Below are 54,214 nucleotides of genomic sequence, written 5' to 3'. Positions count from 1 at the left end.
ACCACGGTTCCCGCGATTGTCGACACGATCCGTACCCTCGCCCCCACGGAAGGCGAGGACGGTCTCGAGGTGTTCGGGCGACTGATGAGCGGGCTCGAGCGGCAATTGGGCGGGATGGGCGTGGCCTTCGCTTCCTCGCTGCTCGGCCTCGCCGGATCGCTGGTCGTGGGCCTCCTGGAACTCTTCGCGGGACACGGACAGAACCGCTTTTTCCGCGAACTCGAGGAATGGCTGAGCTCGATTACCCGGATCGGGCTCGCGGCCGGGGACGACAGCGGGTCGGAGGAGGCCAACGCCGTCCTAATCATGGAGCACATGTCGAGCCAGATCGACCGGCTGCAGGACATGTTCGCCGCCTCCGACCAGGCGCGCGCGGCGGTGGACGATCAGCTCGGCATCCTCGCGGGCAATCTCGAGAGGATCGCGGAGCGGATCGACCGCGACACTGCGCTCGGGCACGCGCTGATGCGTGTCGCCGACGGTCAGGAGCGGCTGGCCGCGAGCTTCGAGGCGGTGAACGAGGCGGGCGGGATCGATGCGGAGAGCCGGATGCGCCTGCGGTCCATCGACGTGCAGATGCTGCGGCTTCTCGAGGAGATATCCGCCGGGCGGCAGGAAATGACGGCGGAGCTTGGCCAGGAGATCCGTACGCTCGGCCGGATGCTGACCCGCCCGCCGGCGCGTGCCGATCTCACGGAACGTCAGGGATAGCCGATGGCGCTCATGCGGCGATCGACCCATCGCGTGACGGCCTCGATCTGGCCGGGCTTCGTCGATGCGATGACCGCGCTCCTCCTCGTGATGATGTTCCTCCTGACGATCTTCATGGTCGTGCAGTTCGTCCTGCGCGAGGAAATCTCGGGGCAGCAGACCCGCCTCGGCACGCTGTCCGAGGAGGTCGCGGGCCTCACGGAGGCGCTGGGGCTCGCGACCGCGCGGACCGAGGCGCTGGAGGGGGAGCGCGACGACCTGCTTGCTGTTCTAGACGACCGCTCGCAACGGATTGACGCGCTTGAGGCCACGACAGCCGACCAGGCGGGCCGGATCGCGGGCTTCGAGGAGAGGATGGACGCGCTCATGGCAGAGCGGGAGCGAGACAGGGCGCGCATCTCCGGTCTCGAGACGCGCGGCGCCGAGCTGTCTGCCGAGGGGGACCGTCTCGCCAGCGCACTCTCCGCCGCCCGCGACGAAATCGACGAGGAAGCGGAGCGTGCGCGCCTCGCCGCCGCGCGCGCCGATGCGCTCGAGGCACTGACGGCCGATCTGCGCGAGGATCTCTCGGCGCGCGGGGAGGAGGTGGAGACCCTGACCGCCAACCTGTCGGAGAGCGAGGCCGCGCGGCTCACAGAGGCGGCTGCGGCGGAGGTCCTGCGCGCACGTCTCGAGGCCTCGGAAACCGAGCTTTCGGCCGCTGCCCTCGCACTCGATGCCGAACGCGCACGGGCGGAGGAGACACTGACGCTACTCGCGGCGGCGCGGAGCGCGGAAGCCGATCTCGACGCCCGGCTCGCCGCGGCGCTTCTCGCGCAGGAAGACCTGGAGGCGGATCTCGCCGGGGCGCGATCGGATGGCGCCGAACTCGCCGCGACGCTCGACGCGGAACGGACCCGGCTTGCCGCGGCGCTTGCGACGCGCGCCGATCTGGCGGCCGAACGAGATCGGCTCGACGAGCGCATTACCGCCCTGTCGGAGGAGAGGGAGACCGAACGCGAGGCCGCCGCCGAGCGGATCGGGGCGCGGGAGACCGAGCTTGCCACGCTCCGCGACAGGCTCGAAGCCGCACTGGCCGAGCGCCTTGCGGCGGAGGAGGCGGCGGAGACGCGATTGTCCGAGGCGGAGACCCGCGCCGTACTGCTGTCACAGGCGCGCTCGGCCCTGGCGGACGAGGAAGAGGTGTCGGCAGAGGCACGCCGCGAAGTGGCGCTCCTCAATGCGCAGGTCGGGCGGTTGCGCGAAGAGCTCTCCGCGATGCAGACACTCCTCGACGCCGAGCAGAGCGCGGGCTCGGAGCAGGATCTCGAGATCGAATCCCTCGGAAACCAGCTCAATGCGGCCCTGGCGCGGGAGGCGGCCGAACAGCGGCGCCGCGCGGAACTCGAGGAGGCGGAGCGGGAGCGTCTGGAGACGTACCGCTCCGAATTCTTCGGCAAGCTCCGGGAGGTTGTCGGGGATCGGGAGGGGATCGCGGTTTCCGGCGACCGTTTCGTCTTCGACAGCGAGGTGCTGTTCCCGTCGGGCTCCGCGCGGCTGTCCGACGAGGGACGCGATCAGGTGCGCCGGGTGGCATCGATCCTCGAGGAGATTTCGGACGACATCCCGCCGGGTATCGACTGGGTGATCCGCGTGGACGGGCATACCGACGACGTGCCGATTTCCGGGAATGGCCGTTACGCCGACAATTGGGAATTGAGTCAGGCCCGCGCGCTGTCGGTCGTCCGCTTCATGTCCGACGATCTGGGGTTTCCCGCCCGTCGCCTCGCCCCAACGGGCTTCGGTGCCTACCGCCCGGTCGCCGAAGGGTCCTCGCCGGAAGCGCGGGCGCAGAACCGGCGGATCGAGATGAAGTTGACGGAGCGCTAGGCCCGTCCGCGCCGAGGGTGAAACTTCTCGAACGCCGAACGAGCAACCGCCCCACGACGGGGATCGCGGGGCGGTTCGGTCATCTCGAGCTCGGTGCCGCACCCCACAAGGGGCGCGGCGACGTCATTCGGCCGTTAGGAGAGGCGGCTTCTTCGACGAAAGTCGCTTCGTCTCGGGCGGGTCGATCTGCAGTTCGATCTCCCCGTCCTTCACCGCGACGAGCACCATGCCACCCTTGGCAAGCCTGCCGAAGAGAAGCTCCTCCGCGAGCGGCTTCTTGATGTTCTCCTGGATCACGCGACCGAGCGGGCGGGCGCCCATCTTGTCGTCGTAGCCCTTGTCGGCCAGCCATTCGGCAGCGGCGGGGGTGAGCTCGATATGGACGTTGCGGTCCATGAGCTGCGCCTCGAGCTGCAGGACGAACTTCTCGACAACCTGCAGGATGACCTCCTTCGGCAGGGCGCCGAAACTGATCACCGCATCGAGCCGGTTGCGGAATTCCGGCGTGAAGAGCCGCTCGATGGCTGCCGTGTCCTCGCCCTCGCGCTTGTCGCGGCCGAAACCGATCGCTTCCCGCGCCATGTCGGACGCCCCCGCATTAGAGGTCATGATCAGGATCACGTTGCGGAAATCGACGGACCGACCGTTATGATCGGTGAGCTTGCCGTGGTCCATCACCTGCAGAAGGATGTTGAACACGTCCGGATGCGCCTTCTCGATCTCGTCGAGAAGCAGCACGCAATGCGGATGCTGGTCCACCCCGTCGGTGAGCATCCCGCCCTGGTCGAAACCGACATAGCCCGGAGGCGCGCCGATGAGGCGGGAAACGGCGTGCTTCTCCATGTACTCCGACATGTCGAAGCGCAGGAGTTCGACGCCGAGGCTGTCGGAAAGCTGCTTGGCCACCTCCGTCTTGCCGACGCCCGTGGGCCCGGCGAAGAGGTAGTTGCCGATGGGCTTCTCCGGCTCCCTGAGACCGGCACGGGCGAGCTTGATCGCCGAGGAGAGCGCGGTGATCGCCGCGTCCTGCCCGAAGACCACGCGCTTCAGCGTGCTCTCGAGATCCTTCAGCACCTCCGCATCGTCCTTGGAGACGTTTTTCGGCGGGATGCGGGCGATCTTTGCCACCACGGCTTCGATCTCGCGCGTGCCGATCGTCTTGCGGCGCTTCGATTCCGCCACGAGATGCTGGGCCGCGCCGGCCTCGTCGATCACGTCGATCGCCTTGTCGGGCAGCTTGCGGTCGTTGATGTAACGCGCCGAAAGCTCCACCGCCGTGCGGATCGCGTCGTGGGTGTACTTGATGTCGTGGTGATCCTCGAAATAGGGCTTCAGGCCCTTGAGGATCTTCACGCTATCTTCCACCGACGGCTCGTTCACGTCGATCTTCTGGAACCGGCGGCTGAGCGCGCGGTCCTTCTCGAAATGCTGCCGGAACTCCTTGTAGGTGGTCGAGCCCATGCAGCGCAGCTTGCCGCCTTGCAGCGCGGGCTTCAGGAGGTTCGACGCGTCCATCGCGCCGCCGGAGGTGGCTCCGGCGCCGATCACGGTATGGATCTCGTCGATGAAGAGGACCGCGTCCTCGTGCTCCTCCATCTCCGACATCACGGCCTTCAACCGCTCCTCGAAATCGCCGCGATAGCGGGTGCCCGCCAGAAGCGCGCCCATGTCGAGGGAGTAGATCGTGGTGTTCGAGAGCACCTCCGGCGTCTCGCCCTGGGTGATCTTGCGCGCGAGCCCCTCGGCGATGGCGGTCTTGCCGACGCCGGGATCACCCACGAGCAGCGGATTGTTCTTGCGCCGTCGGCAGAGAACCTGGACGCAGCGCTCGACCTCGTGTTCGCGACCGATCAGCGGGTCGACGTCACCCTTGGCCGATTTCGCGTTCAGATCGACGCAGTACTTGGCCAGCGCCGATTCCTTTCCGTCACCCTCTTCCACCTGCACCGATTCCTCTTCAGAGTCCGAGGCGCCCGAAATCGGACGCGGCTCGGCATGGCTGGAATCCTTCGCGACGCCGTGGGCGATGAAGTTCACCGCGTCGTACCGGGTCATGTCCTGCTCCTGCAGGAAGTAGGCTGCGTTCGATTCGCGTTCCGCGAAGATCGCGACGAGCACGTTGGCACCGGTCACCTCCGTCCGTCCAGAGGACTGGACGTGGATTGCGGCGCGCTGGATCACGCGCTGGAATGCGGCCGTGGGCACCGCCTCCGATCCGTCGACCTCGGTCACGAGCGTCGACAGATCGTCATCGATGAAATCGACAAGCGTCTGCTTCAGATCCCCCAGGTCCACCGAACAGGCTCGCATCACCTTCGCCGCGTCGGGCTCGTCCGTCAGGGCCAGCAGGAGATGTTCCAGGGTGGCAAGTTCATGGCGTCGCGAATTCGCCAGGGCGAGCGCGGCATGAATTGCTTGTTCGAGCGTCGTGGAGAATGAAGGCACGGGCGCGCTCCTCTATGTTTGGCGGATGCTCCTTTAAGCAACTCCACCGTGGTCTCTCAGGGTTAAAGGTTCGTTGTTTGCAACGTGCCTTCAAGAGATTTCTGCCCCGATCCGGTCACAATTCGTGCAAGCGTGACGAAGCGTCGTGGAAGTGATGAAACTTCCAGCCGATCAGAAACTGTCCCTTCGCGAGCGAACCTCCGCGAAGACCTCCTCGTCCTCGGCTTTTTCCATAGATATGGCGGACTTCAGCTCCCGCAAGTGGGCCCTGAGGAACGGGTTGGTGGCCTTTTCCTCGGCGAGCGAAGAGGGAACGGTCGCGCGACCCGCCGCCCGCGCCTCCTCGACCTCGCGCGCACGCCTGACGAGATTGGGGTTCTCCGGCTCGATCGTCAGGGCGAAACGTGCATTCGTCTCGGTATATTCGTGCCCGGAATGGATCATCGTTTCGTCGGGAAGCGCGGCAATCCGCTGCAGGCTGTCCCACATCATCGCAGGCGTGCCCTCGAAAAGACGTCCGCAGCCGAGCGCCATCAGGCTGTCGGCCGTGAAGGCGGCGTTCGCGTCAGGGACGTGAAAGGCCACATGCCCGACCGTGTGGCCGGGAACGTCGATCACGTCCACGCGATGCCCCGCGAAATCGAAGGGCTCCCCGGGGGCGAGTTCCCGATCGAGAGGCGGGAGCCGCCCCGCATCGGCGGCGGCCCCGAGGACGATCAGGTCGGGATGCGCGTCCTTCAGGCCCGGCAATCCCTCCACGTGATCGCCGTGATGGTGGGTGATCCAGACCTCGTCGAGCGACCAGCCCCGTTCGTCGAGGGCCGAGAGCACCGGCGCGGCCTCCGGCGCGTCGACGAGTGCGGTGCGGCCCCCGGCATGGAGGAGGAACGCATAATTGTCCGTTCGACACGGTATCGTCACGATCTCGATGGGCATGGTGATCGGCCTCGTTCGTCCCTAGTATCTCCCTAGAGACTAAGGCACCGGGGGGAGCCGGCAATGCATCTCGACGTGCTTGATCTGAGGACGTTCTATTACCGCACGCGCCTGGGCCGTGCGGCGCAGAGGGCGATCCGTGATCAGGTGGTGCGCTTCTGGCCGGATGCGCGGGGCCAGACGGTCGCGGGGTTCGGCTTCGCCGCGCCGCTGCTCAGACCCTTTCTTGCCGACGCGCGCCGGGTGATCGCGCTGATGCCCGGGCAGCAGGGCGTCATGCCCTGGCCGCCGGGCCGCCCCAATGTCTCCGTGCTTTGCGAGGAAACGCTCTGGCCGATCCAGACCGGGCAGATCGACCGGCTCGTCCTCCTGCACGGGCTCGAAACCTCGCAGAACCCCTCGGCGCTCCTCGCCGAATGCTACCGCACGCTCGGGCCCGGGGGGCGGGCGCTCTTCATCGTGCCGAACCGGGCCGGTCTCTGGTCGCGCCACGACCGCACGCCCTTCGGTTTCGGCCGGCCCTATTCGCTCACGCAGCTGGAAACCTTGCTGCGAGAGCATGATTTCAACCCCGATGGTCATGCGGCCGCCCTTTTCCAGCCGCCGTCCGAGCAGCCCTTCTGGATGCGAACGGGCGGGCTTCTGGAGCGGACCGGTCGCTCGATCACGGGGCGGTTCGCCGGCGGCGTGCTCATCGTAGAGGCCGCGAAACAGGTCCCGGCGCGGTCCGGCGGACTGCGCAATGCGGCGCGTCGTCCGCTCAAGGTTCTCGATGCCGCGACCCAGCCGGTGCCGGGGCAGGCCAGATCGATGTCCGGCGGGGTGGTTCCGCTCAAGCGGGCTTAGGCGGTTGCGGGGTCTTAATGCCTCTGCTAGAGCAACTTCGATTTTGACGCGTGCCCTCGGCACGGGACCAATTCGCCTTGTTCAGCCCCGCAGGGCAGTCGGGGCGGCAAGACGATCGAAAGGGTGGACGTGTCCGAACCGGCATCAATCTCGACTGGCATCGCTTCGCGCTATGCCATTGCCATCTTCGAGCTGGCCAAGGAGGACGGGTCGCTCGATCAGCTTCGCGCCGATACCGACACGATCTCCTCGTCTCTGAACGACAGCGAGGATTTCCGCGACCTGATCCACTCGCCGCTCTATGCGCGCGACGAGCAGCAGGCCGCGATCTCTGCGATCGCCGAGCGGATGGAATTGTCGTCCTACATGGCCAACACGCTCCGCCTGATGGCGTCGAAGCGCAGGCTCTTCGTGCTCCCCGAACTCGTGCGCGACCTGCGCCGCCGGATCACCGAGGAGAAGGGCGAGATCACCGCCGACGTGACCGCCGCCACGGAACTGACCGACGAGCAGCGCCGCAAGCTCGCCGAGACGCTGAAATCCTCGGTCGGTCGGGACGTGAACATCAATCTGAGCGTCGATGAGAGTCTCATCGGCGGTCTCGTCGTCAAGGTCGGCTCGAAGATGATCGACACCTCGATCCGCTCGAAGCTGAACGCACTCCAGAACACCATGAGAGAGGTCGGATAATGGGCATCCAAGCTTCCGAGATTTCAGCGATCCTGAAGGACCAGATCAAGAATTTCGGTCAGGAAGCGGAGGTGGCCGAGGTCGGCCGCGTTCTCAGCGTGGGCGACGGGATCGCCCGCGTCTACGGGCTCGACAACGTCCAGGCCGGCGAGATGGTCGAGTTCCCGGGCGGCATCCAGGGAATGGCGCTCAACCTCGAGACCGACAACGTGGGCGTCGTGATCTTCGGCTCCGACCGCGAGATCAAGGAAGGCGATACGGTCAAGCGCACTAATTCCATCGTCTCCGTGCCGGTGGGCGACGCGCTGCTCGGCCGGGTTGTGAACGGTCTCGCCGTGCCGATCGATGGCAAGGGCGCGATCGAGACGACGGAAACCCGGGTGGCAGACGTTAAGGCGCCTGGCATCATCCCGCGTAAATCCGTCCACGAGCCGATGCCCACGGGTCTCAAGGCCATCGACGCCATGATCCCGATCGGTCGCGGCCAGCGCGAGCTCATCATCGGCGACCGCCAGACCGGCAAGACCGCCGTGGCGCTCGACACGATTCTGAACCAGAAGAGCTACAACGACGCCGCCGGCGACGACGAGAGCAAGAAGCTCTACTGCATCTACGTGGCGATCGGGCAGAAGCGCTCGACCGTGGCGCAGCTCGTCAAGAAGCTCGAGGAGACCGGTGCGATCGAATACACGACCGTGGTCTCGGCCACCGCGTCCGAGCCCGCGCCGATGCAGTACCTCGCGCCCTATTGCGCGACCTCCATCGCGGAGCATTACCGCGACAACGGCCGTCACGCGCTCATCATCTACGATGACCTGTCGAAGCAGGCCGTGGCCTACCGCCAGATGTCGCTGCTCCTGCGCCGTCCGCCCGGGCGCGAAGCCTATCCCGGCGACGTGTTCTATCTCCATTCCCGGCTGCTCGAGCGGTCCGCGAAGCTGAACGAGGATTTCGGGGCCGGTTCGCTGACGGCGCTGCCGATCATCGAGACCCAGGGCGGCGACGTCTCCGCCTTCATTCCGACCAACGTGATCTCGATCACCGACGGGCAGATCTTCCTCGAGACCGACTTGTTCTACCAAGGCATCCGTCCGGCCGTGAACACCGGCCTCTCGGTCAGCCGCGTGGGGTCGTCCGCGCAAACGAACGCGATGAAGTCCGTTGCGGGCCCCGTCAAGCTCGAACTCGCGCAGTACCGCGAGATGGAAAGCTTCGCGCAGTTCGGGTCCGACCTCGATCAGGCGACGCAGCGCCAGCTCAATCGCGGCAAGCGCCTGACCGAACTGATGAAGCAGCCGCAATATTCGCCGCTTACCAACGCGGAAATCGTCTGCGTCATCTTCGCGGGGACGGAAGGCTATCTCGACGACGTGCCGGTCAACGATGTAGGCCGTTTCGAGGAGGGGCTCATCAATCACATGCGGACGAACAAGCGCGACGTGCTCGACTGGATCACCAACGAGGATCCGAAGATCAAGGGCGACGCCGCCGACCGTCTCAAATCCGCGCTGGACGAGTATGCCGCCGATTTCTCTTGATCGTCCGAAAGGAGCGAGCCTATGCCCAGCCTGAAGGACCTGAAGAACCGGATCGACTCCGTCAAGTCGACCCGGAAGATCACCAAGGCCATGCAGATGGTCGCCTCTGCCAAGCTGCGCCGCGCGCAGGAGGCGGCCGAGAACGCACGCCCCTATGCGGAGCGGTTCGACGCGGTCATGGGCCAGCTCGCGGCGTCGGTGGGCGACAGCCCGAACGCGCCGTTGCTCCTTACCGGTACCGGTAAGGAGGAGACCTATCTCCTCGTCGTCATGACGGCGGAGAAGGGCCTCTGCGGCGGGTTCAACAGCAACATCGTCAAGAAGGCGGTCGCCCGGATTCGCGAACTGAAGCGCGAGGGCAAGGAGGTGAAGATCCTCACCGTCGGCAAGAAGGGTCGCGACATCCTGCGCCGGACCTATCGCGACCAGATGATCGACCATGTCGACCTGAGCGAGGTGAAGCGCGTGGGCTACGGCGACGCGCAGAAGATCGCGCAGAATGTGCTCGACCGTTTCGACGCGGGCGAATTCGACGTGGCCTACATCTATTACGGCGAATTCGAGAACGTCGTGACGCAGCATCCGCGTGAGCAGCAGATCATCCCGGCCACCTACGAGAAGGACGAAGACGCCCCCGAATCGCAGACGCTCTACGATTACGAGCCGAGCGAGGAGGAGATCCTCGAGGACCTGCTGCCGCGCGGCGTCGCCACGCAGATCTTCGCGGCGCTTCTCGAGAATGGCGCGTCGGAGCAGGGTGCGCGGATGACGGCGATGGAGAACGCGACCCGCAACGCGGGCGAGATGATCGACGACCTGACCATCGAGTACAACCGTACCCGTCAGGCCGTGATCACTAACGAGCTGATCGAAATCATTTCGGGCGCCGAGGCGCTCTAGGACGAACCGGAGAGAGACGAGAATGGCCAACGCTAAAGGCAAAGTGACTCAGGTCATCGGCGCCGTCGTGGACGTGCAGTTCGACGACCATCTGCCCGAAATCCTGAACGCCCTCGAGGTCTACAACAACGACAAGCGCCTCGTCCTCGAAGTCGCGCAGCACCTGGGCGAGAATACGGTGCGCACGATCGCGATGGACGCGACGGAGGGTCTCGTGCGCGGGGCCGCCGTCACGGATACCGGAAGCCCGATCATGATGCCCGTGGGCGACGCGACTCTCGGGCGCATCCTCAACGTCATCGGCGAGCCGATCGACGAGGGCGAGCCGATTAAGACCGACGAGTATCGTGCCATCCACCAATCCGCACCGGATTTTGCCTCGCAATCGACGAGCTCGGAAATCCTCGTGACCGGTATCAAGGTGATCGACCTGCTTGCACCCTACTCCAAAGGCGGCAAGATCGGCCTCTTCGGCGGCGCGGGCGTCGGCAAAACGGTCCTGATCATGGAGCTCATCAACAACATCGCGAAGGTGCATTCGGGCTATTCCGTCTTCGCCGGCGTCGGTGAGCGGACGCGGGAGGGCAACGACCTCTACCACGAGATGATCGAGTCGAACGTCATCAAGCCCGACAATCTGTCGGAGAGCCAGGTGGCGCTCGTCTACGGCCAGATGAACGAGCCGCCGGGTGCGCGGATGCGCGTCGCGCTTTCGGGTCTGACGCTGGCGGAACAGTTCCGCGACCAGTCCGGCACGGACGTCCTGTTCTTCGTCGACAACATCTTCCGCTTCACCCAGGCAGGCTCCGAGGTGTCGGCACTTCTGGGCCGGATCCCCTCGGCCGTGGGCTACCAACCGACGCTCGCGACAGACATGGGGCAGATGCAGGAGCGGATCACCTCGACGAAATCGGGCTCGATCACGTCCATTCAGGCCGTCTACGTGCCCGCGGACGACCTGACCGACCCGGCGCCCGCGACGACCTTCGCCCACCTCGACGCGACGACGAACCTCAGCCGTTCGATCTCCGAACTCGGTATTTATCCGGCCGTCGATCCGCTCGATTCCACGTCGCGCCTGATGGATCCGCAGATCCTTGGTGAAGAGCATTACAAGGTGGCGCGCGACGTGCAGGGGATCCTGCAGCGCTACAAGCAGCTTCAGGACATCATCGCGATCCTCGGCATGGACGAGCTTTCCGAAGAGGACAAGATGACGGTGCAGCGGGCGCGGAAGATCCAGCGCTTCCTGTCCCAGCCGTTCGACGTGGCTCAGGTCTTCACCGGTTCGCCCGGCGTCCAGGTGCCGCTCGAAGAGACGATCTCCTCCTTCAAGGCGGTCGTGGCCGGCGAGTACGACCATCTGCCCGAGGGTGCCTTCTACATGGTGGGCGGCATCGAGGACGTGAAGGCCAAGGCCGAGAAGATGGCGTCCGACGCCTGAGGAAGCCCGCGGGCCACGCCGCGCGTGGCCCCGCTCTGGGAGTATTACGATGGCCGACACGATGAAATTCGACCTGGTGAGCCCGGAACGGCTCGTCGCCTCGTTCGAGGCCCGCGCGGTCCGGATACCGGGGACGGAAGGCGACCTGACCGCGATGCCTGACCACGTCCCGACGATCACCACCCTGCGTCCCGGCGTTCTGCACGTCGAGGGAACCGACGGGGTCCGAGAGTTCGTCGTCACGGGCGGTTTTGCGGAAATTAACCCGGAAGGCGTATCCGTTCTGGCCGAGGAAAGCCTCTCCCGCGAGGAGATGAGCCAGGAACATCTCGATCGCATGATCGAGGAGGCGGCGCGTGCCCACAAGCAGGCCAAGGACGAGTTCGAGAACAAGCCCGGTCCGGTCGACGACGCCGCCAAGCTCCTCTCGGACATGATGGCGATGGGAACGCATATCGGCCTCTCGCCGAAAGAGCCGTCGCTCTAGGCGTCACTTTGCGGCGGACGCGGAATGCGCCCGCCGAACGCATACTGCTTGGCAGATTGATTTATTGTTGGGCGTAGGCTTGCCCATGTCGTCTTGCTACGGGTCGGGACGCGTAAGCGGGCTCGAAAATACCTTTCAGCGCTCGAATTGCCCTGATCACCCGGAGCGATGGGTCAGCCGGTGCGCCGTCCAAGAGCGGTCATCACGGCGTCATTGCAAAAGCATTTTGGTGAGTTGTGGGTACGCTGCGTTCTGTCCGTACCCGGCATAAGCATGACGTTCGGGGTTCTTGTTCCGCCAGTCATCCTGTTTCGCCGGTGAGCAGACGTAATCATCCGATCGGGTAGAAACGAATAGCAGACGACGCTGCACTTTGCAGAAACGAAAACGCCGCCCTCTGGGGCGGCGTTCGAGACGTCGGGGTGGGCTTCAGAAGCCCAGACCTTCGTACTTCTTCTTGAATTTCGAGACGCGACCGCCGGTATCCATGAGACGGGTCGAGCCGCCAGTCCAGGCCGGGTGAACGCTCGGGTCGATGTCGAGGGCGAGCTGGTCCCCTTCGGATCCCCAGGTCGAGCGCATTTGGACCACGTCGCCATTGGTCATCTTGACGTCGATGACGTGGTAATCGGGATGGGTGTCTTTCTTCATCTGATCCGCTCCTCAGGCTTCGACGCTTTTGGTCTTGGGCGCGCGGTAATTCGTGACTTCCGCAATCCGGGCAGACTTGCCGCGGCGGGCGCGGAGGTAGTAGAGCTTCGCCCGGCGAACCTTGCCGCGCCGCACGACCGTGATCGAGTCGATGTTGGTCGAATGCAGCGGAAAGACCCGCTCAACGCCTTCGCCGAAGGAAATTTTCCGCACGGTGAAGCTGCCCGCGATGCCCGCGCCGTTCTTGCGGCTGATGCAAACGCCTTCGTAGTTCTGCACGCGGGTCCGCGTACCCTCGGTCACCTTGTAGCCGACGCGAATCGTGTCGCCGGCCTTGAAATCCGGAATGTCCTTGGCAAGTTCAGCGACTTGCTCGGCTTCCAGTTGCGCGATCAGGTTCATCCGATCCACTCCATGTTCGTCCGCGGTTGGTCCGCGATCCTGATGATGCCGCCTCAGAGCTCTCGGTCTTCGTCCGGGTTCGCTCGATCGCGCCCGCCAGAGATCAGGTGGTCCGTTCTTCGACGCCGTCCGCGATGCCGTCTGCCGCGGCGAAGAACCGGCGGTCCGATGGACATGGCAGAGGTCCCGGTCGACTCGCGAAAGCACCGGTGGCGACCCTATAGACCGTCAAGCGGGACGGGGCAAGTGCCTAGGATTACTCCTCTTCGTGCAGCGCCCGCGTCTCATGGGCGTGCCAGAGATCGGGGCGCCGTTCGCGCGTCAGTTCTTCCGCACGGTCCCGCCGCCACGCCGCGATCGCGGCATGGTTTCCGGAGAGCAGGACATCCGGGATAGCCATGCCGAGCCATTCAGCGGGCCGGGTGTAGTGCGGATGCTCGAGCAGGCCGTCGGAATGGCTTTCCTCGACGGTCGACGCGGCGTTGCCGAGCACGCCGGGCAGGAGGCGCACCGTGGAATCGATCATCGCCTGCGCCGCGATCTCCCCGCCGGTCATGACAAAATCGCCAAGGCTCACCTCCTCCACGGCATGCGCATCGAGAACGCGCTGGTCTACGCCCTCGAACCGACCGCAGAGCAGCGTGATCCCGTCCGTCTGCGACCATCTCTGTGCCATCTGCTGGTCGAAGCGGCGACCACGCGGGGAAAGGTGAACGACTGGCCAGCGCGCGCGGTCGGCTGGTGTTCCCTCCGCGGCATGGACGAGCGCACGGTCGACGATGTCGGCGCGAAGAACCATGCCGGCCCCCCCGCCTGCGGGCGTGTCGTCCACATTGCGGTGACGGCCTTCCCCGAAACTCCTGAGGTCGATCGGCTCGAGCCGCCAGAGCCCGTCCTGCAGTGCTTTCCCGACGAGAGACGCGCCGAGCATGCCGGGAAACGTCTGCGGCAGGAGGGTGACGACCCGCGCCTCCCAGGCGCCCACGAGATGCGGCCGGTCCGTCATCAACGCGCTAGGCGTGGCGCGCGGGCGGTTCGAAAGACGGCCATGCGAACGCGGTATGCGTTGCGGCTCTGGGACTTCGTCATTCATGAGCCGCTGACCTTCCGCCGAGTAGGCCAAGACCGTGGGACGTGGGGATCGGTCACGACGGTGCCTCGTCGTCTCGTTGTCGCGGGTCACTCTCGGGATCGGGGAAGAGACCGTCCGGCGGGTCCGCGATGATCCGCTTCGACGGAAGATCCACGGTCGGCACCGCATCCCGCGTGAACGGCAGAAGTATCGTGTCGGAATGTCCGGGCGTCGCGATCTCGAGAAGGTCTGTCGCACCGTGATTGAGGATCTCGCGCACATGGCCGAGCGTCGCGCCGCCCGTGTCGAGAACGGCGAGGCCGATCAGATCGGCATGGTAGAACTCGTCGTCGGGCAGGGGGGGGAGTCGGTCGCGCGGCGCATGGAGCGTGGTTCCGCGCAGGGTCTCCGCGGCTTCCTTGCTGTCGATGCCGGAAAGCCGCGCGGTGAAGCCGCCCTTGACCCGGCCCGTCAGGTCGACTTCGAAGGACCGGCGTTCGTCTTCCGTGACGAGAGGGCTGTAATCGGCGATGGCCTCCGGTTCGGAACAGAAGCTCTTGAGGCGAACCTCGCCGCGGACGCCGAACGCGCCCGCGATCGCACCGACGCAGATCAACTCCGTCATCTCGTCGCCCGCCGCAAGAGACTGCCGCCTTTCACCGGGGCAACACTCGCCCCGGTTATATTGGCATCAAGGGTCTGATTATTCGGCATTTTCCTCTGCCGTCGCGGCGGCGGCCTTGTCGGCCTTCTCCTTCGCGCGCTCCTGGGCCTTCTTGCCCGGCTCGGCCTTCTGCGGGTTGCTGCGGGCGGTCTTGTCGCGCAGGCCGGCGGCCTCGAGGAAGCGGGCGATGCGGTCGGTGGGCTGGGCGCCGCGGTCGAGCCAGTGCTGGACGCGGGCGGTGTCCATCTTCACGCGGTCTTCGCTGTCCTTGGGCAGGAGGGGGTTGTAGGTGCCGAGCTTCTCGAGGAAGCGGCCGTCGCGGGCCATGCGGCTGTCGGCGGCGACGATGGAATAGTGCGGACGCTTCTTCGAGCCACCGCGGGCGAGACGGATCTTCATAGCCATGTCATTGTTCTCCTGATATTTTCTTATGGTGCTGGATGACCTCCTCGATGATGAAGGCCAGGAATTTCTTGGCGAAGTCGGGGTCGAGATCGGCCCGCCGCGCCAAATCTTCGAGCCGGGCGATCTGGACGGCCTCGCGGTCCGGATCGCTGGGCGGAAGGTCGTGTTCGGCCTTTAGCTGGCCAACCTGTTGTGTGTGCTTGAACCGCTCCCCCAAAGTATAGATGAGGATCGCGTCCAGCCGGTCGATGCTTTCGCGGTGATCGGCGAGCAGTTCCGCGGCGCGGGCGACGACGTCATTCATGTGCACACCTCGTACACGGGACGTACACGGGGCGTGCAGCATGCGTACAGGCGGCGTGCACCGCGCGTGCATCGCCCGTGCGGACGCTGTGCACCGAACGTGCGGACGATGTGCAGCAGCCGTGCATACGATCTCCCCCGTGCGCCGCAACGTCCGGCGCCTCGCCCGATCCTGCAACCTTCCGTCATGCCGCCACCTCTCGGGGCAGGGGATGGCGGTAGACGAGCGTGTCGGCATTCTTCGATTTCGCGGTCGGATCGATCTCGGCGCCGAGCCGGCGGGCGAGCGCCGCGGAGCGGTCGTTGCCGCGCTCGATATAGCTGACGGCGGTGGTCCAGCCGAGATCGCGGAACACGTGGTCGCGCACGGCCTTGCCGGCCTCGAGACCGATGCCGCGTCCCTCCGCCTCGGGCCAGAGCAGCCAGCCGATCTCGGGCTCCGGCCAGCCGGCGGGAAACCAGGGGCCGACGAGACCGAGGGGCGTCGCCGCATCGTCCTTCGAGGTCACGGTGAACATGCCGAAGCCGCGCAGCTCCCAATGACCGAGTTCGGTGCCGAACATGCGCCAGGCCTGATCGTCGGTGACCGGGCCCTCGGCGAAGCGGGAGCGCTCGGAGGTGAAGAAGGCGACGTAGGGATCGAGATCGGCCGCGACGGGCCGGCGCAGGATCAGCGTTTCGGTGGTCAGGTGATTGATCACGACATGGCCTCCGACGGGGCGGGATGACGCCAGGCGCAGACGTCCTTGTCGAAGGGGTGCGGCACCGACGGATCCTCGACGCAGCCCATGCGCCGGGCCAGCGCCTGCGACCGGGCGTTCTCCACGTCGATATAGCTGATCGCGGTGGTCCAGCCGAGATCGCGGTAGGCATGGTCGCGCGCGGCCATCGCCGCCTCGAACGCGTAGCCGTGGCCTTCGCCGGAGAAGAGCGACCAGCCGATCTCCGGCTCCGCCCATCCGGGCATGAAGATCGGGCCGATCTGACCGATGCAGGTGTCCGATCCCTTCACGGTGACGCTGAACACGCCGAAGCCGTTGATCGCGATATGGCCCCAGCGCGACGCGAAGGAGCGCCATGCGTCGAGTTCCGATCGGGGACCGCCGACGAAGCGGGACCGATCGGACGCGAAGAAGTCGCGCATCGGCCCGAAATCTTCCGGACGCGGGCCGCGCAGGATCAGCCGCTCCGTCTCAAGCGTCGGCAGGCCGGCTTCGGGTGGCACGGCGGATGTTCGTCCGTCGCTCATCGCTTCTTGCCGAATCCCGACAGGCCGGGGGGCAGGGCGCCGCCGCCGCCGAACGGGTTGCCGCCGCCCGGAAAGCCGCCCATGCCGCCGGGGCCGCCCATCTTGCCCATCTGCGCCTGCGCGGCCTTGATCTGCTCTTCCGACGGGCCGCCCTTGCCGAACATGGCGCCCATCGCCTTTTTCAGCATGCCGCCCTTGCCCATCTTCTTCATCATGTCGGCCATCTGCCGATGCATCTTCAAAAGCTGATTGAGATCGCGCACCTCAAGGCCGGAACCGGCCGCGATCCGCTTCTTGCGGCTGGCCTGGAGAAGCTGCGGATTGGCCCGCTCCTTCTTCGTCATCGACTGGATCAGGGCGATCTGGCGCTTGAGAACGCCATCGTCGAAGCCCGACGCCTCCGCCTGCTTGGCCATCTTCCCCATGCCGGGGATCATGCCCATCATCTGTTCCATGCCGCCCATCTTCAGCATCTGCTCGAGCTGGGACTTCAGGTCGTTCATGTTGAACTGACCCTTCTGGAAGCGCTTCATCATGCGCTCCGCCTGCTCGGCCTCGATCGTGGCCTGGGCCTTCTCGACGAGGGCGACGATGTCGCCCATGCCGAGGATGCGGCCGGCGATGCGCTCCGCCTCGAAGGTCTCGAGCGCGTCCATCTTCTCGCCGAGGCCCACGAACTTGATGGGCTTGCCGGTCACCGCGCGCATCGAGAGCGCCGCGCCGCCGCGGCCGTCGCCGTCCATCCGGGTCAGAACGACGCCCGAGACGCCGATCTTCTCATCGAACTCGGTTGCGACGTTGACCGCGTCCTGGCCCGTCAGGCCATCGACGACGAGGAGCGTCTCGCGCGGCTGGGCGACGTCGCGCACCTCCGCGGCCTGCGCGATGAGCTCGGCGTCGATATGGAGACGGCCGGCAGTGTCGAGCATGTAGACGTCGTAGCCGCCGAGCGTCGCCTGCTGCTTGGCGCGCCTGGCGATCTGCACCGGGCTCTCGCCCTTGACGATGGGCAGCGTATCGACGCCGACCTGCTTGCCGAGGATCGCGAGCTGCTCCATCGCCGCGGGGCGGTTGGTGTCGAGCGAGGCCATCAGGACGCGCTTCTTCTCGCGGTCCTTGAGGCGCAGGGCGAGCTTGGCCGTCGTCGTGGTCTTGCCCGAGCCCTGCAGGCCCACCATCAGGATCGGCGCGGGGATCTGGTCGATCATGAGGCCGCCCGGCGTCTCGTCGTCGCCGCCGAGGACATGGACGAGCTCGTCATGGACGATCTTGACGACCTGCTGGCCCGGCGTGACGGAGCGGGTGACGGACTGGCCCGTCGCCTTCTCCTGCACGGCCTTCACGAAATCGCGGGCCACGGGGAGGGAGACGTCGGCCTCGAGAAGCGCGACGCGCACTTCCCTCAGCGCAGTCTTCACGTCCTCGTCGGACAGGGCGCCCTGCTTCGACAGCCGGTCGAAGACGCCGCCCAGGCGATCTGACAGGTTCTCGAACATCCGCGTCCCCTTGCATCAATGCCCCGAATGGGCCTCGCCAAACGACGATCGCTCCCGCGGGCGCAACGCGCTGGCGGGAGGCGATCCCGGCGCAAGGCCGGGACCGGAAGTCTGGCGGGCTTCCGGATCTGGGCGCGGATACGCCGCGCCGCCCCGGAAGTCAACCGGCGTGGATCAGCTGTCGTCGCGGGCCTTGCGGGCGGCCTCGGTCACGGTGTCGAACGAGTTGCGGCGCTGCCGCTCCAGATCGCCCGTAAGGGATTCGAGCCGTTCGGACAGGCCGCGAAGCTCGGCCTCGGGATCGACCTCGTCGTCGCCCTTCCACCACGCATCGGCCCGGTCGCGGACCTCGCGCACGCGGTCGGGGGCGACGAGCGCGGTGATCGCGGCGGGAACCAGGACGGCCACGCCGAGGAGCGCCATGATGCGGCCGACCATGCCCGACGGCTCCGGCGTTGGGCGCGCGTAGCTCTCGATCTGGTCGGTCAGGTCGTCGAGCCGGGCGGCGAGACGCTTGAAGTTGCCTTCGAGATTGTCGTCCTCCCACCAGTCGCGGACCCGCGTTCCGATCCGTCCGGGAAGGGCGCGGACCCGGTCGGGACCCGCGGCGGCGGTGGCCGCGGCCGGCAGGACGATCAGCGCGGCGGCGATGGCGATATTGCGGTAGAGCGGGGTCATGGGGGTCTCCTGATGGGCGTTCGGAGGCCGTCATACCATAGACCGGAACCGGCTAGAAGAAGGGCCGCCCCGTTCGGGCGGCCCCTGGGGCGCTCAATCCTACAGCGCGATGCGCTGCAGGATCACGATTGCGCGGGGGCTGAGGTTGGTCTCGTCGGAGAAGTACTGCCCGGCCGCCTGGTTGGCCGAGATCTCCGCCGCGGTGGCGCCGCTCGTGCTGGGCGCCGGGGCGTTGGAATTGGCGTTGTTGGCGAGGAACGGGTACTGGACCGGGACCTGCGTGAGGTTCTGCGCGTAGGCGGGGGCCATGCCGAGGGTCGCGGCGGCGGTGGCGGCGAGTATGAGACGGTTCATGATATAAGTCCTTGTTCATTGTGGCGGGCCGGGGCCGCGCCGTCTGGATGACAGGTAGGCCCTGCGCTGCTGCTCAAAAGGTCCCCGATTGCACGGCAACCGTGTTCTGATGCACAGTCAGGCGGAGCTTGGGGGCCAGGCGGACGGAGAGGCGATGTCGATCACGAACTGGGACGAGATCCGGACGGCGTTCCACGTCGCGCGGATCGGCACGGTGAGCGGTGCCGCGGAGGCGCTGGGCGTCCATCATTCCACGGTGATCCGGCACGTGGATGCGCTGGAGGGACGGATGGGGGTCCGGCTCTTCCAGCGGCACGCGCGGGGCTACACCCCGACGGAGGCCGGCGCGGACCTCTTGCGCGTGGCCCAGGCGACGGAGGATCAGTTCACCCAGCTCTCGGGCCGGATCCGCGGCGCGGGGGAGAGCGTCGCGGGCGAGCTCGTCATCACGTCGCTTGCCACCTTCTCGGCTCTCCTCACGCCGATCCTGGTCAAGTTCCAGGCGCGCCATCCGGGCCTCGTCGTCCGGTCGCTGACGAGCGAGCGCCTCTACCGGCTGCAATACGGGGAGGCGCACGTCGCGATCCGGGCGGGCGCGGCGTCCGAGGAGCCCGACAACGTCGTTCAGCCCTTCGGCGAGGCCCATTTCGCGCTGTACGCCACGCGCGATTATCTCGAACGCCGCGGCATGCCCGAAAGCGACGCGGACCTCGCGACGCACGATTTCATCGTCCACGACAACCCGGAGACGCCCGCGCCGTTCTACCGTTGGCTGCATGAGACGGTGCCCGCAGAGCGACTCGTCTTCCGGGCGACCGACGACCGGGTGCTGCGTGATGCGGTCGAGGCGGGGGCGGGAATCGGTTTCATCTCGACGCACGACGCGCCTCCGGGCGAGACGCTCGTGCGGGTCATGGCGCCGCGTCCGGAATGGACGGCGCACTTCTGGCTCGTGACCCACATGGACCTGCACCGGACCACGAAGGTTCAATCTTTCCTTGCATTTCTCAAGTCAGAGGCGAAAGGCTGGTCGAATTTCGAGGTCGAATGAGCAGAATGACAGCATCGGCGCGATGCCGCCAACGCCGATAAGAAAACTGACAAATGCCCGAAAAAAAGTGTTGTAGTCCTGCCATATCGGCTCGCGGGGCGCTTGCGTGGCCGGATCTCTGCGACTAGAGATCGATTTGTAGAATACATCCCAAAGGGGGCATCAATGAAAGTTCGCAACGTTATCGCTGGCGCTACTTCCGCCGTCGTTCTCTTCTCGCAGACCGCACTGGCCGGAAGTCTGGCACCGGTGGTCGATTGCAACGTCACGCCCAATGCCCCGGAATGCGCAGTCGTGACCCTTGCCCCGAGCAACCCGGGCAGCTCCGGCGTCGGCGGTCTCGGCACGCTCGGAACCGTCGCGGCCATCGGTGGCGTCATCGCCGCGGCCGGCATCATCGCGGCGATCGCCGACGATGACGACGACGACGACAACGGCTCCACCACGACGTCGACGGACAACTGATCCCGTCACCCGACCCGTCGGGAACGGCAGTTACGAACGAAGGAAAGAGGCGCTCAGGCGCCTTTTTTTAATCTTGGAACCGTGTCCTGCGATGCGGGTTGGTCCGAACAAATCCCGGAGAAGACCATGAATCGTATCATCTATCTCGTCGGCCTCGTCGTCATCATCGTGGCCATCGTCGGCTTCGTTCTCTGATAGCCGATCATTCGGGCGCGCCTGTGAGCGCCTCCGCCGCGAGGAAACGCTCGTAGGCATCGAGTTCGACCGGTTCGAACTGCCCGAATCCCTGCATCCAGACCGTGGCCGCGCGAAGCGCGCTCGGGTCCAGCTTGCACCATACGACCCGGCCGCGGCGCTCCTGTACGATCAGGCGCGCCCGGCCGAGGATCGCGAGATGTTTCGAGATCGCGGCGAGCGACATCTCGAACGGCGCCGCCACATCGCTCACCGCCATGTCGTCCTCCAGCAGCATCGCGAGGATGCGCCGTCGCGTGGGGTCCGCGAGCGCCGAGAAGACCATGTCGAGCGTGACGTTCATCCCGTTTCCGTCCCACAGAGCGTCGCGATGGTCAACTTCGCGGTTGAATGTGCGCCGCGCATCACGGATCGCGCTTTCCGGACACCTCGGCAAATAAATACGATACTTATCAGTTGCTTGAGGGGAAGGATCGCCTGCTTGACACCCGCAGGCCGGCTTCCTAGTGTCCGGCCGAACGATCGGGGGTCTTCGCATGGTCGATGACGCGACCCGCGCACGGATGGAGGCGCTAGAGAAGCGCCTCGCGGCCGCGCGGCGCGCGCAGGATCCGGGGCCCCGGTCTGACGAACATTACTCCATGGCCAACATGGCGTGGAGGATGGTGACGGAACTCGTGGCGGGTCTTCTGATCGGCCTCGGCATCGGATACGGGCTCGATACCCTTTTCGGGACGCTGCCCCTCTTTCTGGTGCTGTTCGTGCTTCTGGGCCTTGCGGCCGGCGTGAACGTGATGCTGCGCACCGCGAAGGAGATCCAGGCCGACGCCGAGAGGGCGCCGCGCGACAGGGAAGAGGGCTGAAGATGGCGCAGGACGGAGCCGAGATGGCCGCAGGCACTGCCGAGGGCTATGCGAGCCATGACGGCGTGGAGCATAGCGGGTTCAACATCCACCCGATGGACCAGTTCGTGGTCCAGCCGTTCTTCTCCGATGGACCCGTCGGCATGTTCACCGTGACGAACGCCACGGTCTGGATGGCGCTCGCCGTTCTCTGCACCGTCCTGCTGCTCGTCGTGACCACGCGGGGGCGCAACGTCGTGCCGACCCGCGCGCAATCGATGGCCGAGCTGTCCTACGGTTTCGTCTACAAGATGGTCCACGACGTGACGGGCCGCGACGGGATCAAGTACTTCCCCTATGTCATGACGCTCTTCATGTTCATCGTGATGGCGAACCTGCTGGCGCTGATCCCCACCTCCTTCGCGCCGACGAGCCACATCGCCGTGACCGCGGTTCTGGCGCTCCTCGTCTTCTTCGGCGTGACGATCCTCGGTTTCGTCAAGCACGGCATGGGCTTTCTCGGCCTCTTCTGGGTGTCGGAGGCGCCGCTGATCCTGCGGCCGGTCCTGGCCCTGATCGAGCTGATCTCGTATTTCGTGCGGCCGGTGAGCCATTCGATCCGGCTTGCGGGCAATATCATGGCCGGCCACGCGGTCCTCAAGGTCTTCGCGGGCTTCGCCGGGGCGCTCGGCCTCTTCGCCTTCGTGCCGGTGCTCGCGATCACGGCGATCTACGCGCTCGAGGTGCTGGTCGCGTTCATCCAGGCCTACGTCTTCGTGATGCTGACCTGCGTCTATCTGAAGGATGCGCTGCATCCGTCCCACTGACGGTCCCGCCACGGCGCCGACCGGACCACCAACGCTTCCAATTCAAGGAGAAAGATCATGGAAGGCGATATCGCAAGCATGGGCCAGTTCATCGGGGCCGGGATCGCGGGCCTCGGTGCGGGCATCGCGGCGCTCGGCGTCGGCAACGTGGCCGCGAACTTCCTCTCGGGTGCGCTGCGCAACCCCTCCGCCGCGGCCGGCCAGACCGCGACGCTCTTCATCGGCATCGCCTTCGCGGAAGCGCTCGGGATCTTCTCGTTCCTCATCGCGCTGCTGCTGATGTTCGCCGCCTGATCCCGGTTCCGCCGCCGGACCAGGTCCTGGCGGCGGGCTCACCCAGACGGAGCGCGCGATGGAGCACGAAGAAGTAGAATCGGTCCTCGGAACGGGCGATGCCGTTGCCGATGGCACCGGCATGCCGCAGCTCGACCTTTCGACCTTTCCGAACCAGATCTTCTGGCTGATCATCGCGCTCGTCGCGATCTATTTCGTGCTTGCGCGCGTTGCGCTGCCGCGGATCGGGGCGGTCCTGGCCGAACGGCAGGGCACGATCACCAACGATATCGCCGCCGCGGAAGAGCTGAAGCTCAAGGCGGCGGACGCGGAGAAGGCCTACGACAAGGCGCTCGCCGATGCGCGGGCGGAAGCCCAGCGGATCGCCGAGAAGAACCGCGCCGAGATGCAGGCCACCCTCGACGAGAAGCAGGAGGAGGCCGACCGCGAGATCGCGGAACAGGTCGCCGAGAGCGAAACGCGCATCGCGGAGATCCGCGACAGCGCGATGGCCAATGTCGAGGAGGTCGCGAAGGAGACCGCGGAGGCGCTCGTCGCCGCGCTCGGCGGACAGGCGGACAGCGAAGCGGTCAACGCGGCGGTGGACGAGAGAATGGAGGAGCGCAGCCGATGAGACGTCTTGCGACAGGTACAGCGCTTCTGATCCCCGGTCCGGCACTCGCCGCGACCGGGCCCTTCTTCAGCCTCAACAACACCGATTTCGTCGTGCTGCTGGGCTTCCTGGTCTTCATCGGCATCCTGCTGTGGTACCGGGTGCCGGGCACGGTGGGCAAGATGCTCGACAATCGCGCGGAGGGCATCCGCTCCGATCTCGCGGAAGCGCGGGAGCTGCGCGAGGAGGCGCAGACGCTGCTCGCCACCTACGAGCGCAAGCAGAAGGACGTGCAGGACCAGGCCGACCGCATCGTCTCGGCCGCGCGCAAGGATGCGCAGGCCTCGGCCGACAAGGCGCTCGCCGACATGGAAGCGGCCCTCGAGCGGCGCAAGCGCGCCGCGCAGGAGCAGATCGCTTCGGCGGAGGAACAGGCGGTGCGCGATGTCCGCAACCGGGCGGTCGACGTGGCGATCGCCGCGGCGCGCGACGTGCTGATCCGGCAGATGGACGCGGAGCGGCAGAACCGGCTCATCGACGAATCGATCTCCACGGTCGACGCCAAGCTGCACTGACGCCGCGGCCTCAGGGCATCTGAATGAGAAAGGCCCCGGACGGTGACGTCCGGGGCCTTTTTCTTCACTATAGGCAGTCTGATCTCAGCTCGTCGGGCGGATGATGATCTGCACGCGGCGGTTCTGCGCGCGGCCCTGGGGAGACAGGTTGGAGGCCAGCGGCTGGTTCTCTCCGTAGCCCACGGAGGAGACGCGGCGGGGCGAGACGCCGTTGGCCTCGAGGATCGCGGCCACGGATTCGGCGCGGCGCTCGCTCAGGTTCTGGTTGTAGGCCGCGGAGCCGGTATTGTCGGTATGGCCCTGCACCTCGATGTTGGAGGAGGGATAGCGGTTGAGGCTGTTGCCGAGCACGCGGAGATCGCCTTGCAGCGTCGGCCCGACGGAGGCGCTGTCCACCGCGAAGAGGATGTCCTGCGGCATCCGCACGATCAGCTCGTTGCCGGTGTTGATGACGTCGATTTCCTGGCTGAAATCGTTGCGCAGCTCCTGCGCCTGCCGGTCGAGGAACGAGCCGGCGACGGCGCCCGTGCCCGCCCCGATGGCCGCGCCGATGGCGGCGCTGCGCAGCGCGCTGTCGTGGCTGCCGTCGAGGCCGCCGGCGAGCGCACCGACGCCCGCGCCGATCAGCGCACCGGTCCGGGCATTGTCGCGCTGCCCCGTCTGGGAATTGACGCAGGCGCCCAGCGCCAGAAGGCCCATGGAGGCGGCCAGCAGCGGGGTTCTTCTCAAAATCATGTCAGTCCTCGCAGGTCTCGTGGATGCACATCTCGGAGGCCGACATATTAGGCGATGGAAACGCGTCCCGCACGAGGAAAGGCACGATGCGGTACGAAATGCCCGTCACGGTGTCGCGATGGCATCGTCGAGCCGGGCCGCTTCGTCGGCCAGCATCGCCCGCTTGACGCTCAACCCCCAATGGTAGCCGCCGAGGCCGCCGGTGGCCCGGAGCGCGCGGTGGCAGGGGATGAGCCAGGAGACGGGATTGCGTCCGACGGCTGTTCCGACCGCCCGGACGGCGCGGGGCTTGCCGATCGCCGAGGCGATCTCTCCGTAGGTCGTGACATGACCGGACGGGATCGCGAGGAGCGCTTCCCAGACCTTGATCTGGAACGGGGCCCCGATGAGGTGGAGCGGGAGCGTCTCGTGCGCGCCGGTGGCGAAGGCCGCCTCCGCCCAGCCGGCCTGCGCGGCCGCGTCCTCGACGAAGCGCGCCTCGGGCCAGCGGGCGGCGAGATCGGCGTATGCCGCCTCCCGACCCGTCTCCGCCGCGAAGGCGAGCCCGCAGATGCCCGTCTCCGTCGACATGATGAGGACGGGCCCGAAGGGGCTGTCGTGCCAGCCCCAGCGGAGCGTGAGTCCCGCGCCGCGCCGAGCGTAATCGCCGGGGCTCATTGCCTCCCACCTGAGAAACAGGTCGTGGAGCCGGCCGCCGCCGGACAGGCCCACGGCGTCCGCCGTTTGAAGCGTCGTGAAGCGCTCCGCGAGGAGCGACTTGGCATGGCCGAGCGTCAGGAATTGCTGGAACCGCTTCGGCGAGACCCCGACCCAGCGGCTGAAGAGGCGCTGGAAATGGGCGGGGGAGAGGTTCATCTCAGCCGCGATCTCCTCGAGGCTGAGGGCGCGCCCCTCGGCGCTGTCGATCCGCTCGATGGCGCGGGCCATGAGCGGCCAGTGATAGCTTCGCTGCGTGTCGAGCATGGCGGACCTCCTTCGGATGCCATGGAACCTAGGCGGCGGCGGCGCGGGCCGCGACCCGGATTTTGCGCAATCGCGCGCCGCGGCGCTTGCCCGCCCCCGGTCGATCGGCCATATCCGTGGCCCATGGCGACCGCCCTCGATTACCACACGATCCGCACGATCTTCTCCCGGTTCCAGGCGGCGGAGCCGGAGCCGTTGGGGGAGTTGCACCACACCAACGCCTACACGCTGGTCGTGGCGGTCGCGTTGTCGGCGCAGGCGACGGATGCCGGGGTGAACCGGGCGACCGCGTCGCTTTTCCCCGTGGTCGACACGCCGCAGAAGATGCTGGATCTGGGCGAGGAGGGGCTGATCGCGCATATCAAGTCGATCGGGCTCTACCGCAACAAGGCGCGCAACGTGATGAAGCTCTCGCGGATCCTCGTGGAGGAATACGGCGGTGAGGTGCCGTCCTCGCGCGCGGCGCTCGAGAGCCTGCCCGGCGTGGGGCGCAAGACCGCGAACGTGGTGCTCAACATGTGGTGGGGGCATCCGGCGCAGGCCGTGGACACCCATATCTTCCGCGTCGGCAACCGCACGCGGGTGGCGCCGGGCCGCGACGTGGTGGCCGTCGAGCGCGCGATCGAGGACAACGTGCCCGCGGAGTTCCAGCGCCACGCCCATCACTGGCTGATCCTGCACGGCCGCTATGTCTGCGTGGCGCGGAAGCCCAAATGCCCCGCCTGCCTGATCCGCGATCTCTGCCCCTTCGAGGACAAGACGCCCGAGCCGAAGCCCGCCCGGCCCCGGAGCTGATCCGGGACCTGCCCCGGACTTGATCCGGGGCCTCGCCCCTCAGAGAGACACCGAAGGAGACAGGATGACGAAGAGCTTTGACGTGATCGGCATCGGCAACGCGATCGTCGACGTGATCGCGCCCGCCGACGACGCGTTCCTCGACCACATGGGGATCGAGAAGGGGATCATGCAGCTCGTGGAGCGCGAGCGGGCGGAGCTTCTCTATGCCGCGATGACGGAACGCGTGCAGACACCGGGCGGCTCGGTCGCGAACACGATCGCGGGGCTTGGAAAGATGGGCCTCGCGACGGCGTTCATCGGCAAGGTGAAGGGCGACGCGCTCGGCCGCAGCTATGCCGCGGGGATGGAGGCGGACGGGATCGTTTTCCCGAACCCGCCGGTTCCGGATGCCGCGCTGCCCACGTCGCGCTGCATGATCTTCGTCTCGCCGGACGGGGAGCGGTCGATGAACACCTATCTCGGGGCAGGCGTCGACATCTCCGCCGCAGACGTGGACGAGGCGGTGTTCGAGGGCGCGGGGCTCGTCTTCCTCGAGGGTTATCTCTTCGACAAGGAGGAGGGGAAGACCGCGTTCCGGGAGGCCGCGCGGCTTGCGCGGCGGGCAGGCGGCCGCGCCGGGCTCACGCTCAGCGATCCGTTCTGCGCGGAGCGCCATCGCGCGGATTTCCAGGCGCTCATCGCCGAGGAGCTCGACGTGGTGATCGGCAACGAGGCGGAGTGGACGACGCTCTACCAGAGCGATCTCGAGACCGCGCTCGACCGGGCCGCGTCGGCCGCGGAAACGGTGGTCTGCACCCGGTCGGGCGAGGCGGTGATCCTCCGGCGGGGCGGCGAGCGGCTGGAGGCGCCGGTCCGCCGCGTGACGCCCGTCGACGCGACGGGTGCGGGCGACCAGTTCGCCGCGGGCTTTCTCTACGGCTACGTGCGGGGCGCGCCGCTCGAGACCTGCGGGCGGATGGGCGTCGCGGCCGCGGCGGAGGTGATCGGCCATGTCGGGCCGCGCCCGGAGACCGATCTTCTCGCCGTCTTCGATCGCGAGGGCCTCGTCTAGCGCGCTCAGGCCGCCGCGGCGCGCGTCTGCCCGGCGGTCGCGGCGGGCCGGGCGCGGTCGAGCGTCAGGCGCTGCTCTTTCTGCCCGTCCGCTCCCGTCCGCAGCTCCAGCGTGCCGCCCATGACGCGGGCGAGGGTATGGACGAGCGACAGGCGCAGCGCGATCGGCGAGGCCGAGCGGACGCCCTCGGGCGCGATCGCCCCGCCCGACGCGGAGACCGCCAGCCCCTCCAGCTCGGGCGGAATGTCCCCCGCGGCCAAGGCGCGCCCGCCGTCGTGGACGCTGACGACGAAGCGGCCGGAGAGATCCTCGTCGAGCCGCACGGCGATCGGGCCCGGCGCCTCTTCCGCGGCGCTCGTCTCGATGGCGATCTGGAGCATGCAGGAGACCGCCTGCCGCAGGCTTTCCGTCCGGCCCATGAACACCGCCGTCTCGGGCGCGTCGAGGGTCATGTGCACGCCGCGCAGTTCCGCGTGCAGATGCTCGAGCGCCACGGTGTCGCGCAGGAGCGCCGCGGCGTCGAGCTGGTCGAGCGCGCCGTCCTCCGGCTGCTCCGCCTCGGCGGCCGAGAGGTCGAGGACGGTCTGCAGAAGCGACACAAGATCCTCGCCCGATTGCGAGACCATGTCGGCGAGTTCGGAATAGTTCTCCGTGCCGAGCGGCCCGATCGCCTCCGCGCGCAGGAGCTGGGCGAAGCCGAGGATGTGGTTGAGGGGCGTGCGGATGTCGTGGCTGAGCCCGGAGATGACCTGGAACTTGCCGGACTGGTCCACCCCGTCGTTCTGGAGCCGGGCCGTGGTCAGGGCGTTGTCGAGGCGGGTGATGCTTTCCTGCACCCCGCGCAGCAGGATGCCCGCCTCGTCGGTGTAGCGCACCGGCAGGGACGGGATCTCGCGGTGGCGCAGGAAGGTCTCGAGCGCGTTGGTGGCGGTGCGGATCGGGGCCATCAGCGCCGACATGGCGAACATCGTGGCGATCGTGCCCGCGAGCGTCGCCACGAGCATGGCGGCGAGGATCGGGAGCTGCTGCGAGATCTCCTCGCCCGTGTAGACGAGCACGAAGGCCACGGCGCCGAAGATCGGTATGTGCACGCCCACGAAGCTCACGAGCATGATCTTGCCCATGAACGTTTTCGGCAGGGGACGGGCGGCGAGGAACTGGTAGAGGCGCATGATGGCTCCGGCTGAGTGTTGAGCCTCTACCCCTTCGCCAGAATGGCTAACGAATTCCGAATGGCCCTCGGGTCCGCGCCCGCCGCGAAGGGGCTGGAGGTCCGGTGGCGGGTCGCTAGACTGGATCGGGACAGCTTTGCGGGCCCGGCGGCCGGGCGCGGTGATCAGGGAGGCGGCATGCCATTCGACTATGATAATCAGAACATTTTCGCGAAGATCCTGCGGGGCGAGATCCCCAACGACACGGTGCTCGAGACCGAGCACACGCTCGCCTTCAACGACATAACGCCGCAGGCGGCCGTCCACGTGCTTGTGATCCCGAAGGGCGCCTATGCGAGCTACGACCATTTCTGCGCCGAGGCCTCGGAAGCCGAGCTCGCCGACTTCGCCCGCGCCACGGCGCGGATCATCGCGGATGCGGGTCTCTCGCTCACGGATGGGGGGCAGGGCTACCGCGTGATCTCGAACGCGGGGTCACATGGCGGCCAGGAAGTGCCGCATTATCACCTTCACATCACGGGCGGGCAGCCGCTCGGCCGGATGCTGAACCCCGCCTGAGGAGCGTGCCATGAGCCACCTCGTCATCGTCGCCGACATCCGCGCCACGCCCGGGCAGGGTGACGCGCTCGAAACGGCGCTCCGCGCGCTCGTCCCGCCGACGCTCGGCGAGGAGGGGTGCGTGCATTACGACCTGCACCGCGACAACGACGATCCCGACCATTTCCTCTTCCACGAGGCATGGGAGAGCCGGGCGCTCTGGGAGCGGCACAACGCGTCGGACCACATCGCCCACCACAAGTCCGCCAACGCCGCGCTGGTCGAGAGCACGGTGATCCACGAGATGACGCGGATCGACGGATAGATCAGGCGGGCCTGGCGCCCACGAAGCGCCAGGCGGCGTCCGCCTCGCCCGCGGTGAACGTGCGGGCGTCGACCGGGATCACCTTGTCCATCATGTCGATCATGCGCGCCGCCCCGTCGGGGGCGCCCACCACCGCGTACTTGTCGACCTTCGAGAGCGACCGGAACCGCGATTTCACCGAATCCCAGTCGAGGCCCGCGCCCGTCTCGCTGCCGTGGTAGTTTTCGAAGAGGAGGAGCATCGACACTTTCTCGTGCGTATCGAAGGCGGCGTTCATGTATTCCGCCATCGCCTCCATGTCCGCGCCCGTGACCTCGCCCGTCACGCGGAAGGCGTAGAGGTCGGGATTGTCGGTGGGGATCTGCTGGATCGTTTCGCTGTTCATCATCGCATCTGTCCTCCCGTCGGGCCGGATCCACGCCGGCCCCTCCCAAGCCACGGGCGCGGGAGGAAGTTCCCGCGCGGGCTCAGGCGGCGTCGGACCGCGTGAGGTCGAGGAACACGTCCTCAAGATGCGGCTCCTCGATGGAGACGTCGGCGATGACGACGCCCGCCTCCTGCAGCGCGGCGAGGATGTCGCCCGGCCGGGTCTTCGTCTTGGCGTAGTTGAGCGCGAGCCGCCCGTCGGCGCGCCGGTCGAGCGTCACGCCGTCGGGCAGGGCGATGTCGGCGGGCGGCGTCTCCACCGGCTCGATCACCAGGGTCTTGGCGTCGATCCGGCTGATCATGTTGCGCGTCGTGTCGCGCACGAGAAGGTCGCCGTGGTGGATGATGGCGATCTCGTCGCACATCGCCTCCGCCTCCTCGAGGTAATGCGTGGTCAGGATGATGGTCATTCCCCGCTCCTCGTTGAGGCGGCGGACGTTCTTCCAGAGCATCTGGCGCAGCTCGATATCGACGCCCGCGGTGGGCTCGTCGAGGACGAGGATCTGCGGATCGTGCACGAGCGCCTTGCCGAGGAGAAGGCGCCGCCGCATCCCGCCGGAGAGGTTGCGGGCATAGGCCTCCGCCTTGTCGGACAACCCGATCATTTCGAGGATCTCGTCGGTGCGCCGCTCGCGCCGGGGCACACCGTAGAGACCCGCCTGCACGTCGAGGGAGGCGCGGGGGGTGAAGAACGGGTCGAGGTTCAGCTCCTGCGGCATGACGCCGATGGCCGCGCGCGATTGCCGCGGATTGACGTCCTGGTCGAAGCCCCAGATCCGCACCTTCCCGGAGGTCTTCACGACGAGGCCCGCGAGGATATTGATGAGCGTCGACTTGCCCGCGCCGTTGGGGCCGAGCAATCCGAAGATGGAGCCTTGCGGGATCTCGAGATCGATTCCCTTCAGCGCTTCCTTCTCCGGCTCGCGGCCGGTTGCCGCGTAGACCTTGCGCAAGCCTTCGATCTCGATTGCCGCGTCGGACATTGGGGGGCCTTTCCTCGCGCCCTTGTCTCGGCAGGGCGGATCACTATCATCGCGCCTGACCTAGACCCCGCCCCGTGGCGGGGCAAGCCTGAGGATGCCCGCCCATGTCCGAGAAGCCCGTGGACAACCAAGGTCCACTCCCGCCCACCGGGGCCTATGACGAACCCGAGACGGTCGAGGTGACGACCACCCGCGTAAGCTGCGACGGGGAGATGACCCATCCCCGCGTCTGGCTCCAGATCCCCGAGGAGCGGGGCTGGGTCGAATGCGGCTATTGCGACAAGCGCTTCGTCCTGGCGGAGGGTGCGGGCGGCGGGCATTGAGGCTCGCCCTCCTTCTCTGGCTGCTCTTCGCCGGGGCCGCCGCCGCCGCGCCCGATCATGGGCTCATGTGGAACCGCACGGGGCTGCCGCTGGTCTTTCCGCTGCAGATCCGCACCGATCCGGGGCGCGACACCGTCCTCGTCATGCGCGACGCGGAAACGGGGGAGGCGGCCGTCGCGGGCTATATCGAGGGCGGGCGGTTCTTCCGCATCCTCGTGCCGCCCGGCACCTACGAGCTCGATTTCGCGACCGGGACCGAGTGGGTGGACGAGGAAACGCTTTTCGGGGCGGAGACGCGGCGATTCTCCTTTCCCGAGCCGCTGACCTTCGCGGTCGAGGGGCTGGCGCGGAAATCCGGCCATCTCATCGACCTGCGCGAGGAGGGGCGCATGGCCTCCCGCGCGCTCGACCTCTGCCAGGAGCGGGTGGTCGCGGGGGTGCCGCAGGCCCCGTCGGTGGACCCCGAGGAGCGGGAGGTCGAGGGATACGACTTCCGCGACTACCGCCGCTACGGCGACGGGACACGGCGCGATTACGCCACCCGCGATCCGCGTTTCGAGGGGCGGGAGCTCGGGCGGGTCGGCGATTATCCCAAGTCCTACGGCTACCGGCCCGACGAACGCCCCGAGATGCGCAAGGCGCCGCGTCCCGCGCCTGACCGCACCGGCGACGTGGAGATCCGCGAGCGTCTCTGCGGCTGAGCGGGATGGCGGCGCGCGCCGCTTCGTGCAAGAACCCGGCGGGAGAGATAGGGGAGACGCGCCATGGCGTTCGGCAAGGGCCATCACCTGCATCTGGTCGACGGATCGGCCTTCATCTTCCGCGCCTACCACGCGCTGCCGCCGCTCACGCGGAAGTCGGACGGGCTGCCGGTGGGGGCGGTGTCGGGCTTCGTCAACATGCTCTGGAAGATGATCCAGGACAACAAGGGGCCGGACGCGCCGACCCATGCGGCGGTCGTCTTCGACAAGGGCTCGATCACGTTCCGCAACCATCTCTACGATCAGTACAAGGCCAATCGCGACGAGATGCCGGAGGAGCTGCGCCCGCAGATCCCGCTGACGCGGGAGGCGACGCGGGCCTTCAACATCGCCTGCCTCGAGGAGGAGGGGTTCGAGGCCGACGACATCATCGCCACGCTCGCCTGCCGCGCGCGGGAGGCCGGCGGCCGGGTGACGATCATCAGCTCCGACAAGGACCTCATGCAGCTCGTGGGCGGCGGCGTGGAGATGTTCGACGCGATGAAGAACGTCCGCATCGACCGGGAGGGGGTCGAGGCGAAGTTCGGCGTCGGCCCGGAACGGGTGGTGGACGTGCAGGCGCTAGCGGGCGATTCGGTGGACAACGTGCCGGGCGCGCCGGGGATCGGGATCAAGACCGCGGCGCTCCTCATCAACGAGTTCGGCGATCTGGAGACGCTTCTCGAGCGCGCGGAGGACGTGCCGCAGCCCAAGCGGCGGCAGACGCTGATCGAGCATGCCGAGCAGATCCGGCTCTCGAAGAAGCTGGTGCAGCTCGATTGCGACATGGAGCTGTCCTACGACCTCGATTCTCTCGAGGTGGTGGAGCCGGTGGCCGACGACCTGCTCGCGTTCCTGACGGCGATGGAGTTCCGCACGATCGTCCGCCGCGTCTCCGACGAGCTCGGAAAGGAGGCGCCCGCGATCCCCGAGGAGGCGCCGGAGACGGTCGAGCCCGAGGCGCAGGCAGACTTCCCCGAGACCTACGAATGGGTGCGCGACGAGGCGGCGCTCGAAGCCTGGATCGCGAAGGCCCATGCGCGTGGCTATGTCGCCGTCGACACCGAGACGACGGCCCTGAACGAGATGCAGGCGCTGCTCGTGGGCGTCTCGCTCGCCGTGGCGCCGGGGGAGGCGTGCTACGTGCCGCTCGCCCACAAGACCAACCCGGAGGCCGATCTCTTCGCCACCGACGCGCTCGCGGAGGGGCAGATCCCGATGGCGCGCGCGCTGGAGCTCCTTAAGCCGCTTCTCGAGGATCCGTCGGTCCTGAAGATCGGGCAGAACATCAAGTACGACGCCAAGATCCTCGCCCGGAACGGCATCGACATCGCGCCCGTGGACGACACGATGCTGCTCTCCTACGCCATGCATGCGGGGCTGCACGGGCACGGGATGGACGTGCTGTCGGAGCGCTATCTCGGGCACGTCCCGATCCCCATCAAGTCGCTGATCGGGACCGGCAAGTCGCAGATCACCTTCGACGGCGTCGCGGTCGACAAGGCGGTGAACTACGCGGCGGAGGATGCCGACATCACGATCCGGCTTTGGCAGGCGTTCAAGCCGCAGCTTCACCGCGCGCGGGTCACGACCGTCTACGAGACGCTGGAACGGCCACTCATCCCGGTCCTGGCCAGGATGGAGATGGCGGGGATCGAGGTCGACCGGGAGACGCTCTCGCGCATGTCGGGCGCCTTCGCGCAGAAGATGGCGGGGCTCGAGGAGGAGATCCGGGAGCTGGCGGGGGAGGACTTCAAGGTCGGCTCCCCGAAGCAACTGGGCGAGATCCTGTTCGACAAGCTCGGCCTGCCCGGCGGCAAGAAGGGCAAGACGGGCGCCTACGGCACCGGGGCGGACATTCTCGAGGATCTGGCGACGGAGCACGAATTGCCGGGCCGGGTGCTCGACTGGCGGCAGGTCTCCAAGCTGAAATCGACCTATACGGATGCGCTGCAGGAAAAGATCGACCCCGCGACGGGCCGGGTCCACACCTCCTATTCCATCGCGGGGGCGAATACCGGACGCCTCGCCTCCACCGATCCGAACCTGCAGAACATCCCCGTCCGGACGGAGGAGGGGCGGCGGATCCGGGAGGCGTTCGTGGCGCCCGCGGGCCGCACGCTCGTCTCGCTCGACTACAGCCAGATCGAGTTGCGCATCCTCGCCCATATCGCGGGGATCGAGGAGCTGAAGCAGGCCTTCCGGGAGGGGCAGGATATCCACGCGCTCACCGCGTCGGAAATGTTCGGCGTGCCGATGGAGGAGATGACGCCCGAGATCCGGCGACAGGCCAAGGCGATCAATTTCGGCGTGATCTACGGAATCTCGGGCTTCGGTCTCGCGCGCAACCTGCGGATCCCGCGCGAGGAGGCGCAGGGCTTCATCGACCGGTATTTCGAGCGCTTCCCCGGCATCAAGGGCTACATGGACGACACGATCCGCTTCGCGAAGGATCGCGGCCATGTCGAGACACTGTTCGGGCGGAAGATCAACACGCCCGAGATCAACGCCAAGGGGCCGGGCGCGGGGTTCGCGCGACGCGCGGCGATCAACGCACCCATCCAGGGGACGGCGGCCGACGTGATCCGTCGCGCGATGATCCGGATGGAGGCGGCGACCGCGAGTCTGCCCGCGACCATGCTTCTGCAGGTCCACGACGAACTGATCTTCGAGGTCGACGAGGGTTCGGAGGATGCGCTGATCGCCGTCGCGCGGGAAGTGATGGAAGGGGCCGCGATGCCGGCCGTCGATCTCAGCGTGCCGCTCGAGGTCGATGCGGGTCAGGGTCGGAGCTGGGCCGAGGCGCACTGACCGCGCGCGCCCCGGCCCCCGGGCCTAGCGCGACGGCGCGCCGGTCGAATTGCCGTGCCATTGCACGGCCGGGGCAGGCGTCGCCTGCCAGTCGGACCCGGGCGCGCGGGCGGCGAGCATGACGGCGAGGCTGACGTTCAGAAACAGCATCAGGATCAGGGCGACGCGGATGAGGTCGCCCCGTCCTTCGAAGGCGGACTTCCGCGGCGCGGTGGGGGTTGGATGGAACGTGTCGGCGTAGGTCATGGCGATCTCCGATCGGATGTATGTCTGATCGCGATCTAGGTGAGAGCCGGTTATTTTGAAAACGAATGTTTGGCGATGATCGCATCACGCATGGTGATGGATAACCTGTCCTGTCGATCCCGTGCGACCGGAGCGCGCGGTCGGGGAACAAGGACGCGTCCGGTGCGCTGAAGGTCAGATTTGATGGAAGCAGCCAGGAATGGACCGCAGATGCCCACGACGCCGATGCCCGACGAAACCGCACCCGACCTCAAGGTCCCCCTCATCATCGGGACCGATTGGGAACTCTCGACGCAGAGCCCCGACGCTTTCACGATGATCGTGGTCTATCGCGGTCTGCATTGCCCGATCTGCAAGAGCTACCTGCAGGAGCTGAAATCGCATTTCGACGATTTCGTCGCCAAGGGCTTCTCGGTCATCACGATCTCGATGGACGGCAAGGAGAAAGCGCAGAAAGCGTATGACGATTGGGGCCTCGACAACATCCCGATGGGGTTTGATCTGAGCGAGGAGCAGGCGAAGGCCTGGGGTCTCTATCTCTCGTCCTCGATCCAGGAGAGCGAGACGGACACGTTCGCGGAACCGGCCGTGTTCTGGGTCCGGCCGGACGGGCGGCTCTATCTCTCCAACATCGCCAACATGCCCTTCGCGCGTCCCGATCTCGGCCTGCTCCTGAAATCGGCCGACACCGTCGCGGAGAAGGATTATCCCGCCCGCGGCACGAAGGCCGCCTGAGGGAAGGGCGCCGCGTCGATGGAATGGGTGGTCGAGAACGAGGCATGGATCGGGATCGTCCTGCAGGCAGTGATGGCGGTCATCTGGATCGCCTACCTGCAGGTCTTCGTCTTGGGCTACATCCGGCAGCGGCGCCCGCTCGTCCTCATCAACCGCGGTGCGGGGGTGGGGACGGGGGCGCAATGCCTTGTCTGCAACATGGGCGGGGAGCCGATCTACCTCACCTCCGTCATCGCGGACCTGCGGATCGGCGACGAGACGTTTCGGGCCTTCGTCACGGACCGGGAGGAAGTCGACAAGACCACCCTTTCCAGGCCGTCCGAGGGCACCAACCAGGGGCCGATCGGGAGCGGCGAGTTCGTGGATATCGGCAGTTTCGACCAGATCCTCGAACGGGCGCTCCGTCATGTCGGACGTGACGACGAGATCGATCGGGTCGACCGGATGGATCTCACGGTGCTCTGCGGATCGGGCCATTCGATGCTGCTCGTCGCCGGCCGGCGCCGCTTCATCGTGGGGTGGGCCGATGGCGACAGGCGGTTCGTCCCCAACATGGCCCTGACTGAACAGATCACGCGGCGGCGCGACAGGCGGCGCTTGCGCGAAGTCCTTGAGAAATCGCTCCGCGAGGAAGCCGGCAACCTGAAGACGGCCTCGGACCCGCGGTGATCAGGGCAGTTCGTCGGCCGGAATGATCGGGAAGAAGGACCCGGACGAGGAAAGCCCGAACCAGTTGCGCCCCTCGTGCTCCCGCGTCTCCCCGATCTCGACGAGACGGTAGAAGCTCTTGCGGTCGATCAGCGCTTCGAGATTGCGGCGAACGTGAAGATACGGGGAGGGCTCACCTGTCTCCGCATCCCGTTCGACGCGGATGGCGTGATCGGGACCGGCTTCCACGTGGTCGCCCACGTTCGTCTCGAAGACGAGCGCCTCGCCCTTCCGCTCGAAATCGACGGCGACGAAGGGCGCGTCCTCCACGCGAATCCCCACCTTTTCCACTGGCGTGACGAGGAAATAGGCGTCGCCCTCGCGCTTGAGGATGGTGGAGAAGAGCCGCACGAGCCCCGCCCGTCCGATGGGCGTGCCGAGATAATGCCAGGTCCCGTCGCGCCGGATCTCCATATCGAGATCGCCGCAGAAGGGCGGATCCCATTTCTCGACCGGCGGCAGACCGCCTTTCGACGCGGCACGCGCGCTCTCTTCGAGGCGGGGGGCGTCGGGCATCACGGTCATTTGTCTCGGCCCTCCTTTTGCCATTTGTGCCGGGAAGGATAGGTCTTCATCATATCGGTCAACATAGCCACGAGCGGGAGCAATGTCATGTCCGACGCCATCCTGGACGAGATCGACGCGCTGGGCGGCAAGCTCGCCGAGGCGCGCACGAGCATCACGCGGCGCTTCGTGGGACAGACCCGCGTCGTGGACCTGGTGCTCTCGACGCTGCTCTGCGGCGGACACGGGCTCCTCATCGGGCTGCCGGGCCTGGGCAAGACGCGCCTTGTCGAGACGCTCTCGACCGTGATGGGGCTCGACGGCAAGCGGGTGCAGTTCACGCCCGACCTGATGCCGGCCGACATCCTCGGCTCCGAGGTGCTGGAGACCGGCGCGGACGGCACGCGGGCCTTCAAGTTCATCGAAGGGCCGGTCTTCTGCCAGCTCCTCATGGCCGACGAGATCAACCGCGCCTCGCCGCGGACGCAATCGGCGCTCCTCCAGGCGATGCAGGAGAAATCGGTGACCGTCGCGGGACAGGCCCATGCGCTCGCCGCGCCCTTCCACGTTCTGGCCACGCAGAACCCGATCGAGCAGGAGGGCACCTATCCGCTGCCCGAGGCACAGCTCGACCGGTTCCTCGTGCAGATCGACGTGCCCTATCCCGACCGCGCGACGGAGCGCGACATCCTGCTCGCCACCACCGGCGCGGAGGAGGACGTGGCCCATGCCGTCTTCGCCGACCACGAACTCATCGCGGCGCAACTTCTCCTGCGCCGGATGCCCGTGGGCGAGAGCGTGGTGGAGATGATCCTCGATCTGGTCCGCGCCAGCCGGCCGGGCGACGAGGCGGCGCCCAGTGCTGTCAACGAGCATGTCGGCTGGGGTCCCGGCCCGCGCGCCGCGCAGGCACTGATGATGACGGTCCGGGCGCGCGCGCTTCTCGACGGACGTCTCGCGCCCAATGCTGAGGATGTCGCGGCGATGGCGGAGCCGGTGCTGATCCACCGCATGGCGCTGAACTTCGCGGCGCGCGCGCGGGGCGAGACGCTGCCCGCCATCATCGCCGAGGTGGTCGAGCGGACGACGCGGGCCCGGGCGGCCGCGTGAGCGTCACCCCCGCCCCCCGCGACGCGGCGCAGCTGCGCTCGCGCGCCGAGGCGCTCGCGGAGACGTTTCCGCCGCTTCTCGCAGGGGCGCAGCACCTGGCGCAATCCGTTCTTCTCGGCAGCCACGGACGGCGGCGCCCGGGGCAAGGCGACGAGTTCTGGCAGTACCGCCCGGTGATGACGGGCGACGAATCCCGGTCGATCGACTGGCGCCGCTCGGGCCGGTCGGACGCGCATTTCGTGCGCCAGAAGGAATGGCAGGCGGCGCAATCCGTCATGCTCTGGGTCGATCTGTCGCGGTCGATGGCCTTCGCATCCAATCGGAACGTGCCCGAGAAGCGGCATCGAGCCTGCGAGCTGGCGCTGGCTCTCGCGATCCTTCTCAACCACGGTGGCGAGCGGGTGGGGCTGTCGGATCACGATCTGCCGCCCCGGACCGGGCAGTTGCAGCTTCTGCGCATCGCCCAGGCGCTCGGCGCGTACGGGACGGAGGAATACGGCGCGCCCAACGCGCGGGAGATGCCCGCACGGTCGCGCGCGGTCTTCGTTTCGGATTACCTTGGCGACATCGCGGCCCTGAGGGACGCGCTCACCGCCGCGGCCGATCGCGGGGTGAGCGGGATCGTCTTGCAGGTACTCGACCCGCAGGAGGAAGCGTTCCCCTTCGACGGCCGGACGATCTTCGAATCGATGGGCGGGGCCGTGCGGCACGAGACGCTGAAGGCCGGCGATCTGAGGTCGCGCTATCTCGACCGGCTCGCCGCGCGGAAGGCGGAGCTTGCCGATCTCGCGAGGCGCACCGGCTGGCAGTACCACGTCCACCATACCGATACGGCCGCGACGCAGGCGCTTCTCTGGTGCTATTCCGCGCTCGAGCGGGATCACTAGATGCTGGTGCTCGGACCTTTGGGCTTCACCGCACCCTGGCTCCTCCTCGGGCTCATTGCGCTGCCGATCCTCTGGATCATCCTGCGCGCCGTGCCGCCCGCGCCGATCCGGCGCCGCTTTCCCGGCGTGGCATTGCTGCTGGGGCTTCGCGACGACGAGGCGCAATCGGACCGGACGCCCTGGTGGCTCCTGCTCCTGCGCTGTCTCGCGCTCGCCGCGGCAATCCTGGCCTTCGCCGGGCCGGTCCTGAACCCCGACGCGCGAGAGCCGGGGACGGGGCCGCTTCTCGTCCTCATGGATGGCGGTTGGGCCGATGCGCGGGACTGGCCGCGGCGTCTCGACCGGGCGGAGGAGGCGCTGGCCGAAGCCGCGCGCGACGACCGGACCGCGGCCGTCGTGACGCTCACCGATCCGCCCGGAGACGGCCTGCCGTTCCGCGCCGCGGGCGACTGGATCGCGCAGCTGCCCGGGCTCACGCCGCAGGCCTGGCTGCCCGAAGGGGCCGCGGAATGGGCCGATGCGCGCGACGGGGAGTTCGACACGATCTGGCTCTCCGACGGGCTCGACCATCCCTGGCGCGACGACGTGCTCGCGGCGCTCGAGACACATGGGACGGTGCGGGTCTTCCAGTCGCCCCGGCCGATCCGCGGTCTCCGCCCGGCCGCCTTCGAGGACGGCGCCATCGCGCTCGAGGCGATCCGCGACCGCGACGACGGTCTGGCGGACCTGACGATCACCGCCCACGGGCTCGACCCGAACGGGGTGGATCGGGAGCTTGCGCGGCAGGACATCGCGTTCGAGGACGGCGCGACCGAGGCCCCCCTGGCGCTGTCGCTGCCGCCGGAACTGCGCAATCGGATCACCCGGTTCGAGATCGAGGGGATGCGGTCGGCCGCCGCCGTCAGCCTCACCGACGACGCGCTCCGCCGTCGCGAGGTCGCCCTTATCGCGGGACGCGACGATCGCGAGGGGCTCGAGCTTCTCTCGTCCACCCATTACCTCGAACAGGCGCTGGCGCCAGTGGCCGACCTGATCGACGGATCGCTGTCGGACGTGCTCCTCGCCAATCCCGACGTCATCGTCCTGGCCGATGTCGCGACGCTGCCCGCGGGGCAGGCCGAGGCGGTGCGCGACTGGGTCGAGACGGGCGGGCTCCTGCTGCGCTTCGCCGGTCCGCGCGTCGCGGCGAGCGACGTGGCGCAGGGCCAGGACGATCCGCTCATGCCCGTCCGCCTGAGGGCGGGTGGGCGCAGTATTGGCGGCGCGATGAGCTGGGGCGAACCCAAGACGCTGCGGACCTTCACGGAGACCTCGCCATTCTACGGTCTGCCCGTGCCACTGGACGTCAGCGTCTCCGCGCAAGTGATGGCGGAGCCCGATCCGGCGCTTGCCGACCGCACCATCGCCTCGCTCGCCGACGGCACCCCGCTCGTGACACGTGAACGCGTGGGGCAGGGGCAGGTCGTCCTCTTTCACGTCACCGCGAACGCGGAATGGTCGAACCTGCCGCTTTCGGGCCTCTTCGTGTCGATGCTCGAGCGGCTCGCGGTCTCGACGCGTCCCGCGCGGCCCACGGCGGAGGAACTCGCGGGCACGACCTGGACCGTCGACAGCGTTCTCGATGCGTTCGGGCGGATCGACGAGGCGGGCACTTTCCCGGGCGTTCCGGGCGAGGTGCTGGCCGAGGCCGTGCCCTCCGCGGAAACCCCGCCCGGCCTCTATGCCGGGGAGGATCGCCGCGTCGCGCTCAACGTGATCGGACCCGAGACGATCCTCGCGCCCGCGATCTGGCCCGACCGGATCCCCGTCGAGGGTTTCGCGGTGGCCGCGGAGCGCGATCTGAAAGGCTGGCTCCTGAGCCTGGCCGTGGTGCTTCTCGCCATCGACATACTCGCCTCGCTGCTCATCGCCGGGCGGCTCCGGGGGGCGCGGGCGGTCGCGACCCTGCTCGCGCTCGCACTCCTCCTGCCCGTCACCGAGGCCCGCGCGCAGGACGGGGCGACGGGCGCCTCGACGCCGGAAGAGGAGGCCTTCGCCCTCGCCTCCACGATGGACGTGGTGCTCGCGCATGTCCTGACGGGCGATGCGGAGGTCGACCGGGTCGCGGAAGCGGGGCTGCGCGGCCTGTCGCAGACGCTCTTCGCGCGCACCTCCGTCGAGCCCACGGACCCGATCGGCGTCGATCTCGAGACCGACGAGCTCGCCTTCTTCCCGTTCCTCTACTGGCCGGTCACGCCGGACCAGCCGACGCCGTCTGACGCGGCCTATGCCCGGCTCGATACCTATCTCAGGAGCGGGGGCATGATCCTCTTCGACACGCGCGACGCGGACGTGACGAGCTATGGCGGTGCCTCTCCCGCGGGGGTGCGGCTGCAGGAACTGGCCGCACCGCTCGACATTCCGCCGCTCGAAAGGCTTCCCGAGGATCACGTGCTCACCCGCGCCTTCTATCTCACGCAGGATTTCCCGGGCCGCTACAACAGCCGCGACGTCTGGGTCGAGGCGGCGCCCGCCGATGCGCAGGCGATGGAGGGGATGCCGTTCCGGAACCTCAACGACAACGTCACCCCGGTCGTGATCGGCGGCAACGACTGGGCTGCCGCTTGGGCCGTCGACGAGGCGGGCGGGCGGATGTTTCCGATCGGGCGCGGCTATGCGGGGGAACGACAGCGTGAGATCGCGCTGCGCTTCGGGGTGAACCTTGTCATGCATGTGCTGACGGGGAACTACAAATCGGACCAGGTCCACGTCCCCGCGTTGCTCGACCGGCTCGGGCAGTAGCGCCGACCGCCCCGCCGGAACCAGGCGGGGCATGACATCAGGAGTTTCGCGTGACCGGAACCATCATCCTCGACCCGCTCGTGCCCCTTGCGATCCTCGCGGCGCTCTGTGTCGTCGGGGTGATCGCCACGGGGCTGGCGCTCTGGCGCGGGCTCTCGGGCTGGTGGCTCAGGGGGCTCGCCAGCGTCGCACTGCTAGCCGCGCTCGCGGGTCCGTCTTTCCGTCAGGAGGACCGCGCACCGCTGTCCGACATCGTGATCGCCATCGTCGACGAGAGCGCGAGCCAGCGGATCTCGACACGGCCCGAGCAGACGGAAGCCGCGCTCGCGGGGCTCGAGGCCGAGATCGCGGCGCTCGAGAACACGGAGCTTCGGATCGTCCGCATGGGCGACGGGGAGGGCGACGAGGGCAGCCTCCTGATGACCGCGCTCGCCGAGGCGATGGCCGAGGAGCCGCAGGCCCGGCTCGCCGGGGCCGTCCTCATCAGCGATGGCCGGCTCCACGATATCGAGCGGGCGCCGTCCCTGCCTGCGCCCCTCCACCTCCTGATGACCGGTGAGCCCGAGGATTGGGACCGCCGCCTCGTCGTCACCACCGCGCCCGCCTTCGCCATCCTGGGCGAGCCCGTGCTCCTTCGGTTGATGATCGAGAACCAGGGGGATGTGCCCGCGGACGAGGAGGGCCCGGTGGAGATCACCATCGCGGTCGACGGGGGCGAGCCGCAGAGTTTCACCGTGCCGGTCGGAGAGGAGCTGGAGCTGCCGGTGGATCTGCCCCATGCCGGGCGCAACGTGATCCAGTTCGAGGTTCCCGCCGTCGAGGGAGAGCTTACCGACCGCAACAACGCGGCCGTCGTGCAGATCAACGGCGTGCGCGACCGGCTGCGCGTGCTGCTCGTCTCGGGCGAGCCGCATCCGGGCGAGCGGACCTGGCGCAACCTTCTCAAGTCCGACAGCTCTGTCGATCTCGTTCATTTCACCATCCTGCGCCCGCCGGAGAAGCAGGACGGGGTGCCCGTGGACGAGCTTTCTCTCATCGCCTTTCCGACGCGGGAGCTGTTTCTCGACAAGATCGAAGAGTTCGACCTGATCATCTTCGACCGCTACCAGCGGCGCGGGATCCTGCCCGCGCTCTATCTCGACAACGTCCGGGCCTATATCGAGGATGGCGGCGCCGTGCTCATCGCCGCGGGGCCCGATTTCGCTTCCGCGGCCTCGCTCTACCGCTCTCCCCTGGGCGATGCCCTGCCCGCCGCGCCGACAAGCCGGGTGATCGAGGAGCCCTTCCTGCCGCGCCTGAGCGAGATCGGCCGCAAGCATCCGGTCACGCAAGGTCTGGGCGGCGGTGGAGAGGATCCCGATTGGGGCCGGTGGCTGCGCCAAATCGAGCTGGAGCCGCTGCGGGGGCAGGTCGTGATGACCGGCGTGAACGACAGCCCGCTCATGGTGCTCGACCGCGTGGGCGAGGGGCGCGTGGCACTTCTGGGCTCGGACCACGCCTGGCTCTGGTCGCGCGGTTTCGAGGGCGGCGGACCGCAGCTCGAACTGCTGCGCCGCCTCGCGCACTGGATGATGAAGGAGCCCGAACTCGAGGAGGAGGCGCTCGAAGCCAGCGCGGAGGGGCAGGAGGTAACGATCACCCGCAGGACCCTCGGCGACGAGGTCGCCCCGGTGGAGGTGACGGGCCCCGACGGTACGGTAACCGAAGTGCCGCTCGAGGAGGTCTCCCCGGGGCGGTTCCAGGGCGCGTTCACGGGACCGGAGATCGGGCTCTACCGTCTGAGCGAGGGAGACGAGGAGACGGTGATCGCGCTCGGTCCCTCCGCGCCGCGCGAATTCGAGGAGACGGTCGCGAGCGGTGGAGCGCTCGAGCCGCTGGTGGAGGCACGGCGGGGCGGGATCGATACGATCTCCGACGGCCTGCCCGATCTGCGGCAGGTGCGCGAGGGGCGTCCGGCGGCAGGGCGGGGCTGGATCGGGATCACGCCCAGGGGCGCCTACCTCACGGCCGACGTAACCGCGCGTCCGATCCTGCCGGCCTGGGCCTGGTTGATCCTTGCCGCTGCCCTGACGATCGGTGCCTGGCTAAGGGAAGGGCGCCGCTAGGGCGGACCCGCCATCTAGACTCTAGGAATGGTCGGGGATGCGAAGCTCGACCGTCTGGCCGCCCCAGCCTTCGGGCGAGGTCCGCGCCCGGATCCGGACGGAGCCGGCGTCCGGTGGGATCGCGATCCCCATCTCCGACCGCGTGAACGGCTGTTCGACGACATGGGGATGCCGGATCTTGCGCGTGGCGAGGATCGTGCCGTCGGCAAGCTCCACCCGCCATCCGTCGGCGAAATCTTCCCACCCGGTATCGGCGTGGCGGATTGTGACGGAGATCGTCCAGCCGGAGGCATCGGGCCGTGCGACGGCATCGACGATCTCGGCGGGATCGGCTGAGGCCGGGGTGGCGCAGCCGAGAATCACGGCCGTCAGGGTAAAGGGCAGGTTCACCCGGCCTTATTACCACCACGAGGCTCCCGGGTCAGTCGGAACCGATCAGAATCTCGCGAGGTTTCGAGTGGAATTCGCGGGACCAGAGCACCCAGAGCGTGGCGAGCGTCGCGATGACCAGCGGGACGGCCCCGACGAGCCAGGCGAGCGAGGCCAGCGCGAAATACATCGCCCTCAATCCGCGATTGAAATTCCACGCGGCGCGGATGTTGAGCTCCGCCGCCTTGCGCGCCCGCGGCAGCGTTCGCGGATCGTCATGGGCGTTCGGGACCGCGGCCATGACGACCGCGCAATAGCCGAAAAGCCGGTTCGACCAGACGAAGCGCAGGAAGGCATTGGTGAGGAGGAGGGCGATGAAAGCGAGCTTGATCTGCCAGATGACGGGCGGCAGGCCGATCTCTCCCAACTCTGCGGCGACCCCCACGAGCCGTTCCGCGTTGCCGATGAGGGCCAGCACGCCGCCGATGGCGATGACGCAGGTGGACGCGAAGAACGACGTCCCCTGCCGCAGCGTCGCGAGGATCGCGGCGTCGAAGATCCGCGGCTGGCGCGTGATCATCTGGACCATCCAGTCGCGCCGGTACCCCATCATCAGGACGGTGACCGACGGGTGCCGCGCCTCCGGCCGTTCGATCCACCACCCGATCGCCGCCCAGCCTATGAACAGCGCTGCGACGCCGATCGCGTCGAGCGGACCGAGGAGCAGCAATCGGTCGAAGAGCGTCATGGATCCGTCCGTGATCTCCGGTCTGCGATGGGAAGTGGCAGATCGCCGCCTCCGGGTCCAGCCTGCGCGCGTCATCATGCGCGGGATGCAATCCCAGTATGCGCCGACGGGCATTGCCGGGGGGCCGGGTTCGTCTGCTATGCCTTTGCTGCAGTGCGGCGAGATCCGTGCGCGCTTCCCGAAAGGACATCCAATGGACCGAGATATCGTCCGATCGCGCCTGACCATCCTCTCGCTGGGCCTCGGGGCCTTCGCGATCGGGATTTCCGAGTTCGCGTCGATGGGGCTGCTGCCCTATTTCGCCGCGGGGCTGGGCGTCACCGAACCCATGGCGGGCCACGCGATCAGCGCCTACGCGCTCGGCGTCGTGGTCGGTGCGCCGGTCATCGCCATCCTCGGTGCGCGGCTGTCGCGGAAATCGATCCTGCTCGGGTTGATCGGTGTTTTCGCGGTCGCGAATGCGCTGACGGCGATGGCGCCCGACATCCGCACGCTCATCGCGTCGCGGGCGCTGGCGGGATTGCCTCACGGGGCCTATCTCGGGATCGCCATGCTTCTTGCCGCACGGATGCTGCCGCCCGAACGGCGCAGTGCCGGGGTTGCACAGGTGCTGATGGGGCTCACGCTCGCGAATGTCGTGGGCGTGCCCGTCGCGGGCGCGATCGGCCAGGCTTTCGGCTGGCGCTGGTGCTTCGTGATCACCGCCGCGATCGCGCTCATGTCCTGCGCGGCGCTCTGGCGCGTGGCCCCGCGCGATGCCGTCGATCCCGCGGCGAGCCCCCTGGGCGAGCTCGGCGCGCTCGTCAATCCCGCGGTCCTGCTCACCCTTCTCGTCGGCGCGATCGGCTTCGGCAGCATCTTCGCGGTCTATGCCTACCTCTCGGCCGCGATGATCGAGGTCGCGGGCGCGCCCGCCTGGGCTATTCCCGTGGCGCTCTCGGCCTTCGGCGTTGGGGCCACGATCGGCAATGTCCTGGCCGGCCGTCTCGCGGGATGGTCGCAGTTCGGCGGCGCCTTCGTGCTCCTCGTGGGCATGGTTGTCGTGCCGCTCCTCTATGCGTCCGTCCTGTCGCACTGGCCGCTCGTCACGGGGGCGATGTTCCTCCTGGGCGCGACGGCGGGATTGGTGATCCCGCTGCAGATGCGAATGATGGACGTGGCGGGAAACGCGCAATCGCTTGCCGCGGTGATGATCCACGCGGCGTTCAATTTCGCGAATGCGCTCGGCCCGTTCCTTGCCGGGCTGGCGCTCGCGGGCGGCTACGGCTACCGCGCGACCGGTTGGGTCGGGGCCGCGCTCGCGCTCGGAGGCATTGCGGCGCTGGGCCTCGCGGCGTTCCATGCACGGCACCGGGGGATGCCCGGCGCGACCTTGCGTCCGACCCCCGCCTGATCCGCGCGGCTACATCATGCGGTGGGCGAGATCGCGGAGGATCCAGAGCGTCCCGAAGGCCATGATCCCGAGCAGGAGCAGCGTGAAGAGCAGCACCTGGAGGTCCTCCCGCTTCTGACGGCTCAGATCGATATGCAGGAAGATCCGCAGATGCACGACGATCTGCGAGAGCGCGAGCACGACGAGCGCGGGGAAGATCCACGGCCGAGGCAGAAGCCCCGTCATCACGCTCGCGAAGGACGCCACGGTCAGGACGACGGAGAGGATCAGGCCGATCCCGTAATACCGTCGTTCGTCTCGCTCCTCCTCGTTCTTCGAGGTGAGCATCAGCTTTTCGGCGATCCGTCTCATGCGACCCCCGCGAGAAAGACCATGGAGAAGATCCCGACCCAGACGATGTCGAGGAAGTGCCAGTAGAGGCCCATCCGCGTCACCCGGCTCTTCACGATGTCGGTCAGGCCGAAGACGATGATCTGCCCCGTCATCGCCGCCATCCAGAGAAGCCCCGCGAAGACGTGTAGCCCGTGCAGCCCCACGAGCGCCCAGAGCGCGCTGAGATAGCCCGAGCGTTGCGGCACGGCGCCGATCTCCAGCCAATGCCGGAAATCGAGGAACTCCACGATCAGGAAGCAGAGCGCCGAGGTCGCGGCGATGGCGAGCCAGCCGAGCGTCCGGAGCCGCGTCTCGTGATACTTCATCGACAGGCTCGCCCATGAGAAGGCGAACGAGGAGCCGAGAAGGAGCGCCGTCTGGAGCGCGACGCTCCTGAGGTTCGTCACGTCCTCGGGCCCCGGACCACCGGCCGTCGCGCCCACCATCGTTCCGAAGATGGCGAAGACGAGGCCGAAGGTGACCAGATCGCTCATCAGGAAGACCCAGAAGCCGAAGACCTTCAGCTCCGCCACGTGCGTCTCGCCCTCGTAGCCGAGGTTCATCCCCGGATGGATGTTCTCCTGCGTGCTCATGAGGCGATAACCATGTCGGTCGCGGCATAGCCGCGGTTCTTCGTACCGGTTTCGTGGTCGCGTGTGATCGGCTTGCCGAGGTCGATCGCCTCGATCCAGGCCTGGTTCACGCGGCGGACCTCGACCGCGGGGATGACGACCTCGGGATGGTCGCGGAAGGAATGGATGAAGTACCACACGAGGATCGAAATCACCGAGGCCACCGCAAGCCACCAGATATGCCAGGTCATCCCGAAGCCGAACCCGGTCGTGGCCAGCATCACCCAGAACCCCGAGGACGTGTTGGGCGGCATGTGGATGTCGCGGTATTCCTGGGGCACGACGTAGGGCTTGCCCTCGGCCTTCTCCCGCGCGAAAGCGTCGCGCGCGTTCACCTCTGGGATCACTGGGAAGTTCCAGTGCGGCGGCGGCGCGGGCGTGGCCCATTCGAGCGTCCGCCCGTCCCACGGATCGCCAAGCGGCACGAGAAGCGCCTCGCGGTTGCGGATCGAAATCCAGAGCGTCACGAAGAGCCCCGCGAAGGCCGCGAGCAGGACGAACGCGCCTAGCAGGCAGACGATCATGTAGGGCAGGAAGGCCGGATCGGCGAAGGCCGCGGAGCGCCGCGGATAGCCCATCAGCCCGACCACGTAGAGCGGCAGGAAAGTCATCGCGAAGCCGACGATCCAGAGGACCGCCGTGATCGTGCCGGCCCGTTCGTCGAGGCGGAAGCCGAAGGCCTTCGGGAACCAGATGTGGATGCCCGCGAAGATGCCGAAGATTAGCCCCGGCAGAAGCACGTTGTGGAAATGCGCGACGATGAACTGGGTGTTGTGGACCTGCCAGTTGATGGCCGGATTGGCGAGGATGATGCCGGAGAAGCCGCCGATGGTGAAGAGGATGAAGAAGCCCGCCATGTAGACCATCGGCGTCGTCATCCGGATCCGCCCCCTCCAGAGCGTGGCCATCCAGACATAGACCTTCACGCCCGTGGGGATGGCGATGATCGCGGTGGCGATGCCGAAGGCCACGTTGATCGTCGGCGACTGTCCCATCGTGAAGAAGTGGTGGAGCCAGACGCAGAAGCTGATCACCGCGATCGACATCGTGGCGAGCACCAGCGAGGTATAGCCGTAGAGCCGCTTGGCCGCGAAGGTGGAGGTGAGCTCGGAAAAGATGCCGTAGGCGGGCAGGATCAGGATGTAGACCTCGGGATGGCCGAACATCCAGAAGAGGTTGGCGTAGTTCATCATGTTGCCGCCGAGGTCGTTGGTGAAGAAGTGGAACCCCGCGACCCGGTCGAGCGCCTGCATGAGCCCCGCGACCGTCAGCGGCGGCAGCGCGAAGACGAGGAGGATCGACGTGCAGAGCGCGGTCCAGCAGAAGACCGGCATCCGCAGGTAGTGCATGCCGGGCGCGCGCATCTTGTAGATCGTCACCGCGAAGTTCAGCCCTGAAAACATGGAACCGAAGCCCGACAGGACGATCGCCCAGATCCAGTAATCCGGGCCCGGTCCGGGATCGAAATCCGCGCCCGTGAAGGGTGGATAGGCGGTCCAGCCGCCGGTCTCGAACGCGCCCAGCACGAGCGAGGCCATGACGAGGATCGCGCCCGTCGTGGTGAGCCCCAGGCTGACCTGGTTGAGAAGCGGGAAGGCCATGTCCCGGGCGCCGATCTGTAGCGGGATCAGGTAGTTCATGAACCCGGTGATGAACGGCATGCCCACGAAGAAGATCATGACGGTGCCATGGGTGGAGAAGAGTTCCGCCCAATGGTGGTTCGACAGGAACCCGCCGTCGAGGGCGGTCGCCTGGTGGGTTCGCATGACGACCCCTTCGGCGATGCCGCGCGCCATCATCACGAAGCCCAGGATGATGTACATGATGCCGATCTTCTTATGATCGACCGAGGTCAGCCATTCGCGCCAGAGCCAGACCCACCGCCGCGCGAGGGTGATCCAGGCCAGGACGGCGACGAGGCCCAGCACCGCGACCCAGGCGGCGCCGGAGGCAACGGCGGAATCGATGCTGAACTCCTCGAAGACCTCGAAGAGTTTCACGTCGTCCCAAGTGAGGCGGCCGAGAAGATTATTCATGATCCATCCCCGGCATGTGATTGTCGTGGGTATCGTCCGGGAACGGGCATTCCACGGCGTCGGCATCGGGCCCCGTTGGGGTGCAGGCGACGCTCCGGCCCGCCCCGTGCGGGGCCGCGGGCAGGCGGGCCGCCTCCGGATCGTAGGTCGGCGAGCCCGGCTGCGTCTCCGGTGGGACCGGCTCTCCGGTCATGTAGCGTGCGAGGACGCGTCCGAAGAGGGCCCCGTCCGGGAGCGTGAAGGCGAAGGGTCCCGACCCCTCCCGGTCCAGATCGTCGCGCGCCGCCGCGAGATCGCCGCTCTTGGCGAGCAGGCCGTAGGTCCGGTCGTCGAGCGGCGGGGCCGTCCGGGCGCTCGCGATCCAGGCGTCATACGCATCCTCGGCGACCGCGCGCACGGGGCCGCGCTGCTGCGGGAAACCGGTGCCGTTATATTGCGTGTTCTCCGCCAGCGTCTCGCCCTCCTCGCTCGCGATCAGGTTCAGCTGCGTCTCCATCCCGGCCATGGCGTAAATTTGCCCCGCGAGGGCAGGGGCCATGAAACTTTGCATCACCGTGTCGCTCGTCAGCCGGATCTCGACGGGGCGATGGACCGGAATGACCATCTCCCCCACGCTCGCCACGCCTTCGTCGGGATAGAGATAGAGCCATTTCCAATCCAGGCCCACGATGTCGATCCGCACCGTCGGTCCCGCAATCTCGAACTCCATGCCGCGGGCCATCTCCGCGTCGATCGTCCGGTAGGGGTCGATCCGGAACACCCCTTGTGCGAGCCAGATGCCGAAGGCCACGACGATCGCCGTGGGAACCCCCCACATCAGGATTTCGAGCTTGGTGTTGAAATGCCATTGTGGACTGTAGGTCGCTTGGTTGTTCGATCGCCGGTAGCGCCACAGGATCACCGGCACGCCGACGAAAACCGGCAGGACCGCGATCAGGACGATCACCGAGGCCCAGATCAACTCGAGGAGCTGCATCTCCGCGATGGGGCCGATGGGGCGCAGGAACCCGGCCGCCAGCGCCGGGTCGCCCAACATCGCGACCGGGGCCGAAATCGCGGCGAGACTGCCGGCCCGGACGTGAATCGATCTCATGGGGCCGAGCCTCCCGTTCTTCAGGGCCATGACCAGATTGAAACGACGCACCGGCCCGGCACTGTTCCCGCGGGACCGCATTAGAACCGCAACTGCGACCATACTGCGCAGCCCGAAGCGATCTGCAAGCGATGCGTTAACTAGTTTTGCCCTCTATCGCATCGATCCCACGGTTGCCACCGCCGGGCGCCCGGATAATCTGAGCCGGAATTCAGGACGGAGCGGCCACGACATGGATTGCGATCCGGCGCTGCGGATCAGAGTGCTCGACGAGGCGGACGTGCAGGCCTACCGGGCCTTTCACCTCATAGCGCTGAGCGAGGCCCCGACGAGTTTCGGCTCGACCTACGAGGTGGAAGCGGAGCGATCCGAGGAAGAGCTTCGCGAACGCCTGCGGACCAACTGCGTTTTCGCGGCCTTCGACGACCGGTGCATCGTCGGCATGATCGTCTTTGCGCAAGGCGAGGGCGGCAAGCTGCGCCACAGGGGGATCGTATCGGGATTCTACGTCGATCCGACCCGGCAGGGTCTGGGGATCGGCGGATCGCTTCTCGATGCGCTGATCGCGGAGGCGCGCCACCGTGTCGAGCAACTTGTCCTTATCGTGACGGGAGGAAACCAGTCCGCGATCGGGCTCTACGAGGCACGCGGTTTCGAACGCTGCGGGATCGAGCCGCGTGCCCTCAAGCACGAGGGAGCCTATTACGACGGCGTCATGATGGTCAGGTTCCTGACCTGACCTGACATGGGGCGGCGAAATAGGGATCGGCACCGCCCCGATGGCTTTCCCGTCGGGACGCGGCCGTCATTCGATCCGTTCGAAGACACCGCAGGCGATCCGGTCGCCGGATTCCCCGGAGGGCTGGCTCGCGTAATCGTCCGGGCCGCTGTGGATGATGAAGGCCGCGCCATCCTCGTCGAAGATCATCTCGTCCATCTCGATAAGGTTGTTGAACACCTCCACGTTCATCGCCCCGTCGGACGAGACGACGGCATTGGGCAGGTCGCCCGGATGCGGGCCGTCCTCGGACATGACCCCGTGCGACGCGTCACCGGCGATATGCCCGCCCGCGGAAGAGAAATCGTCCGCCGAGCAGTCACCGGTCTCGTGCAGGTGGATGCCATGCGAGCCCTCCGGAATGTCCGTTGCCGCCACGATGACGAGGATCTGGCCGGATGTCGTCGAGTTCAGGGTCACGGTTCCGATGCTCTCCCCATCGATGTTCTGCAATTCAGAGCGGGCGGCGATCTCGGGTGTTGGTTGGGCGAAAGCCGTCGAAGCGGCTAGTAGAGCCACGGGCAGGGCGATGCGAAGCATGAAACGGTCCTCTCCTTCAGTCATCCCCTCAACCGGCGAATGAAAGACGAGGTTCCAATGCTCCGGGGCATCGGCGGCGCATGCCGCCCAAGTTCCATGTTGAACTGAGCTTCGTCTGGCGTGTAGACAGGCACTGCGCCCGGCCCGCCAGCGCCTAGGCCCCGTAGCTCAACTGGATAGAGCAATTGACTTCTAATCAATAGGCTGAGGGTTCGAGTCCTTCCGGGGTCGCCAATCTGTTCTCGTGCTGCTGTGTGACGTCCGACAACGGTTCTCCGTTTTTACGACAAAAAACGGACTCGAGTGCAATGGTCCTGGCGCTAAATTCGCCGCGTTCGACTGTGCGGACCTGCGGTTCCCGGCGGGCATCTTACCGCCTACATTCCCTCAAGGTCGCAGGGATAGCGCCCGTTCGACATCTGCCCGGAGATAGACCGGACCGTAATCCTCGCCGGCGGGTCGGAAACGCTCGACACCGCGTTTCTCGATCAAGGAGTTCGCGGAGTTCCGGTGCAGACCGGTTTCGCGGATGATCGTGGAGATCGTCATGAACTTTGCATGGAATGCCGCAGCGTCTTCCTCCGTAATATAGACATGTACGCGGTGCGTCCTCGGGTTCGGGAGCGGCGTGCCCGGTGTATGACCATCATCCACGAGCCTTTGGAAATCAGCCCGGTTCCGCAATCCGATCGATCGGCCGAACTCGCCCGCGCTTGGAAACTCCGGTCTTTGTCGCCGAGACCGGTGGTCCTTCAGGACGTCGACGTCGTTCCTGCAAACGAAGATACCGGCATACCCTGCAAGATCGGGTCGATGCCCGACCCGCAATCGCTTCTCCTCGATCGCCTCGACAATCCTTCGCAGATCGACGCCAGTCCGGATCCGCGCGCGGTTGATATGCTCCCAGTCTCGATCGGCCGGATCGATCCGGGTCGCACCGGCGCGTAGAAGGTCGAGGAGGCGCGCCCCGTCCGACAGCCGCCACGGGAACTTGACCGTCGAAATGTCGATGCGTGGCACGAGAAGGCCGGCGTCGACGAGGGCCCGGAACTGTGGCAGTGTTGCGCTGATGGCGCGGCGCATCTCCTTCGGCCCGACGAGCGTCGGGATCTCGGCCAGCAGATCGGCGTAGGCCGCGGCGTCGAACGTTTTCCGGGTATCGGGCCGGTCGTCATCCGGCGCGATCGCGCCATGCCGGACGAGGAACTGCTCGAGGAACTGTGACCCCACGCCGATCTCGCGGGCGGCGGATCGCAGGGAATGAAGCCGCCGGACCTCGAGCCGTTCGCCGAGCACGTCATCGCCGGCTGCCATCGGCCAGGTCGCGAGGATCCTGTCGCGCATGAGGGCCCGGAACGGTGCGAAGTCCGGGTCGTCCCGCAGGTCGGTCGACAGTCGATGGTATAGCGGTTTGAAGGTCTTGTTTGGCAGGTCATTGTAGTGATCGGTGTTCGCCGCGAGGTGAGCGAGCGCATTCGCGATAGCGGTTTCGCCACCACGCGCCACCTGGAAGCCGAGATCGTGGGCGATCCATTGCGCTTCCGTTTCCTCTGTATCCACGTGATCGCCCAGGCGTAGCAGCGCCTGGCCCAGCAGATGGCAGAAGGTCGTTCCCGCGTAGAGCGGATGGCCAGCGAGCCACGTCCCGTCGTCCCCCGTGGCCAGCCGCGCGTCGAGCCAGAGATCGTAGGCGGTCGGCGTCCGCCGTCGACGATCCAGGGCACCGGACCGGATGTCGCCTTCGATCTCGGCCAGGCGCGCGACCGTGTCGAAGCGCTCCGGCACAGGACCGCGCTGCCATAGCGGGATCAACGGATGATCGTGGGCGACACAGGTCATCGCATGGCGCAGCTGCCAATGACCACGCATCGCCATGGCCTCGACGGCCCGGCCGTCATGGGCGTCCGCGTCCTCCCGCAGGCAGATCGGACATCCTCGAACCTGCGGGTTCCGCAATGCGCGGGACACGAAGACCTCACTTCGGAAAGTCGTCCGTACGTCCCCGATAGCTGTCCCCGTCCACGAGACGAGGTCGGCCATCCGGTCGTCATCGAGACCGCCCAGTCGGGCGATGCTGTCCAGCACCGCGGGGTCGAGAAGCAGGACAGCCCTGAAGGTGAAACCCATGTCCTGCGCGAACTCCATCACTGAGGTGAAGTTCTTCGCGGCCATGCGTGACACGAAGGAGGGCAACGTCTCGCGGGGAACCGGGACGGGGCGCAGGGGCAGGGCGGACATCATGGACCCTGTCTACGAACGATGCCTCATCGCGCCAAGATTGTTCGGCGACGGGATACCGTTCGCCGGCTGTTCACGCGGCAACGTTTCCCGT

59 protein-coding genes and 1 tRNA gene (1 of these 60 cut by a window edge) are annotated in these 54,214 nt (G+C 67.2%); 31 read left to right on the top strand and 29 right to left on the bottom strand.

The window, feature by feature from the left end; genetic code table 11:
* On the top strand, positions 1–711 hold the 3' portion of the coding sequence (locus tag LX81_RS11880) for a biopolymer transporter ExbB (protein ID WP_111537539.1). The gene continues 474 nt to the left of window position 1, outside the view; the window shows 711 of its 1,185 coding nt (coding positions 475–1,185); its start codon lies beyond the left edge, outside the window; it ends in the stop codon at positions 709–711.
* Positions 712–714: 3 nt separating this feature from the next.
* Positions 715–2,580: a peptidoglycan -binding protein gene (locus LX81_RS11875; protein WP_111537538.1), complete on the top strand. Its 1,866-nt coding sequence runs from the start codon at positions 715–717 to the stop codon at positions 2,578–2,580.
* A gap of 123 nt (positions 2,581–2,703) precedes the next feature.
* On the opposite strand, the gene clpA is transcribed toward LX81_RS11875, so the two are convergent.
* Both clpA and gloB read right to left on the bottom strand, forming a co-directional pair.
* A complete protein-coding gene (gene clpA / locus LX81_RS11870; RefSeq protein ID WP_111537537.1) occupies positions 2,704–5,025 on the bottom strand; it encodes an ATP-dependent Clp protease ATP-binding subunit ClpA in 2,322 nt (773 codons plus the stop codon).
* 171 nt (positions 5,026–5,196) lie between these two features.
* The gene (gene gloB, locus LX81_RS11865) at positions 5,197–5,961 is read right to left on the bottom strand and encodes a hydroxyacylglutathione hydrolase (RefSeq protein WP_111537536.1); all 765 of its coding nucleotides are present in this window, start codon (positions 5,959–5,961) and stop codon (positions 5,197–5,199) included.
* Positions 5,962–6,024: 63 nt separating this feature from the next.
* Between gloB and LX81_RS11860 the strand changes: the two genes are divergently transcribed.
* From LX81_RS11860 to LX81_RS11835, 6 genes are all read left to right on the top strand, one after another.
* Positions 6,025–6,807, top strand: coding sequence for a methyltransferase domain-containing protein (locus tag LX81_RS11860; RefSeq protein ID WP_111537535.1), 783 nt, complete (start codon positions 6,025–6,027; stop codon positions 6,805–6,807).
* A 123-nt stretch (positions 6,808–6,930) separates the two neighbouring features.
* A complete protein-coding gene (locus LX81_RS11855; protein WP_111537534.1) occupies positions 6,931–7,497 on the top strand; it encodes a F0F1 ATP synthase subunit delta in 567 nt (188 codons plus the stop codon).
* Positions 7,497–9,035 (top strand): F0F1 ATP synthase subunit alpha, encoded by a 1,539-nt coding sequence (gene atpA / locus LX81_RS11850; protein WP_111537533.1) that lies wholly within the window; start codon positions 7,497–7,499, stop codon positions 9,033–9,035. Before LX81_RS11855 ends, atpA begins: the two co-directional genes overlap by 1 nt.
* A gap of 21 nt (positions 9,036–9,056) precedes the next feature.
* Positions 9,057–9,935 carry a F0F1 ATP synthase subunit gamma gene (locus tag LX81_RS11845; protein ID WP_111537532.1) on the top strand — a complete coding sequence of 293 codons (879 nt, stop codon included), beginning with the start codon at positions 9,057–9,059 and terminating at the stop codon, positions 9,933–9,935.
* A 22-nt stretch (positions 9,936–9,957) separates the two neighbouring features.
* On the top strand, positions 9,958–11,379 hold the full coding sequence (atpD, locus tag LX81_RS11840) for a F0F1 ATP synthase subunit beta (RefSeq protein WP_111537531.1): 1,422 nt from the start codon (positions 9,958–9,960) through the stop codon (positions 11,377–11,379).
* Between the two features lie 49 nt (positions 11,380–11,428).
* Positions 11,429–11,866 carry a F0F1 ATP synthase subunit epsilon gene (locus LX81_RS11835; RefSeq protein ID WP_111537530.1) on the top strand — a complete coding sequence of 146 codons (438 nt, stop codon included), beginning with the start codon at positions 11,429–11,431 and terminating at the stop codon, positions 11,864–11,866.
* Positions 11,867–12,295: 429 nt separating this feature from the next.
* Here LX81_RS11835 and rpmE read toward each other — a convergent pair whose 3' ends face one another.
* The 11 genes from rpmE to LX81_RS11780 form a co-directional block, all read right to left on the bottom strand.
* Complete coding sequence (rpmE, locus tag LX81_RS11830) at positions 12,296–12,517, bottom strand: 50S ribosomal protein L31 (RefSeq protein WP_111537529.1); 222 nt, start codon at positions 12,515–12,517, stop codon at positions 12,296–12,298.
* Between the two features lie 12 nt (positions 12,518–12,529).
* A complete protein-coding gene (rplS, locus tag LX81_RS11825) occupies positions 12,530–12,919 on the bottom strand; it encodes a 50S ribosomal protein L19 (RefSeq protein ID WP_111537620.1) in 390 nt (129 codons plus the stop codon).
* Between the two features lie 256 nt (positions 12,920–13,175).
* Positions 13,176–14,012 (bottom strand): tRNA (guanosine(37)-N1)-methyltransferase TrmD, encoded by an 837-nt coding sequence (trmD, locus tag LX81_RS11820; RefSeq protein WP_111537528.1) that lies wholly within the window; start codon positions 14,010–14,012, stop codon positions 13,176–13,178.
* 52 nt (positions 14,013–14,064) lie between these two features.
* On the bottom strand, positions 14,065–14,616 hold the full coding sequence (rimM, locus tag LX81_RS11815) for a ribosome maturation factor RimM (protein ID WP_111537527.1): 552 nt from the start codon (positions 14,614–14,616) through the stop codon (positions 14,065–14,067).
* Positions 14,617–14,694: 78 nt separating this feature from the next.
* Entirely contained in the window at positions 14,695–15,060 is a 366-nt protein-coding gene (gene rpsP, locus LX81_RS11810) for a 30S ribosomal protein S16 (RefSeq protein ID WP_111537526.1), read from the bottom strand.
* A 1-nt stretch (position 15,061) separates the two neighbouring features.
* Positions 15,062–15,364 carry a chorismate mutase gene (locus LX81_RS11805; RefSeq protein ID WP_111537525.1) on the bottom strand — a complete coding sequence of 101 codons (303 nt, stop codon included), beginning with the start codon at positions 15,362–15,364 and terminating at the stop codon, positions 15,062–15,064.
* A 184-nt stretch (positions 15,365–15,548) separates the two neighbouring features.
* Positions 15,549–16,064, bottom strand: coding sequence for a GNAT family N-acetyltransferase (locus LX81_RS11800; protein ID WP_373280283.1), 516 nt, complete (start codon positions 16,062–16,064; stop codon positions 15,549–15,551).
* Positions 16,061–16,612, bottom strand: coding sequence for a GNAT family N-acetyltransferase (locus LX81_RS11795; RefSeq protein ID WP_111537524.1), 552 nt, complete (start codon positions 16,610–16,612; stop codon positions 16,061–16,063). Before LX81_RS11795 ends, LX81_RS11800 begins: the two co-directional genes overlap by 4 nt.
* Positions 16,609–18,108 carry a signal recognition particle protein gene (gene ffh / locus LX81_RS11790; protein ID WP_111537523.1) on the bottom strand — a complete coding sequence of 500 codons (1,500 nt, stop codon included), beginning with the start codon at positions 18,106–18,108 and terminating at the stop codon, positions 16,609–16,611. Before ffh ends, LX81_RS11795 begins: the two co-directional genes overlap by 4 nt.
* A 174-nt stretch (positions 18,109–18,282) precedes the next feature.
* The gene (locus tag LX81_RS11785; protein ID WP_111537522.1) at positions 18,283–18,786 is read right to left on the bottom strand and encodes a hypothetical protein; all 504 of its coding nucleotides are present in this window, start codon (positions 18,784–18,786) and stop codon (positions 18,283–18,285) included.
* 99 nt (positions 18,787–18,885) lie between these two features.
* Complete coding sequence (locus LX81_RS11780; RefSeq protein WP_111537521.1) at positions 18,886–19,140, bottom strand: hypothetical protein; 255 nt, start codon at positions 19,138–19,140, stop codon at positions 18,886–18,888.
* Between the two features lie 160 nt (positions 19,141–19,300).
* On the opposite strand from LX81_RS11780, the gene LX81_RS11775 reads away from it, so the two are divergent.
* Both LX81_RS11775 and LX81_RS11770 read left to right on the top strand, forming a co-directional pair.
* Positions 19,301–20,191 carry a LysR family transcriptional regulator gene (locus LX81_RS11775; protein WP_111537618.1) on the top strand — a complete coding sequence of 297 codons (891 nt, stop codon included), beginning with the start codon at positions 19,301–19,303 and terminating at the stop codon, positions 20,189–20,191.
* Positions 20,192–20,356: 165 nt separating this feature from the next.
* The gene (locus LX81_RS11770; protein WP_146259418.1) at positions 20,357–20,656 is read left to right on the top strand and encodes a hypothetical protein; all 300 of its coding nucleotides are present in this window, start codon (positions 20,357–20,359) and stop codon (positions 20,654–20,656) included.
* Between the two features lie 202 nt (positions 20,657–20,858).
* On the opposite strand, the gene LX81_RS11765 is transcribed toward LX81_RS11770, so the two are convergent.
* Positions 20,859–21,194, bottom strand: a complete 336-nt coding sequence (locus tag LX81_RS11765) for an ArsR/SmtB family transcription factor (protein WP_111537519.1) — start codon at positions 21,192–21,194, stop codon at positions 20,859–20,861.
* Between the two features lie 193 nt (positions 21,195–21,387).
* On the opposite strand from LX81_RS11765, the gene LX81_RS11760 reads away from it, so the two are divergent.
* The 5 genes from LX81_RS11760 (at position 21,388) to LX81_RS11740 (ending at position 23,981) form a co-directional block, all read left to right on the top strand.
* Entirely contained in the window at positions 21,388–21,714 is a 327-nt protein-coding gene (locus LX81_RS11760) for an AtpZ/AtpI family protein (RefSeq protein ID WP_111537518.1), read from the top strand.
* Positions 21,715–21,809: 95 nt separating this feature from the next.
* Complete coding sequence (locus tag LX81_RS11755; protein ID WP_234822592.1) at positions 21,810–22,520, top strand: F0F1 ATP synthase subunit A; 711 nt, start codon at positions 21,810–21,812, stop codon at positions 22,518–22,520.
* A 57-nt stretch (positions 22,521–22,577) separates the two neighbouring features.
* Entirely contained in the window at positions 22,578–22,814 is a 237-nt protein-coding gene (locus LX81_RS11750) for a F0F1 ATP synthase subunit C (protein WP_111537516.1), read from the top strand.
* Positions 22,815–22,872: 58 nt separating this feature from the next.
* On the top strand, positions 22,873–23,427 hold the full coding sequence (locus LX81_RS11745; protein ID WP_111537515.1) for a F0F1 ATP synthase subunit B': 555 nt from the start codon (positions 22,873–22,875) through the stop codon (positions 23,425–23,427).
* Positions 23,424–23,981: a F0F1 ATP synthase subunit B gene (locus LX81_RS11740; protein WP_111537514.1), complete on the top strand. Its 558-nt coding sequence runs from the start codon at positions 23,424–23,426 to the stop codon at positions 23,979–23,981. The genes LX81_RS11745 and LX81_RS11740 overlap by 4 nt, the downstream gene beginning before the upstream one ends.
* A gap of 84 nt (positions 23,982–24,065) precedes the next feature.
* On the opposite strand, the gene LX81_RS11735 is transcribed toward LX81_RS11740, so the two are convergent.
* Both LX81_RS11735 and LX81_RS11730 read right to left on the bottom strand, forming a co-directional pair.
* Positions 24,066–24,716, bottom strand: a complete 651-nt coding sequence (locus tag LX81_RS11735) for a YiaD family glycine zipper/OmpA-like lipoprotein (RefSeq protein ID WP_111537513.1) — start codon at positions 24,714–24,716, stop codon at positions 24,066–24,068.
* A 105-nt stretch (positions 24,717–24,821) separates the two neighbouring features.
* Positions 24,822–25,679: a methylated-DNA--[protein]-cysteine S-methyltransferase gene (locus LX81_RS11730; RefSeq protein ID WP_111537512.1), complete on the bottom strand. Its 858-nt coding sequence runs from the start codon at positions 25,677–25,679 to the stop codon at positions 24,822–24,824.
* A gap of 123 nt (positions 25,680–25,802) precedes the next feature.
* Between LX81_RS11730 and nth the strand changes: the two genes are divergently transcribed.
* Together nth and LX81_RS11720 are read left to right on the top strand one after the other, a co-directional pair.
* A complete protein-coding gene (gene nth / locus LX81_RS11725; RefSeq protein WP_111537511.1) occupies positions 25,803–26,474 on the top strand; it encodes an endonuclease III in 672 nt (223 codons plus the stop codon).
* A 64-nt stretch (positions 26,475–26,538) separates the two neighbouring features.
* Entirely contained in the window at positions 26,539–27,528 is a 990-nt protein-coding gene (locus tag LX81_RS11720; RefSeq protein ID WP_111537510.1) for an adenosine kinase, read from the top strand.
* Between the two features lie 5 nt (positions 27,529–27,533).
* On the opposite strand, the gene LX81_RS11715 is transcribed toward LX81_RS11720, so the two are convergent.
* Positions 27,534–28,700, bottom strand: a complete 1,167-nt coding sequence (locus LX81_RS11715; protein ID WP_111537509.1) for a sensor histidine kinase — start codon at positions 28,698–28,700, stop codon at positions 27,534–27,536.
* A gap of 177 nt (positions 28,701–28,877) precedes the next feature.
* Here LX81_RS11715 and LX81_RS11710 point away from each other — a divergent pair, with 177 nt between their 5' ends.
* On the top strand, positions 28,878–29,258 hold the full coding sequence (locus tag LX81_RS11710) for an HIT domain-containing protein (RefSeq protein WP_111537617.1): 381 nt from the start codon (positions 28,878–28,880) through the stop codon (positions 29,256–29,258).
* Between the two features lie 10 nt (positions 29,259–29,268).
* On the top strand, positions 29,269–29,562 hold the full coding sequence (locus tag LX81_RS11705) for a putative quinol monooxygenase (RefSeq protein WP_111537508.1): 294 nt from the start codon (positions 29,269–29,271) through the stop codon (positions 29,560–29,562).
* Between the two features lies 1 nt (position 29,563).
* Here LX81_RS11705 and LX81_RS11700 read toward each other — a convergent pair whose 3' ends face one another.
* Both LX81_RS11700 and LX81_RS11695 read right to left on the bottom strand, forming a co-directional pair.
* The gene (locus LX81_RS11700; RefSeq protein ID WP_234822589.1) at positions 29,564–29,950 is read right to left on the bottom strand and encodes a SpoIIAA family protein; all 387 of its coding nucleotides are present in this window, start codon (positions 29,948–29,950) and stop codon (positions 29,564–29,566) included.
* A 79-nt stretch (positions 29,951–30,029) separates the two neighbouring features.
* Positions 30,030–30,971 carry an ABC transporter ATP-binding protein gene (locus LX81_RS11695; RefSeq protein WP_111537507.1) on the bottom strand — a complete coding sequence of 314 codons (942 nt, stop codon included), beginning with the start codon at positions 30,969–30,971 and terminating at the stop codon, positions 30,030–30,032.
* A 104-nt stretch (positions 30,972–31,075) separates the two neighbouring features.
* Between LX81_RS11695 and LX81_RS11690 the strand changes: the two genes are divergently transcribed.
* The 3 genes from LX81_RS11690 to polA all read left to right on the top strand — a co-directional run bounded on the left by LX81_RS11690 (position 31,076) and on the right by polA (position 34,845).
* Positions 31,076–31,294 carry a zinc-finger domain-containing protein gene (locus LX81_RS11690; protein ID WP_111537506.1) on the top strand — a complete coding sequence of 73 codons (219 nt, stop codon included), beginning with the start codon at positions 31,076–31,078 and terminating at the stop codon, positions 31,292–31,294.
* The gene (locus LX81_RS11685) at positions 31,291–31,995 is read left to right on the top strand and encodes a hypothetical protein (RefSeq protein WP_111537505.1); all 705 of its coding nucleotides are present in this window, start codon (positions 31,291–31,293) and stop codon (positions 31,993–31,995) included. Before LX81_RS11690 ends, LX81_RS11685 begins: the two co-directional genes overlap by 4 nt.
* A 63-nt stretch (positions 31,996–32,058) precedes the next feature.
* Positions 32,059–34,845 carry a DNA polymerase I gene (gene polA, locus LX81_RS11680; protein ID WP_111537504.1) on the top strand — a complete coding sequence of 929 codons (2,787 nt, stop codon included), beginning with the start codon at positions 32,059–32,061 and terminating at the stop codon, positions 34,843–34,845.
* 24 nt (positions 34,846–34,869) lie between these two features.
* On the opposite strand, the gene LX81_RS11675 is transcribed toward polA, so the two are convergent.
* On the bottom strand, positions 34,870–35,091 hold the full coding sequence (locus LX81_RS11675; protein ID WP_111537503.1) for a hypothetical protein: 222 nt from the start codon (positions 35,089–35,091) through the stop codon (positions 34,870–34,872).
* A gap of 210 nt (positions 35,092–35,301) precedes the next feature.
* Between LX81_RS11675 and LX81_RS11670 the strand changes: the two genes are divergently transcribed.
* Both LX81_RS11670 and LX81_RS11665 read left to right on the top strand, forming a co-directional pair.
* On the top strand, positions 35,302–35,826 hold the full coding sequence (locus tag LX81_RS11670; protein ID WP_111537502.1) for a peroxiredoxin-like family protein: 525 nt from the start codon (positions 35,302–35,304) through the stop codon (positions 35,824–35,826).
* 18 nt (positions 35,827–35,844) lie between these two features.
* Positions 35,845–36,495 (top strand): hypothetical protein, encoded by a 651-nt coding sequence (locus LX81_RS11665; RefSeq protein WP_111537501.1) that lies wholly within the window; start codon positions 35,845–35,847, stop codon positions 36,493–36,495.
* On the opposite strand, the gene LX81_RS11660 is transcribed toward LX81_RS11665, so the two are convergent.
* Complete coding sequence (locus LX81_RS11660) at positions 36,496–37,059, bottom strand: DUF1285 domain-containing protein (RefSeq protein ID WP_111537500.1); 564 nt, start codon at positions 37,057–37,059, stop codon at positions 36,496–36,498.
* Positions 37,060–37,146: 87 nt separating this feature from the next.
* Here LX81_RS11660 and LX81_RS11655 point away from each other — a divergent pair, with 87 nt between their 5' ends.
* Genes LX81_RS11655 through LX81_RS11640 form a run of 4 tightly spaced genes read left to right on the top strand, consistent with a single transcriptional unit; the run spans position 37,147 to position 43,921 of the window.
* A complete protein-coding gene (locus LX81_RS11655; RefSeq protein ID WP_111537499.1) occupies positions 37,147–38,148 on the top strand; it encodes an AAA family ATPase in 1,002 nt (333 codons plus the stop codon).
* Positions 38,145–39,035, top strand: coding sequence for a DUF58 domain-containing protein (locus LX81_RS11650; RefSeq protein WP_211322753.1), 891 nt, complete (start codon positions 38,145–38,147; stop codon positions 39,033–39,035). The genes LX81_RS11655 and LX81_RS11650 overlap by 4 nt, the downstream gene beginning before the upstream one ends.
* Positions 39,036–41,816, top strand: a complete 2,781-nt coding sequence (locus LX81_RS11645; protein WP_111537498.1) for a DUF4159 domain-containing protein — start codon at positions 39,036–39,038, stop codon at positions 41,814–41,816.
* A gap of 50 nt (positions 41,817–41,866) precedes the next feature.
* Positions 41,867–43,921, top strand: coding sequence for a hypothetical protein (locus LX81_RS11640; protein WP_111537497.1), 2,055 nt, complete (start codon positions 41,867–41,869; stop codon positions 43,919–43,921).
* 21 nt (positions 43,922–43,942) lie between these two features.
* On the opposite strand, the gene LX81_RS11635 is transcribed toward LX81_RS11640, so the two are convergent.
* Both LX81_RS11635 and LX81_RS11630 read right to left on the bottom strand, forming a co-directional pair.
* Positions 43,943–44,311 carry a hypothetical protein gene (locus tag LX81_RS11635; RefSeq protein WP_234822588.1) on the bottom strand — a complete coding sequence of 123 codons (369 nt, stop codon included), beginning with the start codon at positions 44,309–44,311 and terminating at the stop codon, positions 43,943–43,945.
* A 31-nt stretch (positions 44,312–44,342) separates the two neighbouring features.
* Positions 44,343–45,038, bottom strand: a complete 696-nt coding sequence (locus LX81_RS11630; RefSeq protein WP_111537496.1) for a DUF599 domain-containing protein — start codon at positions 45,036–45,038, stop codon at positions 44,343–44,345.
* A 193-nt stretch (positions 45,039–45,231) separates the two neighbouring features.
* Here LX81_RS11630 and LX81_RS11625 point away from each other — a divergent pair, with 193 nt between their 5' ends.
* Positions 45,232–46,431 (top strand): MFS transporter, encoded by a 1,200-nt coding sequence (locus LX81_RS11625; protein WP_111537613.1) that lies wholly within the window; start codon positions 45,232–45,234, stop codon positions 46,429–46,431.
* Positions 46,432–46,440: 9 nt separating this feature from the next.
* Here the strand turns inward: LX81_RS11625 and cyoD are convergent, their stop codons facing one another.
* From cyoD to LX81_RS11605, 4 genes are read right to left on the bottom strand one after another with little or no spacing between them, the layout of a single operon-like run.
* Positions 46,441–46,782, bottom strand: a complete 342-nt coding sequence (gene cyoD, locus LX81_RS11620) for a cytochrome o ubiquinol oxidase subunit IV (RefSeq protein ID WP_111537495.1) — start codon at positions 46,780–46,782, stop codon at positions 46,441–46,443.
* Positions 46,779–47,396: a cytochrome c oxidase subunit 3 gene (locus LX81_RS11615; protein ID WP_111537494.1), complete on the bottom strand. Its 618-nt coding sequence runs from the start codon at positions 47,394–47,396 to the stop codon at positions 46,779–46,781. Before LX81_RS11615 ends, cyoD begins: the two co-directional genes overlap by 4 nt.
* Complete coding sequence (locus LX81_RS11610) at positions 47,393–49,471, bottom strand: cbb3-type cytochrome c oxidase subunit I (protein ID WP_111537493.1); 2,079 nt, start codon at positions 49,469–49,471, stop codon at positions 47,393–47,395. Before LX81_RS11610 ends, LX81_RS11615 begins: the two co-directional genes overlap by 4 nt.
* Positions 49,464–50,564, bottom strand: coding sequence for a cytochrome c oxidase subunit II (locus tag LX81_RS11605; RefSeq protein WP_146259417.1), 1,101 nt, complete (start codon positions 50,562–50,564; stop codon positions 49,464–49,466). The genes LX81_RS11610 and LX81_RS11605 overlap by 8 nt, the downstream gene beginning before the upstream one ends.
* 232 nt (positions 50,565–50,796) lie before the next feature.
* Here LX81_RS11605 and LX81_RS11600 point away from each other — a divergent pair, with 232 nt between their 5' ends.
* Positions 50,797–51,303, top strand: a complete 507-nt coding sequence (locus LX81_RS11600; protein WP_111537491.1) for a GNAT family N-acetyltransferase — start codon at positions 50,797–50,799, stop codon at positions 51,301–51,303.
* A 66-nt stretch (positions 51,304–51,369) separates the two neighbouring features.
* Here LX81_RS11600 and LX81_RS11595 read toward each other — a convergent pair whose 3' ends face one another.
* Entirely contained in the window at positions 51,370–51,882 is a 513-nt protein-coding gene (locus tag LX81_RS11595) for a superoxide dismutase family protein (RefSeq protein WP_111537490.1), read from the bottom strand.
* A gap of 157 nt (positions 51,883–52,039) precedes the next feature.
* Here LX81_RS11595 and LX81_RS11590 point away from each other — a divergent pair.
* Positions 52,040–52,116, top strand: a tRNA-Arg gene (locus LX81_RS11590).
* Between the two features lie 153 nt (positions 52,117–52,269).
* Here the strand turns inward: LX81_RS11590 and LX81_RS11585 are convergent.
* The gene (locus tag LX81_RS11585; RefSeq protein WP_111537489.1) at positions 52,270–54,123 is read right to left on the bottom strand and encodes a TniQ family protein; all 1,854 of its coding nucleotides are present in this window, start codon (positions 54,121–54,123) and stop codon (positions 52,270–52,272) included.
* Between the last annotated feature and the right edge of the window lie 91 nt (positions 54,124–54,214).

The organism is Palleronia aestuarii (assembly GCF_003253995.1).
Lineage (GTDB): Bacteria > Pseudomonadota > Alphaproteobacteria > Rhodobacterales > Rhodobacteraceae > Palleronia > Palleronia aestuarii.
Note: the sequence above shows the minus strand (reverse complement) of the source record. Positions and strands in the feature narration are given on the sequence as shown.

Bases quoted from the DNA above. Each gene is read 5' to 3' on its own strand.
- LX81_RS11875 (WP_111537538.1), top strand. From the start codon at position 715: ATGGCGCTCATGCGGCGATCGACCCATCGCGTGACGGCCTCGATCTGG.
- gloB (WP_111537536.1), bottom strand. From the start codon at position 5,961: ATGCCCATCGAGATCGTGACGATACCGTGTCGAACGGACAATTATGCG.
- LX81_RS11860 (WP_111537535.1), top strand. From the start codon at position 6,025: ATGCATCTCGACGTGCTTGATCTGAGGACGTTCTATTACCGCACGCGC.
- atpA (WP_111537533.1), top strand. From the start codon at position 7,497: ATGGGCATCCAAGCTTCCGAGATTTCAGCGATCCTGAAGGACCAGATC.
- LX81_RS11845 (WP_111537532.1), top strand. From the start codon at position 9,057: ATGCCCAGCCTGAAGGACCTGAAGAACCGGATCGACTCCGTCAAGTCG.
- atpD (WP_111537531.1), top strand. From the start codon at position 9,958: ATGGCCAACGCTAAAGGCAAAGTGACTCAGGTCATCGGCGCCGTCGTG.
- LX81_RS11835 (WP_111537530.1), top strand. From the start codon at position 11,429: ATGGCCGACACGATGAAATTCGACCTGGTGAGCCCGGAACGGCTCGTC.
- rpmE (WP_111537529.1), bottom strand. From the start codon at position 12,517: ATGAAGAAAGACACCCATCCCGATTACCACGTCATCGACGTCAAGATG.
- rplS (WP_111537620.1), bottom strand. From the start codon at position 12,919: ATGAACCTGATCGCGCAACTGGAAGCCGAGCAAGTCGCTGAACTTGCC.
- trmD (WP_111537528.1), bottom strand. From the start codon at position 14,012: ATGAATGACGAAGTCCCAGAGCCGCAACGCATACCGCGTTCGCATGGC.
- rimM (WP_111537527.1), bottom strand. From the start codon at position 14,616: ATGACGGAGTTGATCTGCGTCGGTGCGATCGCGGGCGCGTTCGGCGTC.
- rpsP (WP_111537526.1), bottom strand. From the start codon at position 15,060: ATGGCTATGAAGATCCGTCTCGCCCGCGGTGGCTCGAAGAAGCGTCCG.
- LX81_RS11805 (WP_111537525.1), bottom strand. From the start codon at position 15,364: ATGAATGACGTCGTCGCCCGCGCCGCGGAACTGCTCGCCGATCACCGC.
- LX81_RS11795 (WP_111537524.1), bottom strand. From the start codon at position 16,612: ATGAGCGACGGACGAACATCCGCCGTGCCACCCGAAGCCGGCCTGCCG.
- ffh (WP_111537523.1), bottom strand. From the start codon at position 18,108: ATGTTCGAGAACCTGTCAGATCGCCTGGGCGGCGTCTTCGACCGGCTG.
- LX81_RS11785 (WP_111537522.1), bottom strand. From the start codon at position 18,786: ATGACCCCGCTCTACCGCAATATCGCCATCGCCGCCGCGCTGATCGTC.
- LX81_RS11780 (WP_111537521.1), bottom strand. From the start codon at position 19,140: ATGAACCGTCTCATACTCGCCGCCACCGCCGCCGCGACCCTCGGCATG.
- LX81_RS11770 (WP_146259418.1), top strand. From the start codon at position 20,357: ATGAAAGTTCGCAACGTTATCGCTGGCGCTACTTCCGCCGTCGTTCTC.
- LX81_RS11765 (WP_111537519.1), bottom strand. From the start codon at position 21,194: ATGAACGTCACGCTCGACATGGTCTTCTCGGCGCTCGCGGACCCCACG.
- LX81_RS11760 (WP_111537518.1), top strand. From the start codon at position 21,388: ATGGTCGATGACGCGACCCGCGCACGGATGGAGGCGCTAGAGAAGCGC.
- LX81_RS11755 (WP_234822592.1), top strand. From the start codon at position 21,810: ATGGACCAGTTCGTGGTCCAGCCGTTCTTCTCCGATGGACCCGTCGGC.
- LX81_RS11750 (WP_111537516.1), top strand. From the start codon at position 22,578: ATGGAAGGCGATATCGCAAGCATGGGCCAGTTCATCGGGGCCGGGATC.
- LX81_RS11745 (WP_111537515.1), top strand. From the start codon at position 22,873: ATGGAGCACGAAGAAGTAGAATCGGTCCTCGGAACGGGCGATGCCGTT.
- LX81_RS11740 (WP_111537514.1), top strand. From the start codon at position 23,424: ATGAGACGTCTTGCGACAGGTACAGCGCTTCTGATCCCCGGTCCGGCA.
- LX81_RS11735 (WP_111537513.1), bottom strand. From the start codon at position 24,716: ATGATTTTGAGAAGAACCCCGCTGCTGGCCGCCTCCATGGGCCTTCTG.
- LX81_RS11730 (WP_111537512.1), bottom strand. From the start codon at position 25,679: ATGCTCGACACGCAGCGAAGCTATCACTGGCCGCTCATGGCCCGCGCC.
- nth (WP_111537511.1), top strand. From the start codon at position 25,803: ATGGCGACCGCCCTCGATTACCACACGATCCGCACGATCTTCTCCCGG.
- LX81_RS11720 (WP_111537510.1), top strand. From the start codon at position 26,539: ATGACGAAGAGCTTTGACGTGATCGGCATCGGCAACGCGATCGTCGAC.
- LX81_RS11715 (WP_111537509.1), bottom strand. From the start codon at position 28,700: ATGCGCCTCTACCAGTTCCTCGCCGCCCGTCCCCTGCCGAAAACGTTC.
- LX81_RS11710 (WP_111537617.1), top strand. From the start codon at position 28,878: ATGCCATTCGACTATGATAATCAGAACATTTTCGCGAAGATCCTGCGG.
- LX81_RS11705 (WP_111537508.1), top strand. From the start codon at position 29,269: ATGAGCCACCTCGTCATCGTCGCCGACATCCGCGCCACGCCCGGGCAG.
- LX81_RS11700 (WP_234822589.1), bottom strand. From the start codon at position 29,950: ATGATGAACAGCGAAACGATCCAGCAGATCCCCACCGACAATCCCGAC.
- LX81_RS11695 (WP_111537507.1), bottom strand. From the start codon at position 30,971: ATGTCCGACGCGGCAATCGAGATCGAAGGCTTGCGCAAGGTCTACGCG.
- LX81_RS11690 (WP_111537506.1), top strand. From the start codon at position 31,076: ATGTCCGAGAAGCCCGTGGACAACCAAGGTCCACTCCCGCCCACCGGG.
- polA (WP_111537504.1), top strand. From the start codon at position 32,059: ATGGCGTTCGGCAAGGGCCATCACCTGCATCTGGTCGACGGATCGGCC.
- LX81_RS11675 (WP_111537503.1), bottom strand. From the start codon at position 35,091: ATGACCTACGCCGACACGTTCCATCCAACCCCCACCGCGCCGCGGAAG.
- LX81_RS11670 (WP_111537502.1), top strand. From the start codon at position 35,302: ATGCCCACGACGCCGATGCCCGACGAAACCGCACCCGACCTCAAGGTC.
- LX81_RS11665 (WP_111537501.1), top strand. From the start codon at position 35,845: ATGGAATGGGTGGTCGAGAACGAGGCATGGATCGGGATCGTCCTGCAG.
- LX81_RS11660 (WP_111537500.1), bottom strand. From the start codon at position 37,059: ATGACCGTGATGCCCGACGCCCCCCGCCTCGAAGAGAGCGCGCGTGCC.
- LX81_RS11655 (WP_111537499.1), top strand. From the start codon at position 37,147: ATGTCCGACGCCATCCTGGACGAGATCGACGCGCTGGGCGGCAAGCTC.
- LX81_RS11645 (WP_111537498.1), top strand. From the start codon at position 39,036: ATGCTGGTGCTCGGACCTTTGGGCTTCACCGCACCCTGGCTCCTCCTC.
- LX81_RS11630 (WP_111537496.1), bottom strand. From the start codon at position 45,038: ATGACGCTCTTCGACCGATTGCTGCTCCTCGGTCCGCTCGACGCGATC.
- LX81_RS11625 (WP_111537613.1), top strand. From the start codon at position 45,232: ATGGACCGAGATATCGTCCGATCGCGCCTGACCATCCTCTCGCTGGGC.
- cyoD (WP_111537495.1), bottom strand. From the start codon at position 46,782: ATGAGACGGATCGCCGAAAAGCTGATGCTCACCTCGAAGAACGAGGAG.
- LX81_RS11615 (WP_111537494.1), bottom strand. From the start codon at position 47,396: ATGAGCACGCAGGAGAACATCCATCCGGGGATGAACCTCGGCTACGAG.
- LX81_RS11610 (WP_111537493.1), bottom strand. From the start codon at position 49,471: ATGAATAATCTTCTCGGCCGCCTCACTTGGGACGACGTGAAACTCTTC.
- LX81_RS11605 (WP_146259417.1), bottom strand. From the start codon at position 50,564: ATGAGATCGATTCACGTCCGGGCCGGCAGTCTCGCCGCGATTTCGGCC.
- LX81_RS11600 (WP_111537491.1), top strand. From the start codon at position 50,797: ATGGATTGCGATCCGGCGCTGCGGATCAGAGTGCTCGACGAGGCGGAC.
- LX81_RS11595 (WP_111537490.1), bottom strand. From the start codon at position 51,882: ATGCTTCGCATCGCCCTGCCCGTGGCTCTACTAGCCGCTTCGACGGCT.
- LX81_RS11585 (WP_111537489.1), bottom strand. From the start codon at position 54,123: ATGATGTCCGCCCTGCCCCTGCGCCCCGTCCCGGTTCCCCGCGAGACG.